Here is a 57,671-nt window from a genome sequence, read left to right as displayed (position 1 = left end):
GCCCGGCGACGATCGGGTGACCGGCGTGCGCGGGGTCGATGACGACGTCGTAGGTGAGGAAGTCCTCGGGGTGGTGCAGGAAGAGCCCGCCGACCATCCGCAGGTAGTCGTGGCTGCCGTCGAAGGTCGCCACCAGGCCGCCGTGCCAGCCGGCGAAGCCGGTGCCCGCGCGGACCGCGGACACCAGTCCCGCCTCCTGCTCCGGCGTCAGGACGCCGCCCGTCCAGCACTGCACGACCAGGTCGGTCCCGGCCAGCAGCGGCCCGTCGGCGTAGACCTCCAGGTCGTCGGCGGTCGTCACCTCGAAGCCCGCGGCGACCAGCTCGGGGACGAACAGGTCGGTCGCCTCGACGGGGACGTGCCCCTCCCAGCCGCCGCGGACGACCAGCGCCCTCCTCATCGGCGGCCGGCCGGGTCGCTCGCCCATTCGGGCAGGGTGAGCGGGGTGCGCTGGACCCCGATCCACTGGCGCCTGGTGAAGCCCGGCATCTGGTTCTCCGCTCCGTGTCGGGCGTGCGCGTCGTTGACGTGGACCTCGCCCGCCCGCAGCCGCTCGGCCACGTCCATGCCGCGCATCAGGTCGGCGGTGAACACCGAGTCCATCATCATCGGGTGCCGGTTGGCGAGCTCTACGGCCTCGTCCTCGGAGTCGACCACCGTCACCGGGATGACCGGCCCGAAGATCTCCTCGGTGAACGCGGGCATGTCCGGGGTCACGCCGGCCAGCACGGTGGGGCGGTAGAACAGCCCGTCGTAGGTGCCCCCGGTGACCAGCCGGGCGCCCTTGGCGATCGAGGGCGCGACGATCCGCTCGTGCAGCCGGTCCCGCTGGCCCTCGCTGATCAGCGGCCCCAGGTCGGTCTCCGGCGACATCGGGTCGCCCAGGCGCAAAGCCTCGACCCGCCTGGTCACGGCCTCCAGGTAGCGGTCGGCGACCTCGCGCACGACGATGTGCCTGCTGGAGCTGATGCACGTCTGCCCCTGGAACTCCAGGGAGGCGATCATGGCGTGGGACGCGGCCAGCTCGACGTCGGCGTCCTCCAGGACGATGAAGGCGTTGTCGCCGCCCAGCTCCAGGCGGATCGCGCGCAGGTCGGTGGCCGCGGAGGCCGCGATGGCCAGGCCGACCTCGCGGGAGCCGGTGAAGTCCAGCAGGTCCAGCCCCCGGTGGTCGGCCAGCGCCCAGCCGGCCTCGGGGCCGTCCCCGGTGACCACGTTGAACACCCCGGCGGGCAGCCCGGCGGCCTCGGCGGCCTCGGCCAGCACGTGGCCGCCGACCAGCGGGGTCAGCTCGGCGGGCTTGAGCACGATGGTGTTGCCGAACGCCAGGCCGGGCGCGACCATCCGCATGGCGAGGTTCATCGGGTAGTTCCACGGCGTGATGACGCCGATCACGCCCAGCGGCACCGCGCGCGACAGCGACAGCTTGCCCGCCTTGTACGGGGGCAGGATGTCCCCGGCGTTCTCGGTCGCCTGGACCGACGAGATGAGGAGCTGGCGGATGCTCGTGCCCACCTCGTCCTCGGCCTTGGCCCGCACCCCGCCCGTCTCGCGCATGCTCAGCTCGACCAGCTCGTCGTAGCGGCCCTGGAGGTGCTCGGCGACGCCCCGCAGGTATCCGGCCCGCTCCGGTGCCGAGAGGGCGGCCCAGGCGGGCTGCGCGGCGCGGGCGGCGGCGACGGCCCGGTCGACGTCGGCGGGACCTCCCAGCGCGTACGTGCCGATCGGCGCGCCGGTCGCCTTCTCGTGCACGGGGGCGGTGCCTCCTGAGGCGGCGTCCTGGAATGTCCCGTCGATGTACAACCTGCCCACAGCCATCCCCTACATCATTATTACTCTTAGTACAGAATGCAAAATAAGTGCTGAACGGAGGCCGCGTCAACAGTCCCGGAAGCCTGGGAAAGCGGTTGCCGACGCCTCCCCGGAATCAGGCGGGCGCGTGCCCGGCCGGGGCCGGGGCCGCGACGCGGCCCGCGGGGCGCACCGCGTGGCTGCGCAGCAGGAAGTCCTCGACGACCAGGGTGGCCGCGCCCAGGGCGACCGCCTCGGCGCCGAGCTTGCCCAGCTCGATCGACGCCTGCGAGAAGGGCAGCGGCAGGGAGTACCGGGCGGCGGCGGCGCGGATCTCGGGGAGGAACCTCCGCCCGAGGAGGGAGCCGGCCCAGCCCCCGAGGATGACGCGCTCGGGGTTGAAGAGGTTGATCAGGTTGGCCAGCCCGGCCCCCAGGCAGCGGACGGCCTCGTCGAGCGCGGGCCGCGCCAGCGGGTCGGCGAGGAGTTCGGCGAAGACCCTCTCCTCGTCGTCACCCCCCAGGTCCCTGCCCGCCCCGGCCAGGATCGCCTCGGCGCCGATGTAGGCCTCCAGGCAGCCCTGGCCGCCGCAGCGGCAGGGGCGCCCGTCGAGGACGATCTTCGTGTGACCCCACTCGCCCGCGCCGCTCGCCGTTCCCCGGTAGGTGACGCCGCCGTTGATGATGCTCGCCCCGGCCCCCGTGCCGATGAAGGTCATGACCAGGTGCTGGGCGCCCTTGCCCGCGCCGAACCAGAGCTCGGCCTGGCCGGTCGTCTTGACGCCGTTGTCGGCGAAGACCGGGAGCGAGGTGCCCTCGCGGATGAGCGCGCCCAGGGGGACGCCGTCCCAGCCGAACGCGCGGGCGTGGATGAGCAGGTCGGAACCCTGCTCGGCGACGCCGGGAACGCCGAGGCCCATGCCGAGCACCTCGGACTCCGTGGCGCCGGCGTCGGACAGGACCGCCTCCAGGCCGTCGAGGACGTGCCGGGCCACCACCGCCGGTTCGTGGTGACTGGGGTCGAGGGCGAACTCCTTCCTCGCCCGCTCCCGCATCGCCAGGTCGTACAGCTCCACGCGGACGCGCGTCTCCCCGACGCCCACCCCGACGACGTATCCGTACGAGGGGTCGACCTTGAGCATGATCCGCGGCCGGCCGCCGTCGGAGTCGACGGAGCCGGTCTCCACCACGATGCCGTCCGTGATGAGGTCGCCGATCACGTTGCTGACCGTCGCGGCGCTGAGACCGGTCAGCTGGGCCAGGTCGTGCCTGCTCAGCTCGCCGGCGAAGTACAGCGTCCACAGGACCACGGACCGGTTGCCCTTGCGAACGTCGCGAAGGGTCCCCCGCTGTGGACGGCTCATTCTTCTCCCCGGGGAAGTAATTTCAGATGTTAGTACAACTACTCTAGCCACTGCCCGACCTGGCTTTTCTGCCGCGCCCCACCTGCCGGGGAACGGTCCGGCGGGTACCGGGCGTGAGGAGAGTTTCCCAGGTCGCGCCGCGCGTCGCCACGCCCGCCGACACCATGGGACGGCCAAGGAGAGGACCCCGCTCTCCTGGGCCTGGACGGCTCCGGTTGTTAGGCTCGACCACCAAGCAAGTGCTCACTTTAAGACACCGGGACGGGCGATGGCGGAAGACGGCGGGACCAGGGGTCGTGTGGACACGTACGGGCACTGCGACCCACGGTTCTCGCGGGTACGGGAGGTGTTCGACGCGCACTTCGCCGGCGGCGAGGAGCTGGGCGCGTCGTTCGCGGTCTTCCTGGACGGCGAGCCGGTCGTGGACCTGTGGGGCGGGGTCGCCGACCGCCGCGACGGGCGGGCCTGGGAGCGCGACACCCCCGTGCTGGCGTACTCGTGCACCAAGGCGGTGACCGCGACGGCCGCGCAGCTGCTGGCCGAGCGCGGCCTGCTCGACGTCACCGCGCCGGTCGCGGACGTCTGGCCGGAGTTCGCGCGGCGCGGCAAGGAGCGCGTCACCGTCGAGCACCTCCTCACCCACCAGGCGGGGCTGCCCGCGATCGAGGAACAGGTCCCGGTCGAGGAGTTCGAGGACCAGGCCGCCATCGCGGACCGGCTGGCCGGGCAGGAGCCGATCTGGGAGCCGGGCACCGCGCACGGCTACCACGCGCTGACGTACGGGTTCCTGGTCGGCGAGGTGGTCCGCAGGGTGTCGGGCAAGTCCGTGAGCGAGATCGTGGCCACCGAGATCTCCGGTCCCCTCGGCCTGGAGCTCTGGGTCGGCGCCCCGGACGACGTGGCGGCGCGGGCGGCCCGGCTGTCCGCCGGGGAACGCCCCGCGGAACCCACAGCACCCGCGCCCACGGAGCCCGCAGCACCCGCGCCGGTGGCGGAGCTGCCGGGGCAGGGGCCGGGGGACCCGCTCTACGAGATGGCCAGGGCCTCGCTCGACAGGGACAGCCTGATGAACCGGGCCCTGGGCAACCCGCCGATCCACAGGCTGCGGGGCGGCGCCAACCACCCGGTCGTCCTGCGCGCGGGCTGGCCCGCGATGGGCGCCGTCACCACCGCGCGGGGCCTGGCGGGCTTCTACCGCGACCTGGTCTCCGGACGGATCCTGCGCCCGGAGACCCTGCGAAACGCGACGCGCAGGAGGGTGAGCGGCCCGGACAGGGTGCTGTTCGTCGACAGCTCCTTCGGGCTGGGCTACATGCGCCCGTCGATGACCTTCCTCACCCCCGCGAGGGGCGCGGAGACCGCGTTCGGCCACACCGGCATGGGCGGGTCACTGGGCCTCGGCGACGACGAGCACGGCCTGGGCCTGGCGTACACGATGAACAGGATGGCGGGCGCCGCCGCGGGCAACCTCCGCGCCTACCGCCTGGCCGAGGCCGTCTACGAGTCGCTCCCGGCTCGCTGACCCCCGCCCCTTCGACGCGCCGATCCCCGGCACGCTCCGCTACCGAGCACGATTCCAGCGTCACCCTCCGCAAAAGTTGACCAATCGTGACAACCAACCGCATGGGTGAGACCGTCGAACAAGTCGACGGCACTCGGAAGGGGACGGGATGGTTCCGGGATACCGCGAGGTTCGGGAGCTCGGCGTCGGCGGGGGCGGGCGCGTGGTGCTGGCCACGTACGCCCCCACGGGCGCCTACGTGGCCATCAAATACCTCAACGAGACCCTGAAGGACGACCACCGCTTCCTGGCGCGCTTCCGCGCCGAGGCGCGCGTCATGGTGGAGCTGCAGGACCCGAACGTGGTCCAGCTCTACGAGTACTACGAGGACGTGCTCGAGGCCGCGATCGTGATGGAGCTCGTCGACGGGGTCGCGCTCAGGCGGATCCTGTCCGAGCACGGCAGCACGAGCCCGGAGGCGGCGCTGACCGTGCTCAAGGGCTCGCTGCTCGGCCTGGCCTTCGCGCACGCCGCCGGTGTCGTGCACCGCGACTACAAGCCCGAGAACGTGCTGATCCAGGCCGACGGCGGCAGCAAGCTGGCCGACTTCGGCATCGCCGCCCACGTCGGGGAGGCCGGGATGACCGCCGGCACCCCGGCCTACATGGCCCCCGAGCAGTGGGAGGGGGCGCCGGCGAGCACGGCGACCGACGTCTACGCGGCCACGTGCGTGTTCTTCGAGTGCCTCACCGGGCGCAGGCCCTACCTCGCCGACCACCGCCTGGTGCTGATGCACCGCCACCGGCACGAGGCGATCCCGGTGGAGGAGGTGCCGAGCTCGGTGCGCGGGCTGGTCATGCGGGGCATGGCCAAGAATCCGGCGGACCGGCCGCAGAGCGCGCGGGCGTTCCTGGAGGAGCTGGAGGCGGCGGCGCTGGCGGCGTACGGGCCGGAGTGGGAGCAGCGCGGGCGGCGGCACCTGGCCGAGCTCGCCACGCTGCTGGCGCTGGCGTTCCCGCTGGCCAAGCCCGCGCCGAAGGCCGCGTCCTCGGTCGCCCAGACGGTGCTCGGCCGGGTGGGGCGGGTGCGCCGCCCCCGGCTGGGCCCCAGGACCCTGGCCGGGCTCGGGGTGATCACCGTCGCGATGACCGCGGGGGTGATCGCGGCCAACCGGCCGCAGGACCGGCTCTCCGCCGACACGATCTTCACCCCGCCGCCCAGCTCCGCGATGATCGAGGAGACCCCCGCGCAGCGGCGGCGGAGCGAGGTCTCGGCGCCTCCCGAGCCCTCCGCCGGGCCGGGCCGCCCCTCGGGGAGCGCCGCCGCCAAGAAGCCCGCGCCCTCCCCGAACGGCGCGAACCCCGGCCAGGTCACAGCGTCCCCGTCGTCCCCGTCGTCCCCGTCTCCGGCCCCGACGCGGACGCTGGTCCCCTCGTCTCCCTCACGGCCCTCGCCGCCCTTCCCGACCGGATCGCAGCCTCCGCCCCCGCTGCCCACGTCCTCGCGGACCACGGCCCCCACCCGCAGGCCCACGCCCCTGCCCACGTTCACCCGGTCACCGGCACCGGACCCCACGGGGACGGGGGCGCCGGGGCCCGTGCACGCGGTCGGCGGCCTGAGGATCGTGGGAATCGACGCGCACGGGACCACGGTCGGCTTCCGCGCCTCCACCACGGGCGACGTCGGGGTGACCGTCACCTTCGCCGAGGGGCCCGACCGCGACAGGCTCGTCCGGGCGGGTTCGAGCACCTCCGTGATCGGCGGGCTGAGGACCTACTCGCACACCGTCCCGCACACCTTCACCGTCCCGGCCTGCGGGCAGACCCTCTACCGCCGGGTCACGGTCTCCACCTCGCCCCGCTTCCCGGGCGGGACGGTCAGCCGCACGGAGAGGGTGCGCGGCGAGGCGTGCGCGCCCCCCGAGGTCTCGATCACCTCCTTCGACGGCAGCACGGTCGGCTTCCGGGTGAGGACCTCCAGCACCTCGGCGGTGATCGTGCGGCTCGGGTTCGCGCAGCGGCTCGGGGACACGCGCGAGGTGCTGTCCGGCGGCACGCGGGAGCTGGAGCTGTCCGGCGACACCGAGTACGACCGGGAGGTGGCCGGGGAGTTCGCCGATCCGCCCCGGTGCGGGGGACACCTCACCCGGCTGGTGACGATCACCACCGTGCCCGGGGGCGACACGCCCTCCCGGGCCGCCCGGATCGACCTGCCCTCCTGCGACCCCGACCCGGGCCCCGGGCCTGACGCCGGCCCTGAAACGACCCCGGAGACGAGCACGGACCCCGGCCCGCGGGAACCCCGGGACTCGGAGAGTCCCCCCGGGAACAGGCCCCTGGTGGACGTCGACCTGGGCGGCCTCCTGGACCGCGTCCTGTGAGGTGACCGAGCCCGCACCGGCGCGGCGGCCCGCGCCTCACCGGCATTCGCCCAGCTCATGGGGTACGCGCGGGCAAACGGCCTGCGCATAGTGTGGATTGTGCCGGCCGGATGCCGAAGCCGGCGTGAGGCGCTGGTGGACGCTGATGGATGAGCTGGCATCGGCCACCCCGAGGCGGTGGCAGGCGACGGACCTGCCCCCCGAGGTGACCAGTTTCGTGGGGCGTCGGCACGAGATGGCCGAGGTCAAACGACTGCTGTCCGGAGCGCACGTGGTGACCCTCACCGGTCCCGGCGGGGTCGGCAAGACCCGGCTGGCCCTGCGCGTCGCCGCCGACGTCCAGCGGGCCTTTCCCGACGGGGTGTGGCTGGTCGAGCTCGCCGGGCTGGAGAACCCCGAGCTGCTCGCCGGATCGGTGAACGAGGCCCTGGCGATCAGGGACGTCTCCCACCGGCCGCCCGTGGAGGTGCTCATCGACCACCTGCGGGACAAGCGGGCACTGCTGATCCTCGACAACTGCGAGCACCTCCTGCGGGCCTGCGCCGTGCTGGCCGGGACCCTGGTGCGCGCGGCCCCCTCCCTGCGGATCCTCGCCACCAGCCGGCAGGCGCTGGACATCTCCGGCGAGCAGACACTGGTCGTGCCCACCCTGCCGCTGCCGTCACTGCCGGGCCCCGGCCGTCCAGGGGCGTCCACCGAACCGTCGGCACAGTCGGAGGCGGTGCGCCTGTTCGTCGAGCGGGCCACCGCCGTACTGCCGGATTTCACGCTCACCGCGGCGAACCGGTCCGCGGTGGAGCGGATCTGCCGTCGGCTGGACGGCATCCCGCTCGCGATCGAGCTGGCGGCCGTGCGGCTGCGCGCCCTCTCCCCCGAGGAGCTGCTGGCCCGGCTGGACGACCGGTTCCGGCTGCTCACCGGCGGCTCGCCCGCGACGCTGCCCCGCCAGCAGACACTGCGCGCGCTGATCGACTGGAGCTACGCCCTGTGCACCGAGAAGGAGCAGCTGCTGTGGGAGCGCGCCTCGGTGTTCACCGACGGCCTGGACCTCACCGCGGCCGAGGCGATCTGCTCGGGGGACGACATCGAACGCGAGGAGGTGGTCGACCTGGTGATCGGGCTGGTGGGCAAGTCGATCCTGATCCGGGAGGACCCTCCCCCGGGGTCCACCGCGACCCGCTACCGGCTGCTGGAGACGATCAGGCAGTACGGCAGGGAGAAACTCGTGGCCTCGGGGCAGGAGGGCGCCCTGCGGCGGCTGCACCGCGACCACTACCGGCGGCTGGCGGCGGAGGCGTACGCGGCGCGGTTCGGCCCGCTCCAGGTGTCCTGGCTGGGCAGACTGAAGCTCGACCACGCCAACCTGCGGACCGCGCTGGAGTACTGCTTCGGCGAGCCCGGGGAGGCCTCCGCCGGTCTGGGCATGGCCACCGACCTGCTCTACCACTGGATCACGAGCCACTACCTCAGGGAGGGGCGCCGCTGGCTGGATCTAAGCCTCCTCTGCGGCGACGGCTCCGGCGAGATCCGGGGCCGCGCGCTGTGGTCCAACAGCTGGCTGGCCATCATCCAGGCCGACGTCGTCTCCGCCGCGGCGATGCTGGAGGAGGCCGGGAAGCTCGGCGGGAGTCCCGGGCGCGAGCCGGTCCTGGCCTACGTCGCGCTCTACTCGGGGATGATCGCCATGTTCCGGGGAGACGCCGACCTCGCGATCGGCCTGTACGAGGAGGCGGTGGCGCGCCACCGCGCCGACGACGACCCGGCGGGCCAGGCGCTGGCGCTCGTCCGGCTCTGCCTCGTCCACTCCTTCCGTGACGACTGGCCCGCCTCCGTCGCCGCCGGGGAGGAGTGCATCGCGCTGTGCGACGCCCACGAGGAGGGCTGGCACCGGGCGTACGCGATGATGGCGCTCGGCCTCGGGGTCTGGCGCCAGGGCGACGCCTCGCGCGCCGCCGAGCTGGAGAAGGAGAGCCTGAGGTTCAACCGCTCCCTCGACGATCTCCTGGGGGTCGGCGTCAACCTGGAGGTGCTGGCCTGGATCGCCGCCGCGAACGACGACCACCAGCGGGCGGCCAGGTTGCTGGGGGTGCTGGAGACGGTCTGGCAGACGATCGGGGCTCCGCTGTCCGGTTTCGGGCACCTGACGCGCTACCACGACGAGTGCGAGGAGCGCACCCGCGAGGCCCTCGGCAAGCAGGGCTTCGACGCCCTGGTCAGGCAGGGCTCGAAGATGCGGTGCGAGGAGGCCGTCGCCTTCGCCCTGGAGGAGGAGGCGCCCCGCGACGAGCCCTCCGGCGAGGCCGAGGCGCCGTCGCCGCTGACCCGCAGGGAGACGGAGATCGCCAAGCTCGTCGCCCAGGGGCTGAGCAACAAGGAGATCGCGGCCTCGCTGACGATCGCCCAGCGCACCGCGGAAGGTCACGTCGAGCACATCATGACCAAGCTCGGCTTCCACTCGCGGGCCCAGATCGCCGTCTGGACCGGCGAGCGCATCCGGAACGCGGACGGCAACGGGAACCACCCGCCCGGCGCCTGACGGGCGGGAACGGGGACGGGGACGGGGACGGCGTACAAGATGGGACGCCGGAGCCGACGAGTGCGATGATCCCGTCGGCTCCGGCGCCCGGCCGGAACCGGGTCGGGGGACACGGTTCCGGCCTTCGGAGGTGGTATGTGTGCCCGGCTTCCCGAGGAGGCGCGCGGGCGGGCCCGGGGTTTCATCGGCCCGTGTTCCGGAGCGGCTTGCCCAAGGGGCTTTCCCGGGCGGCGCGTGCGGCCGGTCTCGCGCGGTCGGCTCTCGGCGGGTGCGTCCGGCCCGGTGGCCGTACGTCGCGGAGGCGGCGCGTCGATCGACCTCGCGGTCAGGCCTCGGCGGAGTTCGCGGTGGTGAGCTCGAACCAGACGGCCTTGCCGTCGGTCGTACGGGCGCTGCCCCAGCAGCAGGACAGGAGTTCGAGCAGGTGCAGTCCTCGTCCCCGCTCCTCGTCGTCGCGTGCCCGGCAGGCGCGGGGCAGGAGGGAGTCGGGGTCCGCGTCCTCGACCTCGCAGCGCAGCAGGCCGTCCTGGAAGGAGAGGACGAACCCGATGGTCCCCCGCGAGTGGCGCAGCGCGTTGGTGACCAGCTCGCTGACGAGCAGCTCGGCGACCGTACTGTGCTCGTGCAGTCCCCAGTCCGCCAGGCAGGCGCGGGTCAGATGGCGCGCCTGGGGCACGGATGCCGACTCGGGCGCGAAGGAGCACCACGTCTCCTGGCCGTACGGTGTTCCGAGAAGGGCGTTCATGAGCGTTCACCTATGTGGTCGGCGGTTACCTCGATCAGGTGTGGTTCGCCCGCGTGTCCGCCACCGGAGACCGTCGGCCGCCGCGGGGTCGTCCGCCCGCGGGGCGTGTCCGGTCCCGAGCCGGTGGGCACACGCGGCGGGATCATGCCGCTTGCACCAAGGAGACGCGGTGCAGAGGCATACCGTGGACGGGGGTGCTGCGTCCGTCGGGCATGAGTGCTCCGGTGTCGTCGAAGACCACGACACCGTTGCAGAGCAGGCCCCACCCCTGCTCGGGGTGGAAGGCCACGAGAGCCGCGGCTTCGTGATCGGGTGCGCTTGCGAGTGGGCAGCGCGGCTGGTGTTGACACATGGCTCGTACCTTTTGACCTTTGCTGGTTGCTGTTGAGCCTTTCCTGGTGTGACCAGCATCTCTCAGCGCCCCTACCTGCATAGCGGGATAAATACCCATATGTCTACCTATTTCGCCAGAAGGTAAAGAAACCGGGCGCGGACGCAAAGAACGATCGGCAAGATCGAACGGCGCGGATACGGCGGTCCCGGCTCCGGTCGCGGCGAACCGGTAGATCTTTTTCCCGGGCGTTTTACCATCGAAGATCACCCCGGCAGCTTCCTGACGTCGCCTTTTGTCCGCATGTATGGCGTTGAGCGACTTGACGCGCCCTTTAGCATGTCGTGACCTGTCCTTGGGGCCGGGTAACCTCCCTCGTCACGGAAGACAACTGGCCAGTGGTGCCGCCACACGCGTCCCTCCACACCCCCGGTGGGCTCGCGTGAACGCGCCGTCGCTCAACCCTGTCTCCCGGTGGCCAGGTCGCGAGGCGGAGCGACCATGCCCGCACGGCCGCCGGGGGTCCCCCGAAACTCTCAATGACACCTGAGATGCACAAGTTCATCGAGCTGCTGGAGAGCCAGCTCGGATACTCCGAGAAGAGCGGCGGCTACACCAAGTTCGGTGACTGGTACGGCAAGAACGTCGAGTTCGACGCCGACTACACCGCCGCCCCCTGGTGCGACATGTACCTGTCGTGGGCGGCGGAGAAGCTCGGCTACCAGGAGTGGGTCGGCCAGTTCGCCTACACCGTCCACCACGCCCAGTGGTTCCGGCAGCAGGACGCCTGGGGCACCGTCCCCAAGCCCGGGGCCATCGTCTTCTTCGACTGGAGCGGCTCGAACAGGATCGACCACATCGACCACGTCGGAATCGTCACCGGGGTCGAGGGCGGCAGGATCCACACGATCGAGGGCAACATCGACGGCGGTGTCGCCAAGCGCAAGGAACGCGACACCGGCAAGGTCGTCGGCTACGGGTATCCGGAGAAGATCAAAGCCCGGCTGGACCGGGAGGCCACCGAGAAGCAGACGATCGTCAAGCCCGCCGCCGCGGCCGGGGACAACGCGGTGGTGATCGGCCCCGGCCCCGACCTGCTCGCGATGCTCCCCGCTCCCCTGGCCACGCGGGAGACCTCGGCGTCTGCGGGCCCCGCCAAGGGACCGAGACCGGCTCCCAAGCACGCCGCCGGGACGACGACCGGGAAGGCCGGGCAGGACGGCAGGGCCGGAAAGGCCGGCAAGGCCGCTTCGGCGAACGAGGGCGGGACCTCCTCCGAAGGGAAGCCCGCCGCGAGCGCCCAGGCCACCCGGCAGGACGACCGGACGAGCGCGGGGGCACCCGTCAGTACCCAGGCACCGGCCCCCGCCGGCCGCACCTCGCCCGGCAAGCCCGGCAAGCCCGGCAAGCACGCCAAGGCCTCCACCGCCGACACCAGCGCGCTCGCCGTCACACCCACGGCCACCGTCCGCGACCTGGCCACGCCCGCTCCGGGCCTCGACACCCCCGCCGTGCTCGCGCCGGTGCTGCTCGCCGCGGTCGCGATCCTCGCGCACGGCAAGGTCAGGCAGTCGAGGACCCGGCTCCTCGCCCCCGCCTCGGCCCTCGCTCTCTCCCCGTCGCCCTCATCCTCGCCCTCGCCTTCGCCCTCGCCCTTGTCTTCGTCCTCGTCTTCGTCCTCGTCCCGCAGGGCCCCGGGCCGCCGCCGTGCCCCGGGCCGCCGCCGCATGCCCAGGAACGCCCCCGCCCGCGCCCTCTCGTACGCCCCGGCCCGCGACCTCCCGGCAACCCCCGCCCCCCTCTCCCACGGCCTCCCGGAAACCGCCGCCCCCCTCTCCCACGACCTCCCGGACACCCTCGCCCCCCTCTCTCCCGGCCTCCCGGACACCCTCTCCGCCTCCGAGGCCGCGAACCTGTTCGCCACCCCCCTCGGACCCGCCCCCCGCACCCCCTTCTCCCGCGACCTCCCGGAAACCATCGCCACCCCCGAGGCCGCGAACCTGTTCGGGCCCGCCCTCCGCACCCCGGTGAACACGCCCGTCCCGGCCCGCGGGGCCGTCGCTTCCCCGGAGTCCGGCCCCGGGAGCACCGTGGCCCCGGTAGCGAGCACCGGGTTCCCCTCGGTCACGACCTCCGTCGCCCACGTCGAGGAACCCCGCGTGCCGGACCGTCGCGACGACCGTCGCGGCGCCCCTTACCGGGGCAGGCGCCGCCTGCACGAGCAGGCCGTGGTGGAGTCGTCGACCCTGGTCCAGGACGCCCCGCCGCGTGGCCGCCGCCACCGCCGGACCGACCCCGTGGTCACCACCGCCATCCCGGTCCTCCCGGCGCGTCCCGCCCGTCCTGCCCGTCCCGCTCGCCCTGCTCGTCCCGCCCGGCCCCTCGCCTCCGCCCGCTTCGCCGCGCCCGTCCGCCCGGCCGCCGAGCCGGGAGCGGTCGCTCCCCTCCCGGCGGCCCGGACGGCTCAGGGCGGTCCGGCCCTCACCCCCGCCACCCCGGCCGGCCCTGCCGCGCCACTCGCCGAACCGGGCGACATCCTGGTCCACAGCGGCTACCGAGGACGCCGCCGGGCGGCGGCGCTGGTCTAGCTCAGGGGGCGGGCCACATACGGGAGGAAGAGACGCCAGACCGGTGACTCCGTGGACGACAGGCCCATTTGCCTAAAGGTATTAGGCAAATGCATAATGCTTGTCGGCAAAAAGGAGGAAGCTCATGGTCAGAGCAGGGCTGACCCCGGAACGTCTGACCAGGGCGGGGGCGGAGCTGGCCGACGAGGTCGGCTTCGAGCAGGTGACCGTCTCGGCGCTCGCCCGGCGGTTCGACGTCAAGGTCGCGAGCCTGTACTCGCACCTGAAGAGCTCCCAGGACCTCAAGACCAGGATCGCCCTGTTCGCGCTGGAGGAGCTCGCCGACCGGGTGGCCGCCGCCCTGGCCGGGCGGGCGGGCAGGGACGCCCTGGCCGCGTTCGCGGACGCCTACCGCGACTACGCCCGGGAGCACCCCGGCCGCTACGCCGCCGCCCGGCTCCGCCTCGACCCAGAGACGGCGGCCGCCAGTGCCGGCGTCCGGCACGCGCGGATGACGCGGGCGATCCTGCGCGGCTACGACCTGGCGGAGCCGGACCAGACGCACGCGGTCCGGATGCTGGGCAGCGTTTTCCACGGCTACGTCAGCCTGGAGACGGCCGGGGGCTTCAGCCACACCGCAGTCGACTCGCGCGAGTCCTGGGACTGGATCCTGGACTCCCTCGACGCCCTGCTACGGAACCGGGCCACCTCCTGACCGGCGACGGCCCGCCGCACCGCGCACCGGCGCGTACGAACATCCCGGAAGTACTCAGATCGACAGGTTGAGACGATGAGCACCGAGCACAACTGGATCACCACCCCCGTCACCGCGGACATGCTGCGCGGTCTCCTCGACGTCGAGGAGACCGCGAGCGGCCTGCTGCCGCACCGGCTGCCCGCCCGGGCGCGCCGGCAGATCCCCGACGACCGGCTGGCCGTGGCCGAGGCGCAGCCCTCCGGCGTGCGGCTGGTCTTCCGCACCCGGGCCACCGCGATCGAGCTGGACGCGTTGCCCACCAAGCGGGCCTACCGGGGTTTCCCGCCCCCCGCGGACGGCGTGTACGACCTGCTGGTCGAGGGCCGTCTCGCCGCCCAGGCCACGGTGGCGGGCGGCAGGGTCCACACGGTCGTCGACATGGTCACCCAGTCCGCCGAAGTGCTCGAGGGGCCCGCCGGCACCGCCCGGTTCACCGGCCTGCCCGCCGGTGACAAGAACGTCGAGATCTGGCTTCCGCACACGGAGATCACCGAGCTGATCGCCCTGCGCACCGACGCCCCGGTCGAGCCGGCGCGGGACGGCGGGCGTGAGGTGTGGCTGCACCACGGCAGCTCCATCAGCCACGGCTCGAACGCCGCCCACCCGACCGCCATCTGGCCGGCCCTGGCAGCCGCCCGGGGCGGGGTGGAGCTGGTCAACCTGGGGTTCGGCGGCAGCGCGCTGCTGGACCCGTTCACCGCCCGCGCGATGCGGGACACCCCAGCGGACCTGATCAGCGTCAAGCTCGGCATCAACGTCGTCAACGGCGACGTGATGCGCCTGCGCGCCTTCACCCCGGCCGTCCACGGCTTCCTGGACACCATCCGCGAGGGGCATCCGGCCACTCCGCTGCTGGTCGTGTCCCCCATCCTGTGCCCGGTCCAGGAGGACACCCCCGGCCCGCTCGCGCCCGACCTCACCGGCGGGACCCTGCGGTTCAGGGCCACGGGCGATCCGGCCGAGCGCGCCGCCGGGCGCCTGACACTCAACGTCATCCGCGACGAGCTCGCGCGGATCGTCGAACAGCGGGCGGCCGACGACCCGAACCTGTACTACCTCGACGGCCGCGACCTCTACGGCGAGACGGACTACGCCGAGTTCCCGCTGCCCGACGAGGTCCACCCCGACCCCGCGGGACATCGCCGCATCGGCGAGAACTTCGCGCGGCTCGTGTTCGGCGACGGCGGCCCCTTCGCGGCCGGGACCGGCTGACCACGGGCACCTGGGCACGAGCGTGACGGACCGGCTCGGCGTCGAGGAGGACGCTCGGCAGGTCTCCGGCCGGACCCGGGCGCGAGACGGCCGCGCTCAGCGCTGCTCGGGCGGGCGCCCGATGTTGCGGCGCAGCTGCTCCAGCTCCGCCTCCAGCCCGGCGATCCGGGTGTTGGCGCCGGGCCCCCTGGAGCCTCCGGAACTCCCCGGCGGCGGGCCGTAGGGCGAGTGCGGGCGGACCGCCCGGGTGTCCTCGGGCGCGGCCGGGAGCGGGTGGGGCGTCCGCTGCTGGTACTGCTGCGGCGCGCCGTACGGCTGCCCCTGCTGCCCGTACTGCCCGTACTGCCCGTACTGCGGCTGGCCGTACTGGACGGCGCCGTGGACCTGCGCCGGGTAGCCGGGCTGCGCGCCGTACGGTGCGGGCGGGAACGGGGCCGGTCCCCCGGAACGGCGCCTGCCCCTGGCGACCGAGGCGAGCGTGCCGATCACGAACAGGGCGATCAGGCCGCCGCCGCCCCACAGCAGCCACGGCAGGATCGGCGTGCCGCTCTCGTCCTTGCCCGCGGTGATGGCCTGCTGGGAGTCGCTGATGTACTTGGCGACGTACGGGTGGTTCGGCTGCAGCGCCTGCGTCTCCCGGAACCTGGGCAGCGCGTCGGAGTATTTGTTCTGGAAGAACAGGTCGAGCGCCTCGTTGTAGGCCTTCGTCGTCGTCGACTCGGCCGGCTTGATGTTCTTCTCGTTCAGCTTCTCCTTGACGATGCTGACCGGCAGCACGAAGCTCTCGCCCTCGGTGGAGCCGCCGTCCTGCTGGATCAGGCCGCCGACGAGGATGCCGATGACCCTGCCGTCCTTGCTGAACACCGGCCCGCCCGAGTTGCCCGGGTAGGAGGGCGCCTGGGTCTGGATGTACGGCACCCCCTCGGGGGTCTGGCGGGCGGCGTTGTAGGGGCCCTCGGTGAACGCCGGGTCGAGCTTGGACTCCAGGTTGAAGATCGAGGTCTGCGTCACCGTGCCGGGGAACCCGCTGATGTAGAGGGTGTCGCCGACGCGCACGTCGGAGTCCTCCCCCAGCGGCACGGTCGGCAGGTTGCTCTGCCCGTTGGCCTTGAGGATCGCGACGTCCTTGCCCGGATAGACCGTGCCCTTGGCGACCAGCTCGATCGGCACCGTCTTGGTGGTCTTGTCGACACCGCCGCCCGGCAGGCTCTGCAGCAGCGAGAGCGAGCTCTTGACGTTGCGGATCTTGATGTTGTCCGCGTTCCAGACCTGGAAGATCTTCGTCGCCGTCCTGAGGATCTCCTCGTCGGAGGCGATGTCGCCGAGGTCGGCGACCAGGTCGGCGGCGTCCTTCTCATTGATCTTCGTGAGGGCCTGGGCCGCGAAGGTCCGCGCCAGCTCGGTCTCCTCCTGGCCGACGCAGTGCGCCGCGGTGACCATGTAGCCGTCCGGCGTGACCCACCAGCCGGTGCACAGCCCGCCCGCCGTCGCCTCGACGACCCGCTCCCGCCCGCCGGGCGAGAAGTAGCGGCCCGGGTCCTTGGCCATCTGCTGCACGACCCAGCGGTAGATGCTGTTCTCGTCGGAGGAGATCTTGCCGCTCTGCACGGCGTCGACCCCCTGCTGGGTGAGGGTCCTGATCGCCTCCAGGTTCGCCTCGGGCGTCGGCACGGCCACGTCGGCCGTGTAGGACACCGAGGTCAGCTGGACGGCCGGATGGGTCCTGGCCGCCAGCCACGTCCCGACGGGGACGTCCACCTCTTCGGGTTTCGCCATCGCGGTGCCCGGCAGGGCCAGCGTGCTCGCCAGCACCAGGCCGGCGACGGCGCCGATTCTTCCCCACATCTTCGTACTCTCCCCAAACTCGCTTCCCGGGCGAGAGCTTGGCGGAGACTACTTGGGGAGGACTTGGAAGCGACTGGGACACCTGCCGGCGACCTGGCCGAGCGGCCGGAACCGGGGTCGGCGGGCCCTGGACGAAACCGGGACGGGACCGGCGGGCCCTGGACGAAGCCGGGGCCCGCCGGTCCCGCGTCCCTCAGCTGTGACCGGCGCCGACGAGCTCCCTGCGCGGCCGCTCCGGCCCCTCTTCCAGCTCGTCCTCCTCGTGGCCCTCGACCGAGAGGTCGGGCAGGATGCGGTCCAGCCAGGCGGGGCACCACCAGTTGGCCCTGCCGAGCAGGGCCATGGTCGCCGGGACCAGCAGGCCCCGGATGATGGTGGCGTCCACCGCGATGGCCACCGCCAGGCCGACACCGAAGATCTTGACCATCGGGTCGGGGTAGGCGACGAACGCGACGAAGACCGCGACCATGATCAGGGCGGCGGAGGTGATGACCCTGCCCGTCGACCCCAGCCCCTCGGCCACCGCCCTGCGGTTGTCCCCGTGCCTCAGGTAGGCCTGCCGCACGGCGGTGAGCAGGAAGACCTCGTAGTCCATCGACAGGCCGAACAGGATCGCGAACAGCATCAGCGGGATGTAGCTGTCGATCGGCACCGTGAAGAACACCGTGCTCAGGTAGGAGCCGTCCGCGCTGACCGGGGTGTCCATGCCGACCAGGCTGCTGCCCAGCCCCAGGGAGAAGACCAGCGACAGCGCGCCGAACGCGGCGCCCAGGGAGACCAGGTTCATCAGCGCGGCCTTGATCGCGACGACCGGCGAGCGGAACGCCAGGAGCAGCAGCAGCGCGCTCAGCAGGACCACGACGCCGACGACCAGGGGCGTGCGCCCGGAGATCCTGTCACCGGCGTCGGCCATGCCGGCGACCTGCCCGCCCACGTGCACCTGGGCTCCCTCGATGTCGAGCGCGCGCACCGCCCTGACCACGTCGAGCGCCCGGGGGTCGCCGGGGGCGTAGGCGGGGATCGCCTGCAGCAGCGCCGCCGTACCGCCCCTGTTGAGGATCGGGTCGCCGACGTGGACCACTCCCTCGACGTCCGCGACGCGGTCCTTGAGGTTGCCCAGTACGGCCGGGGCCGGCTCCCGGTCGACGACCCTGGTGTCCAGGTCCGCCACCACGACGAGCGGGCCGTTCATGCCGGGCCCGAACCCGGCCTGCAGGAGTTCGTAGGAGCGCCGCGTGTCGGTGCCGCGGTCGGCGTAGCCGTTGTCGAGCGTGCCCAGCTTGAGGGCGAGCGCGGGCGCGGCCAGCGCGGCCAGGATGGCGACGCTGAGCGCGAGCACGCTCCACGGCCGGCGGGCCACCCAGTTGCCCAGCGAGGTCCAGCCGGAGGAGCCGTGGCTGCCCCGCCGCGCGGTGAAGGGCAGGCGCAGCGCGTTGACCCGGTGGCCGAGCAGGCCGAGCAGCGCGGGGACCAGCGTGACCGAGGTGACCACCGCGCAGACGACCGAGATGCCGGTGATCCAGCCGAGCGTCTGCAGCAGGGGGAAGCCCGCGAGCATGAGCGCGCTGAGCGCGATGATCACGGTGCCTCCCGCGAACACCACCGCGCCGCCGGAGCTGGCGGCCATCCGGCGGACCGCCTCGGGGACCGGCAGGCCGTCGGCGAGCAGCTTGCGGTGCCTGCTGAGCAGGAAGAGCGCGTAGTCGATGCCGACGCCGAGGCCGATCATCGTCGCCATGATCGACGCCTGCTTGGGCACGTCCACGATGTGGCCGAGCAGGCTCACCACGCCGAGCCCGGTCGCGATGCTGACCAGCGCGGTGAAGATCGGGATCATCGCGGCGACCAGGGTGCCGAACGCGAGCAGCAGCACCAGCAGCGCGCAGGCCACACCGATGATCTCGCTGGTCCCGGTCTTGATCTCCTTGTCCGCCGGGCTGCCCGAGGAGGCGGGGACCGCCTCGATGCCCGCCTCCCGCGCGGGTTCGGCCGCCGCGGAGAGGAGCTTGGTGGTCTCGGCGATCTTGGCGGTGTCGTTCCCCTCCAGCTTGATCGAGATGATGCCGATCTCCAGGCTGGGGGCGATGCCGCCGCCCTCGTAGGGGGACTTCACCTCCTTCACGTGCGGCACCTCGCGGATCCGGTCCGCGGCGCGCTCCACCGCGCGCTTCCTGGCGTCGGTGATGAGGGGGCCGTCCGGCGAGTAGAGGACGATCTGGGCCGAGCCGCCCGCCCCGTACCCGGGGCCGAAACCGTCCTTCATCAGGTCGACGGCCCGCTGGGCGTCGGTGCCGGGGATGCTGACGTCGTTGCTGACCGGACCGGGGAAGAACACCGATCCCGCCGTCAGCAGCACCGCCGCGACCACCCACAGGGCCAGCACGGCCTTGCCGTGCCGCGCGCACCAGCTTCCCAGCCGCCCCAGCAAACCAGACATCGGCGAACCGCCCCGCTTCAGTATCAAATGTCCTGAAATGCCGTACTGTACGCTCGTACAGTACCTACGGTATGAGCGTAGGGGGACAAATCTGTAAATGCTCTAGAGAGCGTGGGAATGAGACGATGACCACACTTGAGCACGGGCACGACACGCGTGAACGGATCCTCGACGCCGCCCGCCGGCTGTTCGCCGAGCGTGGCTACGCGGCGACCTCGCTGGCCGACATCGCCTCCGCCGTCGGCCTGACGAAGACGGCCGTCGCCTACCACTTCCACCCCAAGGACCGCCTGGCCACCGAGCTGATCGCGCCCGCCGCCGAGGACATCGTGACCCTGATCGAGGGCGACTTCGACGGCGACCGTGCCTTCATCGAGGCCCTGGTGACCTTCGTGGTCAGGCACCGGGCGATCATACGGCTCATCCTGGAGGACATCAGCGGCGCCGACGACGCGCCCCCCGGCTCCCCCGGCGAGGCCATCCGCGTCTTCCGCGACGTGATCTACCACCGCCTGGCCGGCCCCGAGCCGGACCCCACCCGCCGCATCTGGGCCTGGGCCGTGCTCGGCTCCCTGCAGTCGGTGGTCAAGACGATGGACCTCCCCCAGGAGGACGTCAGGCGGACCCTCCTCGCCACCACCCTGGCCTCCCTCTAAGAGCCAGGAGGAGCCCCGGAGGCCTCACCCCGAGGGGGCGGCCTCCCCGGGAACGGGCGCCGGCGGGGCCGTGGGGTCGGGAGGCTCGGTGCTCTCCCCCGGGTCGGGTCCGGGACCGGGTCCAGGCCCCGGTCCGCTCTGGCCCCCGACGCCGACCGTGATCACGACCGTCGCCCCGGACCTGGCGCAGGTGCCGGGCGCCAGGCTCTGCGCGAGCACCATCCCGTCCTGGCTCTCGCCGGTGACCAGCCGCGCCCGCGTCCGTACGGCGAACCCCGCCCCGCCCAGGGTGTTGGAGGCGTCGGTGGCGCTCTGACCGGTGACCGGCGGCACCGGGACACCGCGCCTGGAGACGACGAGGTCCACCGCGCTGCCCGGGGAGACGCGCCTGCCCGCGCCGGGGGTGCTCGCGAGCACCCGCCCCGCCGGCTGGTCCGAGCAGCGCGTGCCGACCCCGCCGACGACCAGTCCGGCCTGGGCCAGCGCCGCCTGGGCGCCCCTCCTGGCGAGGCCGACCAGCGTGGGCACCTGGATGCCGCCGGAGACCCGCAGGTCGACCCTGCCCTTCTTCGGCAGCGCGGTCCCCGGTGCCGGGTCGCTCGCGAGCACCTCGCCGAGCGGCCGGTCCGAGGTGACCGCGCTGACGGTCCCGGCGACCAGCCCGGCCCGTTTGATCAGACGCGCCGCCTCGGAACGATCCAGACCGACGAGCGCGGGCACGACCACCGTGGCGGCGGGGGGCGGCAGGGGGGAGGACCTGACCTCCTCCGCGCGCGGGGGCCTGGCCGGGGTCGTCGGCAGGGCCGGGAGCGGCTTGATCGGAGCGCTCGTCCTGCCCGCGTGCGGCACGGTCTCCCCCTGGGAGGTGGACTCCACCGCCGGGACGGCCGGCGGGGCGGGAGCGGCTCCCGGCGAGACGCCGCTCAGTGCCGGGACCAGGACCCCCACCAGCACGGCGGCGCTGATCAGCAACGCGCCGGAGACCGCGACCGAGGCCCGGGTGGCCGCCTGCCCGGGGTGGGTCCGGGGCTCGTCGAAGTCCTCGCCCCCGGCGGGGAACGCGCGCCCGCCGCGCCTCGCGCCCGCCGAGGACGCGCCGCCCGGCTCACCGGACCCGCCGGACCCGGCCCCCCGCCAGGCGGCGCCCGACGCGGCCGCCACACCCGACGCGCCCGGCCACCTGGAACGGCCCGGAGCGCCGGGCTCGGCGGAGAAGCCCGAAGGAGCGGAGACGTGCCACGGGCCGGAGGCCTCGGGGCCGCCGGGCGCGGGCGGGAACCCCGGCACCGGCGAGGACCGGGACTCGGTCACCGACCGGCCCCCGTCGTCGCCGAGCAGCGCGAGCAGCAGCTCCCTGCTGGTGGGGCGGTTGCGGGGATTCTTGTCCAGGCAGTCGACCACCAGCGCGCCGAGCAGCCCGTCGAGACGGCCCAGCTGCGGGGCCGCGGTGAGGATCCGGTTCAGGACGGCCGCGATCGAGTCCTGCCCGAAGGGCGCGTGGGCGTTGGCGGCGAAGCACATCGTGGCGCCCCAGGCGAAGACGTCGGCCGCCGGGTTGATCTCGGCGCCCTCCACCTGCTCCGGCGCCATGTAGGCGGGGGTGCCCGCGCCGCGCCCGCTCTGGGTGGCCGCGGCGTCCAGCGCCCTGGCCAGCCCGAAGTCGATGACCCTCGGCCCGTCGGGACCGAGCAGCACGTTCTGCGGCTTGAAGTCGCGGTGCACGATCCCGGCCCGGTGGATGGCGGCCAGCGCGGTGGCCGTGCCGATGGCCAGGCGTTCCAGCCTGCCCCCCTCGCGCGGCCCGCTGACCGCGACCTCGCGGTGCAGCGAGGGGCCGTCGACGTACTCGCTGACGATGTAGGGCCGGTCGCCGTCCAGTCCGGCGCCGATCACCTGGGCCGTGCAGAACCTGGCCACCTGCTTCGCCAGCTCGACCTCGCGCAGGAAGACCTCCGGGTCCTCCCCCACCGAACCGTGCAGAAGCTTGACCGCGTAGGGCTCGGAGCCGGTGTCGGGGCGCACCCCGACGTAGACCACCCCCTGCCCACCCTCTCCGAGACGCCCGATGATCTCGTACTCACCGAGCGCCGCCGGATCCCCCGTTTTGAGCGGCTGCGCATACGGCACGCGAGCCTCCCCTCGCCGCCACCCTTCTCACTCAAGAAGAAGCATCGCCGACAGTCAACGGGGATGAAGGTCTTGTCTTCCTCACCGTGACACTCATGTGATGCTCAAGTCAGGGCAAGACACAACGCATCCTCATGAATCCTCAACCGCTTCTCCGCCCGTCCCGTCCTTCCCCCCACGAACTCTCCCTCCTCGTGAACGATGCCCCTCACCTGGGCGGAACCCGGCGGCCTCACCCTCCTCCCGGCGCGGACGGCACTCGCGGGCCGACCGGGTAGCCTGGCGAGGTGCTCGAAGCGATCAAAGCCACCCGTTACGTGACACCGCTGCGCGAGGGCGGCTCGCTGCCCGGGGTGATGGAGGCGGACGACCTCGGCACCCACGTCGTGAAGTTCCGCGGTGCCGGGCAGGGCCGCCGGGTCCTGGTCGCGGAGATCGTGTCCGCCGGGCTGGCCAGGCGCCTGGGATTCCGTACGCCCGAGCTGAAGGTGATCGACGTCGATCCGCAGCTCGGCGCCCGCGAGCCCGACGAGGAGATCCAGGACCTGCTCAAGGCCAGCGAGGGCAACAACCTGGCGGTCGACTTCCTGCCGGGCGCACTGGGCTTCGAGCCGCTGGCCTGGCCCCCCGAGCCCGGGTTCGCCTCCCGCCTGCTCTGGTTCGACGCGCTGATCCACAACGTCGACCGGAGCTGGCGCAACCCGAACCTGCTCCTGTGGCACGGCGACACCTGGCTGATCGACCACGGCGCGGCGCTCTGGTTCCACCACAACTGGCCCTCGGCCAACCCGCTGCGCGACTTCGACGCGGGCGACCACGTGATGGCGCCCTTCGCCACCCGGATGCCCGAGGCCGACGCCGAGCTCAGCGAGCTGATCACCAGGGACCTGCTCGACGGGGTGGTGGACGAGGTCCCCGACGAGTGGCTGGAGGACGAGCCGGGGTTCGACGGGGCGCAGGCCGTGCGGCAGGCGTACGTCGAGCACCTGCTGGCCCGCGCGCAGGGGCCGCGCACCTGGTTGCCGGCGCCGTCGGCGCCGTCGGCGCCGTCGGGGCCGTCGGGACCGGAGCCCCGTCAGGACCAGGAGAGGAAGACCGGCTCGGTGGGCGCGTTCTGGAAGGACAACCGGTGAAGGACGTCTACGAGTACGCGGTCATCCGGGTCATCCCCCGCGTGGAGCGCGGCGAGCTGATCAACGCCGGCGTGCTGCTGTACTGCCAGCCCCGCGGCTACCTGTGCGCCCGCGTCGAGCTGGACGAGGCGCGCCTGCGCGCCCTCGACACCGGCGTGGACCTCGACGGGGTACGACACGCGCTCGGCGCCTACCAGCGCTCCTGCGACACCGACTCCGGACCCCTGACCAGGGAACCGCTGGGCAGCCGCTTCCGCTGGCTGACCGCCCCGCGCAGCACGATCGTGCAGACCGGCCCGGTCCACGCGGGCCTCACCGCGGACCCGGAGACGGAGCTGGAGCACCTCGTGACCCGGCTGGTCCGCAGCCCCTGACTAGGCGCTTTCAGAAGAGCACGGACATGAACGTGCCGACCTCGACGAAACCGGCCCTGCGGTAGGCGGCCCTGGCGGGGGCGTTGTAGTCGTTGACGTACAGCGACACCACCGGGGCGAAGTAGTCGAGCGCGTGCTTGACCACCGCGGCCATCCCGGCCACCGCGTGGCCTCGGCCGCGCATCTCGGGGTGGACCCAGACGCCCTGGATCTGGCAGGCGTGCGGCGTCACCGCACCGATCTCGGCCTTGAAGACGACCCGGCCGCCCTCGATGCGGGCGTAGGACCTGCCGATCCTGATCAGCTCGGCGACCCTGGACCGGTAGAGGGCGCCGCCGTCCCCGGCCTCCGGGGAGACGCCCACCTCCTCGGTGAACATCGCCACGCAGGCCGGGAGCAGGATGTCGAACTCGTCGGGCCGCACGCGCCGCACCAGCGGGTCGGCGGGGACGGGCGACGGCTCGCCGATCACCATGACCGGCTGCGCCCAGCGGATCGCGCGGGCGGCCCCCCAGTACGGCTCCAGCCGCTCCCAGAGCACCTCGACCGCGTCCGCCGGGCCGACGATCGACGAGCAGCGGCGGCCCTGCTTGCGCGCGCGATCGGCGAAGGCGTAGACGGCGTCGGTACCGGCGTTGACCGGAACCAGGTTCGCCCCGGCGTAACAGAGGGAGGTCAGGCCGCCGCGCGGCCCGAACCCCCACATCTGGCCACCGAGCCTGGCCGGATTGAGCCCGACCGAACGGACCCTGGAGGCGACGAAGACATTGCCGACGGGGTCGGTGTCGAGAAGCGCCAGGACCTCGTCTCGATCGTTGTCGTCGAGCACGCGCGACGCCGTTGTGCGCAGCATCACGTGCTCAGCCTACGCGACCCCCTCGAATTTGGCAGGAACCAACACAGAGCCTCTCATCTACCTGCTTTGGTCACCTTGCCTCGCCGCGTGCCCCGCGGGCACCCGGACGGTCGCGGGGGCGACCACCGGCACCGGCGCGGGGATTCCCGGGCACCGCGCGTCCGGTGCGTCCGGGGTGTTCGAGCCCTGGCGGGCGCCGGGCAGGGTGCCCTCCCTGAGGTAGGCGGCCAGGCGCCGGTCAACGCAGGCGTTCCCGTTGAGCGCGACCCCGTGGTTGCCGCCGGGCACGGCCAGCAGCCGGGAGCGGTGGAACAGGGAGCGCATCCGCACCGCCCCGGCGTACGGGGTGGCGGCGTCCCGCTCGCCCTGGATCAGCAGGATCGGCGGCAGCGCGGCGTTGTCACGGACCTGCACCGGAGTGCCCGACGGCTGGGGCCAGAAGGCGCACGGCGCGTTGTACCAGGCGTTGGGCCAGGTCAGGAAGGGCGCCTTGGCGTTGGCCTTGGTCATGTCGGTCCGCCAGCGCGCCCAGTCGCGCGGCCAGGCGGCGTCGCGGCACTGCACCGCCAGGTAGACCGCGTAGCTGTTCTCGTCCTTGGCGTCGTTCACCGCGTGCTTGCGGTAGGTGTTGACCAGGGGGGTCGCCTCCCCCTTCTTGACGTAGGCGGAGAAGGCCTTGGCCAGTTGCGGCCACACGGCGTCGGAGTAACCGCCCAGGGTGTAGACGTCGTCGAGCTCGCTCGGGCCGACCACCCCTCCGGCCGGGCGGTCGCCCAGCCGGTCCCGCATGGCGTTCCAAGCGAAGGAGACCGCCTTCTCGGTGTCGCCGAGCCGGTAGACCGGGTTGTGGCGGGCGATCCACTTCAGGAAGTCCCTGTGCCTGTCCTGGAAGGCGATGCTCTGGTCGAGGTTCGAGCGGTACCAGATGCCGCGCGGGTCGACCACGCTGTCCAGGACGAGCCGCTTGAGCCGGTCGGGGAAGAGCGTCGCGTAGACCGCGCCCAGGTAGGTCCCGTACGAGTAACCCAGGAAGCTGATCTTCGACTCGCCGAGCGCCTCCCTGATCACGTCCATGTCCCTGGCGGAGTTCTCGGTGGTCATGTGGGGCAGCATCCAGCTCCACCGCTCGCCGCACGCCTGGGCGTACTTGCGGGCCCGGGCGATCAGCACGCCCTCGTCGCGCCTGGTGGCCGGCACCTGGTCGGGGCGGGGCGCCGCGTAGTACCGCTTGGGGTCGACGCACCTCAGCGCGGGCTCGCTGGCCCCCACCCCGCGCGGGTCGAAGCCGATCACGTCGAACCGGTCGGCCAGGCCGTCGGGAAGCCCCGCCGCGACGCCCCTGACCAGGTCGCGGCCCGACGCCCCGGGGCCGCCCGGGTTGACCAGCAGCGCGCCGAGGCGGTCGTGGACGGCCCTCCCCCTGATCCGGTTCAGGGCGATGCCGATGGTCTGCTGCGGGTTGGCGTAGTCGAGCGGCACCCTCACGGTGGCGCACTCCATCGAGCCGTCCGCCCGCCCGGCGGAAGGGGGCACCGCCCCGCCCACCGGGGCCGCCCCCTCGCAGGGCCCCCAGACCAGCTCCTGTCTCTGCTGGGCCACCGCCCCCTGCGGCACCCCCACCGCCGCGGCCAGCATCGCGATGCTCGCGGCGATCCCGACGACCCTCTTCTTCACTGTGTGATCCCCCTACTCGTACGGCAGAGGCGATGGTCTCCCGAGGGCGGCGCGATCATCCGGAACACAGCCGGATGCCTGGCAAAGTGTAGTCAGATGATTGCTAAGTGTAATGACGCGAGGTGGAGCGGATACTCGGCGGAAGAAGGTCACGCGAAAGCCGGTCCACCTCGGTACGGGTGCCGTTCGAGAAGATCGCGGAAGACCCGGCCCGTGCTCGCGGGTAGGTCACCGAAGACCCGGCCCGCTCCGCCGGGAACGCGTCGCGGGCGGATCACGGAAGGCCTGACCGGCCCCGGCGGGAGACCCGCGGAGGAAGGGCCCTCGCGCGAAGCCGCCCGCACCCCGGCGCGATCCCGGGAGCGGGCGGAAACACCTTCGTACAGGCGGCCGGGCGGCCGGGGTGGTTCAGCTGACGACGACCTGGGGGCCCGGGGCGTCGTCGTCGAGGTCGACCTCCACGCCCATCTCCTCGGCGAGGCGCAGGGCCTCCTCGATCAGGGTCTCCACGATCTGCGACTCGGGGACGGTCTTGATGACCTCGCCCTTGACGAAGATCTGGCCCTTGCCGTTGCCGCTCGCGACGCCGAGGTCGGCCTCGCGTGCCTCGCCGGGGCCGTTGACGACGCACCCCATCACCGCGACGCGCAGCGGGACCTTCAGCCCTTCGAGCCCCGCCTGGACCTGCTCGGCCAGGGTGTAGACGTCGACCTGGGCGCGCCCGCAGGAGGGGCAGGAGACGATCTCCAGGCCGCGCTCGCGCAGGTTGAGCGACTCCAGGATCTGGTTGCCGACCTTGACCTCCTCGACCGGAGGGGCCGACAGCGACACGCGGATGGTGTCGCCGATGCCCTCGGCGAGCAGGGCGCCGAACGCGACCGCGGACTTGATCGTGCCCTGGAAGGCCGGGCCCGCCTCGGTGACGCCGAGGTGGAGCGGGTAGTCGCACCGGGCGGCGAGCAGGCGGTAGGCCTGGACCATCACGACCGGGTCGTTGTGCTTGACGGAGATCTTGATGTCGCGGAAGCCGTGCTCCTCGAACAGGGAGCACTCCCACAATGCCGACTCCACCAGCGCCTCGGGGGTGGCCTTGCCGTACTTCTGCAGGAGGCGGGGGTCGAGCGACCCGGCGTTGACGCCGATCCGGATCGGCACGCCGCGCTCGCCGGCCGCGCGCGCGATCTCACCGACCTTGTCGTCGAATTTCTTGATGTTGCCGGGGTTGACCCGGACCGCCGCGCAGCCCGCCTCGATCGCGGCGAAGACGTACTTCGGCTGGAAGTGGATGTCGGCGATCACCGGGATCTGCGACTTCCTGGCGATGATCGGCAGCGCGTCGGCGTCGTCCTGGGTGGGGACGGCGACCCGGACGATCTGGCAGCCCGAGGCGGTCAGCTCGGCGATCTGCTGGAGCGTCGCGTTGACGTCGGCGGTGACCGTGGTGGTCATCGACTGGACGGAGACCGGCGCGTCCCCGCCCACGGGGACGGAGCCGACCATGATCTGACGGGATATGCGTCGCTCGGCGATCGGCCTGGTCCTTACGGACGGGATTCCGAGAGCAACAGAAGTCATTTTCAGCCCTTGAAGAGTCGACGACACTCATCAGTCTAGGCAGTCCCAGTGAGCTCGCGTGCCCGTATCCGCGCCCAGGCGTCGGCGTCGAGCACCTCGGCCACCGAACCGGCCTCGGTCACGGCGTGCTCGGAGACCACCGCCGCCACGGTGTCGACGATGCCGGGGAAGGGCAGGCGCCCGGCCATGAAGGCCTCGACGCAGACCTCGTTGGCGGCGTTGTAGACGGCCGGGGCCGTGCCTCCGGCCGTGCCGACGTGGCGGGCCAGCGCGACGGCGGGGAAGGCCTCGTCGTCGAGCGGCTCGAACGTCCAGGTGTGGGCGGTGGTCCAGTCGACCGCCGGGGCGGCGCCGTCGACCCGCTCGGGCCAGCCGAGGGCCAGCGCGATGGGCAGGCGCATGTCCGGCGGGCTGGCCTGGGCGATGGTCGAGCCGTCGACGAACTCGACCATCGAGTGGATGACCGACTGCGGGTGGACCACGACCTCGATGCGGTCGAAGCCGATGTCGAAGAGCAGATGGGCCTCGATGACCTCCAGGCCCTTGTTGACGAGTGTGGCGGAATTCACCGTGATGACCGGCCCCATCGACCAGGTGGGGTGGGCGAGGGCCTGCTCGGGGGTGACGTCCGCGAGGTCCGCGCGCGACCTGCCGCGAAAGGGCCCGCCGCTCGCGGTGACGACCAGGCGGCGTACGGCGGAGGCGTCGGGGCCGGTGGGTCCGGCGGCCCACAGGCACTGGGCCAGGGCGGCGTGCTCGGAGTCGACGGGGATCAGCTGGCCCGGTTTGGCCAGGCGCTTCACCAGCGGCCCGCCGACGATCAGCGACTCCTTGTTGGCGAGCGCGAGCGTCCGGCCGGCCTCCAGCGCGGCCAGCGTGGAGGTCAGCCCCAGCGCCCCGGTGATGCCGTTGAGGACGACGTCGGCGGGGTGGACGGCGGCCTCCGCCACCCCCTCGGGCCCGGCCAGCACCCGCGCGTCCACCCCGCGCGCGGCCAGGGCCTCGCGCAGCCGCGGCACGGCGGCGGGGTCGGCGACGGCGACCACGTCGGGCCGGAACTCGGCCGCCTGGCCGGCCAGCAGGTCGATCCGGCCGCCGTAGGCGGCCAGCGCGACCACCCGGAACCTGCCGGGGTTGCGGGCGATGACGTCGAGGGACTGGGTCCCGACGGACCCGGTCGAGCCGAGCAGGACGACGGAACGAACGGTGTCTGGCTGCACCGCACCATTCTCCCGGCTCGGGCCGCGCTGTCGAATCGGCCGTACCGGGCTTGATCACGGTGGATCAGCCCGAATCACAGCGAAAAACTGTTAGGCGTGAAACACGCGATAAAAGGCGGTATTTAAGTCCGAATTTAGTCATATCAAAAGTTGCAAAGCTTGAGAAATGCGCATGTACGGCGCACTAGCTTCCCGGAACAGCAACAGGCCCTCGGGAGGTACATATGCGGCGCACGGCACGGCTCGTCCCCATTCTCACCGCCATCGCGGGAAGCACCCTGCTCTCCACGACGATCGCGCACGGCGCCACGGCGGACGCCACGGCAGGCACGGCGGGCACGGGCGGAGGCGGTGTCACCTCGGCGCGGGCCGTTCCCCAGCCGGTCGAGAAGGAGGCGGCCGACACCAGGAAGGAGCAGCAGACCGTCCAGCGCTACTGGACCGAGGCGAAGATGGAGGCGGCCAAGCCTCTCGCCGCCCTCGTCCCCGAGAAGGACGGCGCCCGGCTCGCCGCGGGGGCGCTCGCGGCCCAGGCCGCGGCCGACCCCGTCTCCGTCCCCCCGACCGAGCCCGGCGGCGACACCGTCACGGCCGCCAGGGGCTCGGCGGCCGCCCGCACCTCCACCGGCGCGGCGTGGACCCGCGGCGGCGCGATCGTCAAGACCGCGGGACGCGTGTTCTTCACCTACCAGGGCCGCAACGCCTCATGCTCGGCGAGCGCGGTGACCAGCGAGAACAAGAGCACCGTGATCACGGCGGGGCACTGCGTGAGGATGGGCGGCGCCTTCCACGGCAACTGGGTGTTCGTGCCGGGATACCACAACGGCGACCGGCCGTACGGCACCTGGGTGGCGACCACCCTCTACACCACCCCGCAGTGGAACAACAGCGAGGACGTCAACCACGACGTGGCCTCCGCCGTGGTCGCCCCGCTGAACGGCAGGTCGCTGACCGACGTGGTCGGCGGCCAGGGCGTCTCCTTCAACCAGGCGCGCCGCAGGCAGATGCACTCCTTCGGCTATCCGGCGGCGGCCCCGTACGACGGCTCCAAGCTGGTCTACTGCGCCGGGCGGGCGTTCGACGACTTCCTGATGTCCCGCGACATCGGGCTGAACTGCAACATGACCGGCGGGTCGAGCGGCGGGCCCTGGTTCCTCGACTTCAACGAGAGCACCGGCCTGGGCACCCTGAACTCGGTGAACAGCTTCAAGTACGCCTTCGCGACCGGCTGGATGTTCGGCCCCTACTTCGGGACCGAGGCGCGGGCCGTCTACGAGGCCGCGCAGACCACCGGCACCCCCTGATATTCACCAGAAGTAATCACAAGAACACCCCACGTAGTGCAAACTCGGGTTTCATGACCTCAAGCCTCCCCCTGCTTGCGGCCGCCCCGCTCGTCGCCGGGTTGCTGAGCGCCCCGACGACCGGCGCGACGGCCACCTGGCAGACGGCCAGCGCACCCGGGCAACGGGCCGTGAAGACCCTCGCCGCACCCTTCGTCCGAACGACAAGCGCGGCGTCCGGCGTGCCGGACGTCGTCGAGCACGCGACCGCTCCCACCGCGTCGGAGCGGGAGCGCGTGCTCGGCTACTGGACCCCCCGCCGGATGGCCTCGGCGCTCCCCGTCGACCGGCTCGCCAAGGTCACCGGGATGCTCAGGCGGCTCTCGGCCGCCGGGCAGGGGGTGGCCCCCCGCCGGAGCCCGCACGGCGCCGCGTCCCGCACCGCGGGCGCCCGCTGGACCTCCGGCGGGGTGGTGGGGCGCACCACGGGGCGGGTGTTCCTCACCATCAAGGGCAGCGACTTCGTGTGCTCGGCCAGCTCGGTCAGGAGCGCCAACAAGGACCTGGTGGTGACCGCCGGCCACTGCGTCAAGGACGGCACCGGCGCCTGGGCCGACAACTGGACCTTCGTCCCCGGCTACGGCCAGGGCCGCCGCCCGTACGGGCAGTACACCGCGCGCCGCATGTTCGTCGCGGGCCCCTGGTCGCGCGAGGGCGACGACAGCCACGACATCGGCATGGTGGCGGTCAACACCAGCGGTGGCAAGCACCTCGGCGACGTCGTCGGCGGCCAGGACATCGCCTTCGGCGCCCCCCGGGGACGCCTGGCCAGCGGTTTCGGCTTCCCCGCCGACGCGCCCTACGACGGCGAGCACCTGGTCTACTGCGCGGGCCCGCTGCGAGACGACCCCAACGGGCAGACCGGCGACCAGGGCATGCGCTGCGACATGACCGCCGGATCCAGCGGAGGCCCCTGGCTGAGCGGTTTCGACGCCTCCACCGGCCGGGGCACGATCGTCTCGGTCAGCAGCTTCAAGTACAGCGACGACCGCCACACCATGTACGGCCCCTACTTCGGCACCTCCGCCAAGACCCTCTACACCACTGCCTCCGCCTCGTGACGCGTCGTGACCCCGGCGCGAAGGCGCGACCGGCTCAGAGGGTCAGGCCGGTGAGGACCATGACCTTCTCGTAGGTGAGGTCGGCGATGGCCGAGCGCAGCCCCTCGCGGCCGACTCCCGAGTCCTTGACCCCTCCGTAGGGCATCTGGTCGGCGCGGTACGACGGCACGTCACCGATGATCACACCGCCGACCTCGAGCTCCCGGTTGGCCCGGAAGGCGTTGTCGAGGCTGCGGGTGAACACCCCGGCCTGCAGCCCGTACGCGGAGTCGTTGACCGCGGCGAACGCCTCGTCCACCCCGGACACCTTCTGGACGACCATCACCGGGCCGAAGACCTCCTCGCGGCGGACCTTGGCGTCGGCCGGCGCGTCGGCGAGCACGGTCGGCGCGAAGGTGGCGCCCTCGCGGGTGCCGCCGGTCAGCAGGCGGGCCCCCGCCGAGACGGCCTCACCGACCCACTGTTCCACGCGCTCGGCGGCCTCGGCCGACACCAGCGGGCCGACCTGCGTCTTCTCGTCGGAGGGGTCTCCGGTGACCAGCGCCTCGACGGCCGGGACGAGCCGGGCCACGAAGTCGTCGTGGACCGACGCCTCGACGATCACCCGCTGGACGGCGATGCAGCTCTGACCGGCCTGGTAGTTGGAGAACAGCGCGATCCGCGAGGCGGCCCAGTCGAGGTCGGCGTCGGCGAGCACGACCGCGGCGGCGTTGCCGCCGAGTTCCAGGGTCACGTGCTTGCGCGGGACCCGGTCCATGATCGCGTACCCCACGGGGGCCGAGCCCGTGAAGGAGACGACCGGCAGGCGTGGGTCCTCGACCAGCGCGCCGGCGCGGTCGTTGGACACCGGGAGCACGGAGAACATGCCCTCGGGAAGGTCGGTCTCGGCCAGGATCTCGCCCAGGACCAGCGAGGAGACCGGCGTCGCCGGGGCGGGCTTGAGGACGATCGGGGCGCCGACGGCGATGGCGGGGGCCACCTTGTGCGCCACCAGGTTGAGCGGGAAGTTGAACGGGCTGATGCCCAGGATCGGGCCGTGCGGGACGCGCGAGACGTAGGCGAGGCGGCCGGCGGAGGCGGCCTCGGTGTCCAGGCGCACGGTCTCGCCCCCGAGACGGCGGGTCTCCTCGGCCGCGAACCTGAAGGTGGAGACCGCGCGGCCGACCTCGCCGCGGGCCCAGAAGATCGGCTTGCCGTTCTCGGCGGTGATCAGGGCGGCGATCTCGTCGGCGCGCTCGGCCAGGCGGCGCGAGACGTGCGCGAGGGCCTCGGCCCGCACGTGGATCGGAAGCGCGGCCGCCTGTTTGCGCACCGCCGCCGCGGCGGCGACGGCCTCCTCGACCTGGCCGTCGGTCGGCACGGAGCAGACGGCGACGACACGGCCGTCGTGCGGGTTGGTCACGGTGAGCTCGGCCTCGCCCCTGGCGGGGCGTCCGGCGAGCCAGAAGGGGCGCACGTCCATGCCCCCGACGCTATGTCACCGGCGCGGAGGCGGCCTTACTCCAGTCCGCACAACAGCCCCGTGACGGCACACCGTTCCGCATAAAACCCGCCCCCCATCCCCTGTAACGAAAACAGGGGTATTCGGGGATATTCCTTACAAGGTGCCGGTTTGAATGATCCTGGGCGTGGCTAAGTCACCGATGGACGATGAGAGCGGAAGGGCGTGGGCGCATGACCTCCTCGGCGCCGCGCGGCCTTCAGGGTGCCTATCTCGTCGGCGAACGGGCGTCCCAGGACCAGCTTCGTGCCAGGCTGCTCGACGTCGCCAGCCAGCTGCTGGTCACCATCGGGCCGGAGAGCCTGTCGATGCGCCGCATCGCCACCGAGGCGGGATGCTCGACGACCGTCATCTACACCATGTTCGGCAGCAAGGAGGGCCTGGCCGAGGCGCTGTACCTGGAAGGCTTCGAGCGCTTCCGGCGCCGCCTGGAGGCCGTGCCCTCGCGCAAGGACGCGCTGGAGCACCTCATCGCCCTGGGCCCCGTCTACCGGGAGGCCGCTCTGGACGAGCCCGGCTACTACGCCCTGATGTTCGAGCGCGCGATCCCCGGCTTCATGCCGAGCGAGCGGGCCAGGACCCTCGCCCGCGCGGCGCTGAACATCGTCGACCGGGTGATCGCCGACTGCATCTCGGCCGGGTACATCGTCCCCACCCAGCCCAGGAAGATCGCCGACGCCGTGTGGGCCGCGGCCCAGGGCGCGATCAGTCTGGAACGTGCCGGGCACCTGCGCGACGGCAGCATCTACGACACCGTCACCTACGCGGTCATCTCCCGCTACCTGGTCGTGGACCGCTCCCCTGCCTGACGGCGCCTCCCTGACGGCGCCCCCCTGACAGCGCCCCCCTGACAGCGCCCTCCGGGCGGGGCCGGTGGCCGCCACGCGTCCCGGCCCGGCGATCCTCCCCGGCGGAACCCGCGTCCCGTGAAAAACCCCGTCCGCCGTCATTTGGCGACGGCCAGGGCGACCCAGAGCTCGGCGCGGACCGCGGGGTCCTCGAGGTCGCGGCCGACCAGCTCCGCGACCCGGCGCATGCGGTAGCGCAGGGTGTGACGGTGCACCCCGAGCCGCTGCGCCGCCGCGTCCCAGTGGCCGTTGCAGTCCAGGTAGGCGCGCAGGGATCCCAGCAGGTCCGCGCGCGAGCCGTACTCCCTGAGCGGGGCGAGCAGCGCCGAGGAGAACGCCTCCGCCACGTCGGGGTCGAGCAGGGAGAGCAGCCCCCGGCCCGCCAGGTCGGCGAAGCGCACCACCCGCGCGGCGCCGCGCCCGGCCGCGGCGAGCGCCTGGTCGGCCTGGTCGAGGCCCACGCGCAGGTCGCCGAGCCCCACAGGGTCGCCGACGCCGACGGGGCCGTGCTCGCCGAGCGCCGCGGCCACGGCATCGGCCCGCGAGGCCGGGACCAGCAGGACCACCCTGTCGCCGTCGGCCGCCGCGAACTCGCCCCCGGCGGCCTCCAGCACCGCCTCCCGCTCACCGGCGCAGGCGACCGCCGTCAGCGGCCCGTCGCCGAGCCGCTCCCCCAGCCGCTCCAGCGTCTCGCGCCCGGCGTCCACCTGCCCGGCCAGCAGCAGCCTCAGCACCGCGGAGCGCACCCGGCGCTCGGCGGCCAGGTGCTCCCCGCCGTGCTCGACGGCGAGCGTCAGCAGGGACGCGGCGGCGTTGACCACGGTGTGCCCGACCGGGGTGAAGGACCGGCCGATGCCCACGGCGAGGAAGCCCCTGACGCGGCGGGCCCCGAGCGGCCGCACGATGACGTGCTCCTCGGGCGAGGAGAGGGCCACGCTCGCGGGAGCGCCCTGGCTGGTGATCCTTCTCAGCCGTTCCAGCTCGGGGCCGAGGTCCGCGGTGGCCGCCGCCGCGCCCCTGCCCGCCAGGTGCCGTACGGCCCCCGCCTCGTCGAGCAGGATCGCCCAGCCGCCCAGCTCGCGGGCCAGGCGGTCGATCACCGCGCGCGGGCCCTCCGGGCGCAGCGCGGCGCGGGTGAGGCGGCCCTGGGCGGCGAAGGCGCTGCTGAGCTCGTCGTACTGCTCGGCGGCGATCAGCTCGCTGACCGTCTTGCCGATGGCGACGAACGGGGTGTCGCGCGGCACCTCGACCAGCGGCAGCCCGGCCCGCGCGGCGGCCTCGACCAGCTCCCCGGGGATCGTCTCGTGCCCGAGCCCGACGCCGAACCCGAGCCCGGCGACCCCCCTGGCGACCAGGCGCTCGACGTAGGGACCGGCGTTGCGGGCGTCCAGGCGCATGCCCGTGGTGAGGACCAGCTCGCCGCCCTCCAGGAACGGGGTGGGGTCCTCCAGCTCGCTGACCGCCACCCAGCGCACCGGCCGGTCGAGCGCCTCCCGCCCGGCGAGGACGACGAGCCCGAGCGGCAGCCGCCGCACGACGGTGCTGAGCGTCGGCGCCACCATCACCTCCTTTTTTGTACGTTATGTCTATTCTGCTCCTGGCAATTTTGCCATAGTGCATCATCGGCACACCGGCATTCGCGACATAGCTTCACATCATGAGCACCGTCACCGAGGGCGGCCCCTCGCTTCCGCAGGAGCGCCGCCTCGTCACCGAGATTCCCGGCCCGAGATCCCGTGAGCTGCTCGCGCGCAAGCAGGCCGCCGTACCCCCGGGCATCGGCACCACGCTGCCCGTCTTCGTGACGCACGCCGGAGGCGGTGTCGTGGTCGACGCCGACGGCAACTCGCTGATCGACTTCGGATCCGGCATCGCGGTGACCAGTGCCGGGAACTCCGCCCCGCGCGTCGTCGAGCGGGTGAGCAGGCAGGTGGCGGACTTCACCCACACCTGCTTCATGGTCACGCCGTACGAGTCGTACGTGCGGGTCGCCGAGCGGCTCAACGAGATCACCCCCGGCGACCACGAGAAGCGCACCTTCCTGCTCAACAGCGGCGCCGAGGCCGTGGAGAACGCGGTCAAGGTCGCCCGCCACGCCACCGGCCGCCAGGCGGTCGTCGTCTTCGAACACGGCTACCACGGCCGGACCCTGCTGACGATGACGCTGACGGCCAAGAACATGCCCTACAAGCACCGCTTCGGCCCGTTCGCCCCCGAGGTCTACCGGGTGCCGCTGGCCTACCCGTTCCGCTGGCCCACCGGCCCGGAGAACTGCGCCGAGGAGGCCGCGGCCCAGGCGATCGACCAGATCACCAAGGAGATCGGCGCCGAGAACGTCGCCGCCGTGGTGATCGAACCGATCGCCGGCGAAGGCGGCTTCATCGAGCCCGCCAAGGGCTTCATGCCGAGGATGCTGGAGTTCTGCCGCGCCAACGGCATCGTCTTCATCGCCGACGAGGTCCAGACCGGCTTCTCCCGCACCGGCCACCTGTTCGCCTGCGAGGACGAGGGCATCGTCCCCGACATCATCGTCACGGCCAAGGGCATCGCGGGCGGCCTGCCGCTGGCCGCCGTCACCGGGCGCGCCGAGATCCTCGACAAGGTCCACGTGGGCGGCCTGGGCGGCACCTACGGCGGCAACCCGCTCGCCTGCGAGGCGGCGCTGGGCGTGCTGGAGAGCATCGAGGCCGACGACCTGACCGGCAGGGCCCGCCGCGTCGGCGAGATCATGCTCCCCCGGCTGCGCGCCATGGCGGAGCGGAACCCGGTGATCGGCGACGTGCGCGGCCGGGGCGCCATGATCGCCATCGAGCTGGTCGTCCCCGGCACCAAGGAGCCGCACCCCACAGCGGCGGGCGAGATCGCCAGGAGGTGCCACGCCGAGGGCCTGGTCGTCCTGACCGCGGGCACGTACGGCAACGTGCTGCGCTTCCTGCCGCCGCTGGTCATCCCCGACCACCTCCTGGAGGAGGGTCTCGCGATCCTGGAGAAGGCCGTGAACGAGGTCTGATCGTTTAGAACGCACCAAAAGGGGCACCCGGCTTGATGCTGGGTGCCCCTTTTGCCGTTATACGGCTCGCATGTAGGCCGTGATTTAACCCTTGCTTGACATCCGCCACAGCGATCACGGGCCGCGACCGCGTTATAACGGTTCCGATAAGAAAGTGCGCGATCAAGACAGGAAACGTGTCGACGTCCTCCCCGCGGCCGAGCCACGGGAGAAACAAGGGGTCACCACGCTGGAGGTATTTAGCATGAACTGGGGGCCGCCCAGAACGGCGAACGTCACGATGACCTTCGATCCCGAAGGGCTGACCCGCACCCAGCGTGAGGGCGACGCCTGCGTGGCCTGCCACAAGAAGTGGCCGCGCCCGCGGATCAGGATCGGCCGCCTTCCCGACGGCACAGCCCTGTTCGCCTGCCCGGAGTGCGCCGACGCGCTGCTCCCGCAGGACGACACCCGCTCCCTTCCCCGGCGCGCGGCCTTCTTCTGAACCTTCCCGGACCGCCGGTGCGGGCCACCGGCCCCGCGCCGGCCGCCGGCCCCGGGCCCACCCCGGCGGCCCTCCGAACCGGCCCCGGCTTTCCCGCGCCCCCCGGGAACCGGCTCACCCGAAGTGGTCCACTCCGGTAGTTTCTCCACATCGAAGCATCGAGACATCGAAGCGTCGAAGCATCGAGGCACCGAGACATCGGGGCAGCAGAGCACCGGAGCGCGCCCGCACGCCCGGGATCGAACCACCGTACGGCCGGGAAGGCGAGGAGGACCCCCTCCCGCGCGGACGGATGTCGAGACCGGGCTCCCCGCTCCGACCTGCCTGTGAGAGGCGCCCGCGACCGGGCGCCGCGAGCACGAGGAGCGAGACCGTGAAGTACATGCTGCTGATCTACAACAACCCCGCGACCTGGGAGGCCCTCTCCAAGGAGGAGATCGAGGGCCTGATGGGCGAGGCCGAGGCCATCATGAACGAGCTCGCCGACTCCGGGGAGTGGGTCGGCGGGCAGGCGCTGGCCGATCCCTCGCAGAGCAAGACCGTGAAGGTGCGTGACGGCGCCCCCGCCACCACGGACGGGCCGTTCCTGGAGGCCAAGGAGCACCTGGCCGGATACTGCGTGATCGACTGCGAGACCCCCGAGCGGGCGGTCGAGATCGCCGCGCGCTGGCCGGACGCCCGGCTGTGCGCGATCGAGCTACGACCGATCATGGACGGGACCGGCGTCGAGGCGTGACCGCTCCCACCGGCGCCGAGGACCTGCTGCGCGAGCTCGCGCCGCAGGTGCTCGGCGTGCTCGTCCGGCGCTACGGGCACTTCGACGCGTGCGAGGACGCCGTGCAGGAGGCGCTGCTGGCCGCCGCCCTGCAGTGGCCCGAGCAGGGCCCGCCGGACAACCCCCGGGGCTGGCTGGTCACGGTCGCGTCCCGCAGGCTCACCGACGAGCTGCGCAGCGAGTACGCGCGCAACCGCAGGGAGAGCATGCTCGCGGCGCGGGCGCCCGCCGACGAGTACCTGTCGCCCGCCGCCGACGCCGAACCGGTCGGCGGGCAGGACGACACCCTGACCCTGCTGTTCCTGTGCTGCCACCCCGCCCTCACCCCCGCCTCGCAGATCGCGCTCACCCTGCGGGCCGTCGGCGGCCTGACCACCGCGCAGATCGCCCGCGCGTTCCTCGTCCCCGAGGCGACCATGGCCCAGCGCATCAGCCGGACCAAGCAGCGGATCAAGAGCACGGGCATCCCCTTCGCGCCGCCTCCCGCGCCCGAGCGGGCCGAGCGGCTACGGGTGGTCCTGCACGTGCTCTACCTGATCTTCAACGAGGGGTACACGACCACCTCGGGCCCGGACCTGCAGCGCCGCGAGCTGACCGGCGAGGCGATCAGGCTCACCCGCGCGGTGCACGGGCTGCTGCCCGACGACGGCGAGGTGACCGGGCTGCTCGCCCTCATGGTGCTCACCGACGCCCGGCGGCCGGCGCGCACCGGCCCCGGCGGCGCGCTCATCCCACTCGCCGAGCAGGACCGGAGCCTGTGGAGCGGGGAGTCGATCGCCGAGGGGGTCGCGCTCGTCACCGGCGCGCTGGCGCGGGCCCCGCTCGGCCCGTACCAGCTCCAGGCCGCGATCGCCGCGGTGCACGCCGAGGCGGCTCACGCGAAGGACACGGACTGGCCGCAGATCCTCGTGCTGTACCGGCTGCTCGAACGCCTGGCCCCCAACCCGATGGTCACGCTCAACCACGCCGTCGCGCTCGCGATGGTGCAGGGCCCGGGAGCGGGGCTCGACCTGCTCAAGACCCTGGAGGCCGACGACCGGATGGCCGGGCACCACCGCCTGCACGCGGTGCGCGCGCACCTGCTGGAGACGGCCGGAGACCGCGAGGCCGCCCGCGCCGGCTACCGGGAGGCCGCGCGCCGCACCACCAGCCTCCCCGAGCAGCGCTACCTGGAGGGCAGGGCCGCCCGGCTGGCGCGGCCGGAACCATAGGCGGCCTTTACGAAGTAAGCCTGCGGAGCGGGCGTCAGGCGGACAGGAGCTCCCTGGTGGTCTCGTCGCGCATGCCCCACGGCGAGCCGTAGGCGTTGAGCAGCTCCAGGAAGGGCACCGCGTCGAACGCCTCGGGGCCGAGCACCCCGCTGCCCGACCAGGCGCCGGTGGCCAGCAGCTCCAGGGCGACCACCGGGTGCACGGCCGTCTGCCAGACCACGGCCTGGCAGCCGTACTCCCGCATCGACCACTCGTTGTCGACCACGTGGTAGAGGTAGACCTCGCGCGGCGCGCCGTCCTTGCCCACGCCCTTCACCCAGGTTCCCGCGCAGGTCTTGCCCCGCATCCGGTCGCCGAGCGTGGCCGGGTCGGGGAGACTGGCCGCGACCATGTCGCGCGGCGAGGCCTCGACGCCACCCACCTTGATCTTGTCCGCGTTGTCCAGGCCGAGCTTGTGCAGGGTCTTCAGCACCCCGATGAACTCCTCGCCCAGGCCGTACTTGAACGTCACCCGCTTGGCGTCGATGTAGCGCGGCACCAGGAGCACCTCCTCGTGCTCGACGTTGACGCACTCCACGGGCCCGATCCCCTCGGGGAAGTCGAACACCTCGGGCTCGCTGAACGGCTCGGTGGTGTGCCAGTCGCCGTTCTCCCAGATCACCGGCGGGTTGAGGCACTCCTCGATGGTCGTCCAGATGGAGAACGTCGGCGCGAAGTCGTAGCCGTCGACCACCAGGTTGGAGCCGTCGCGGATGCCGATCTCCTCGATGGTCTCGAACAGGTGCTCGGCGGCGTAGCGCGCGAACACGTCGGCCAGCCCCGGCTCCACGCCCATGCCGACCAGCGCCAGCCCGCCCTTCTCTCGCCAGGCCTCACCGAGGGCGAACTGCTCGTCGCCGAGCTTCACCCCGGTCAGCTCGTACGGCCTGCGCGGGTGGGGCCGCGACAGCGACATCGCCATGTCGAGGTAGTGGGCGCCGACGTTGAGCGCGGCCTCGAACAGCGACATGGTGAAGCGGGGATCCACCGCGTTGAAGAGCACGTCGCAGCGGTGCTCGGCGAGGGCGGCCTCGACCGCGGCCCGGTCGGAGGCGTCCAGCCCGATGGCGCTGAAGCGCGAATCCGCGATCTTGGCCACGACCGCGGCGGCCCGGTCCTGTTGGGAGTCGGCGACCACGATGTGTTCGAAGAAATCTCGGCGTGCGGCGATCGGCACAACGGCGGAACCGACGCCGCCCGCTCCAACAAGAAGGATTCTCATGCGGGTAGCCTACCCACTGACTGGTCGACCAGTCGATAGCGAGACCATGATTTTCCCACTGAATCCATCGTCGAAAGCGATCAAGGCAACGAAAAACACCGCCATGGGCGGGATATGCGGGCATGACGGAGGAAGAGCGTGCGCGAGGAGGACGACGGGCCCACGACCCGTCAGGCCAGGACCCGCCCCATCGGAACCCGAGCCGTCAGGCCCGGGCCCGAGGGGAGCCGGTCACTTCACGAGCCGCTTCCAGCGCTCCGCCCACTCGGTGTGGTCGGTGCATTCCCCGCCACGGCCCCCGCAATCGCGCGTCGGGCGGGCGGCGAAGCGGACGTCGCGCAGCCACCGGCTGTCACGCGCGTGGTAGACCTCGCACATCCGGCGGGCCTGCCCGCCGCACGCGTCCGGGTTGGCCGGGGCGAGCCCGGTCCAGGCCGCGGCGGGGCGCTGCGCCGCCGCCGAGCTCATCCAGTTCAGCCACCGGTAGGCGCAGTTGGGGCTGGCGGGCCTGGCCGCGAGCATCCACGAGTCGACCCACCCGGTCATCGGCACCCCGGTCAGCGCCTTCGTCGGCCGGCCCGCGCGCTGGAAGAGGTCCAGGTGGTACGGGAGGGCCTGGGCGATGCGTACCGGCCCCGCCGACAGGGCCCTGACCAGTTCGAGGGAGCCGTCCCAGTAGACCCGGTCGGGGCCGTCGCCCTCGGCGAGGAGCTTGACGGCGGCGTCGAGCTGGGCCGAGGTGAGCTGGAAGGGATCCTCGATCTCCAGCTCGGGACGCGTCCGGCTCAGGGCGAGCGCGGCGTCGGCGATGCTCATCGGGCTGTTCCTGATCGCCGCCGGAACCGCCCCGTAGAGCGCCGACGGCCCCTCCGGCCTGCCCCCCTCGTAGACCACCCGGTTGACCCCCCACAGGTAGGGGATCCCGTAGACCTTGCCGTCCTCGCGCAGGCCGGGCAGCTCGCGCAGGCGCTTGGGGATGTGCTTGTAGCCCGAGACCAGCCTCGTGTCCAGCGGCGCCACCTTCCCCTGCGCCACCAGCTGACCGGCCAGGTCGGGGGCGGGCGAGACGGCGTCGTAGGCCCCCGCGGCGAACCTGGCTGCCATCTCCTCGCTCGTACGGACCTGGTCGAGCTTGACGACGCAGCCGGTGTCCTGCTCGAAGGGCGCGAGCCAGTTGACCCGCGAGCTGGTCCCGCCGTACTCGGCGTACCCCTGGAAGGTCAGCACCTGGAGCGTGCCCTCGCCCTTGCCGATGGACGCCGACGGCGTCGGGACCGGGGTCGGGGTCGGGGTCGCGCCGGAACCGGCGGTGGGCGTCACGGTGGATGTCGCGCCGGACGTCACGGGCGTGACGGAGGGCGAGGGGCCGCGCACCGGCCTCGCCTCGCTCGCGGCTCCCGCCTGGGCACAGGCGGCGAGCGCCAGCCCGCCCACTCCCAGCAGCGCTCCCAGGCGCGCCCGGCGGAGCCTGTCACTGCCCACGAGGCCCACGAGGTCTCCTCCCGACGTCGCCACCGATCTGCCCGGGAGCCTACCGGCCCGCATCCCGCGCCGGGTCCCGCCGGCGCGCGTGCCCCGCGCGCCACACCGGAAAGAGCCGGAAAGAGCCGGAGGTGGCGGAAGGCGGCGGAGAATACGCGAGGCCCGCGCCCCGGCAGGAGGGGCGCGGGCCTCGCGGGCCAGAGGTTACCCGTTGGTCGGGAAGCCGAGGTTGACGCCCCCGTGACTCGGGTCGAGCCACCGGGAGGTGACGACCTTGCCCCGGGTGTAGAAGTGCACGCCCTCGGTGCCGTGCACGTGGGTGTCGCCGAAGAGCGAGGCCTTCCAGCCGCCGAAGCTGTAGAAGGCCATCGGCACCGGGATCGGCACGTTGATGCCGATCATGCCGACCTCCACCTCGTTCTGGAAGCGCCGGGCCGCGCCGCCGTCGTTGGTGAAGATCGCGGTGCCGTTGCCGAACTCGCCGCCGTTGATCAGCTCCAGGCCCTCCTCGTACGAGGAGACGCGGACGATCGCCAGGACCGGGCCGAAGATCTCCTCCCGGTGGACCCGGGAGCCGGCGGGCACGTGGTCGAGGACCGTGGGGCCCAGCCAGAAGCCGGGGGTCTCCTGGGCGGCGCCGCCGCCCAGGACCGAGGTCAGGCGGCCGTCCACGACGAGCTTCGCGCCCTCGGAGACGCCCAGGTCGAGGTAGGAGACGACCTTGTCGCGGTGGACCCCGGTGACGAGGGGCCCCATCTGGGAGGACGGGTCGTCGCCGGGACCGACGGTCAGCTCCGAGACCCGGGAGACGATCTTGTCGACCAGCTCGTCCCCGACCGGGTCCACGGCGAGCACGACGGAGATCGCCATGCAGCGCTCCCCCGCCGAGCCGAAACCGGCCGACACCGCGGCGTCGGCGACGAGGTCGAGGTCGGCGTCGGGCAGGACCAGCATGTGGTTCTTGGCGCCGCCGAGCGCCTGGACCCGCTTGCCGTGGGCGGTGCCGGTCTCGTAGACGTACCTGGCGATGGGCGTGGACCCGACGAACGAGACCGCGCGCACGTCCGGGTGCTCCAGCAGCCGGTCCACCGCGACCTTGTCGCCCTGGACGACGCCGAAGACGCCGTCGGGCAGCCCGGCCTCCTTCCACAGCGCGGCCATCAGCAGCGACGCCGAGGGGTCCTTCTCCGACGGCTTGAGGACGAAGGCGTTGCCCGCGGCGATCGCGATCGGGAACATCCACATCGGCACCATGGCCGGGAAGTTGAACGGGGTGATCCCGGCGACGACGCCCAGCGGCTGCCGGATCGAGTAGGAGTCGACCCGGGTGGACACCCCCTCGGAGAAGCCGCCCTTGAGCAGGTGCGGGATGCCGCAGGCGAACTCCACGACCTCCAGGCCCCTGGCGACCTCGCCCAGCGCGTCGGAGTGGACCTTGCCGTGCTCCTCGGAGATGAGCCGGGCGAGCTCGTCGCGGTTGGCGTACATCAGCTCGCGGAAGCGGAACAGCACCTGCGAGCGCTTGACCAGCGAGGCGTCCCGCCACGCGGGCCAGGCCGCGACGGCGGCGGCCACGGCCGCGTCGACCTCGTCCACGGACGCGAGGTGGACCCGCCCGGCGACCTCCCCGGTCGCGGGGTCGAAGATCTCGGAGGTACGGCCGGAGCCCTCGACGGGGCCGCCGCCGATCCAGTGGGTGACGTTCTTCACGAGACGACCTCGGCGTTGATGGTTTCGAGCGCGTTGACGATGATCCCGAGTCCCTCGGCGGCCTCGTCGAGGGTCAGGGTGAGCGGCGGGGCCATCCGGAGCACGTTGCCCTTCAGACCGCCCTTGCCCGCGAGCAGGCCGGACTTCCTGGTCTCCTCCATGAACCGGGCGGCGAGGGCCGGTGAGGGCTCGCCGTTCGCCGGGTCGACCAGCTCGACGGCGAACATCAGGCCCTTGCCGCGGACGTCGCCGACGATCGGCAGGCGCGGCGCCGCCTCGCGCAGCCCGTCGAGGATCAGGGTGCCGGTCCTGGCGGCGTTCGCCTGCAGGTCGTGGTCGAGGACGTAGTCCAGGGTGGCGTTGGCGGCGGCCATGGAGATCGGGTTGCCGCCGAAGGTGGCCAGCCCGACGGCGTGCAGGTCGTCCATCAGGTCACCGCGGGCCACGACGCCCCCCACCGCGAAGCCGTTGCCCAGCCCCTTGGCGAAGGTCATCATGTCGGGCGTGACGCCGTGGTTCTGGATGCCGAAGAAGGCCGAGCCGGTGCGCCCCCAGCCGGTCTGCACCTCGTCGGAGACGAACAGGATGCCCTCGGCGTCGAGGACCTCCTTGTAGGCGGCGAACAGCCCGTCGGGGGCCATGGTGAAGCCGCCCACCCCCTGGATCGGCTCGGCGATCAGCGCCGCCACGTCACTGGAGACCGCGGTGGAGAGCACGTGGCGCAGGTCGTCGACGCAGGCGGCGATGTAGTCGCTGTCGGACAGGCCGCGGAACTGGGTGAGGTGCCGGTCGGCGCCGTGCAGGAAGTGCACGTTCAGCGGCGACAGCGAGTTGTTCTTCCACGCGCGGTTGCTCGTGACGCTGACCGCCCCGAAGGAGCGGCCGTGGTAGCTCTGCCGCATGGCGAGCACCTGGTCGGACTTGCGCGCGTACGTCGCCAGCAGCAGCGCGGTCTCGTTGGCCTCGGTGCCGGAGTTGGTGAAGAAGACCTTCGCGTCCGGGATGCCGGAGAGCCTGGCGATCTTCTCGGCCAGCTCGACCTGGCCGCGCAGCAGGTAGACCGTGGAGGTGTGCACCACGCCGGTGGCGATCTGCCGCTCGACGGCCTCCCGCACCTCGGGCACGTCGTACCCGATCATGTTGGTCAGGATGCCCGCGAAGAAGTCGAGATAGCTCTTGCCCGACGCGTCGACGACGCGGTTTCCCTTGCCCGAGACGATCTCGATGGGCTCGTCGTAGTAAAGGGCCAGCCAGTTGGGCATTACCGCGCGGTGGCGCGCAAGGAGGTCCGACATACATCGAGTATCGCCTCTCGGCGCCACCGCTCATACCTACAACATGTCGGGATGTTCGCACCGAACCCATCACACTGTCAGGTCTCGCCGGTGCGGATCACCCTTCCTGAGTGGCCTGTGCGGCTCACGCCCCGCGACGCGTCCCATGCGGCTCGCGCCACGCGACGGATGGCGCGAGCCGCACAGGAGGGCCGGGCGGAGCACCCCCCAGGTTCCCCGCCCGAGCTTTCCCTGGTCATGTGGCCGGGTAAAGTCCAGCATCGCCCATATTTCCTATCAAAGCAACCTGGAATGCATGAATATTGTCCGGTCGGTCCGGGGCGCCCGCCGAGACGAGGTGGGCCGGTGGCCGACCCGCCCGGGTCCGCCCGGGTCTGCTCGGACAGACCCGGGCAGGTCGGCCACCGGCGGGCGGGCACGCGGGATCGGCGGCCCGGAGAACCGCTCAGCGCTCGGCTTCCACCAGGTCCGCGTCCGGACCGGCCGCGGGCGCGGGTGCGGGTGCGGGGCGCAGCACCAGGAACGCCAGCGTGGCGGCGGCCAGGGTGAAGGCGGCCCCCACCCAGGAGCCGAACGACATGGCCGAGACGAACGCCTCGCGCGCGGTCCCGATCACCCCCGCGTCGCCCAGCCGCAGCGCCTCGCCGATCGACTCGCGCGCGGCGGCCGGGGCGTCGGCGGGCATCGACGAGGTGTAGACCCCGGCCAGCACGCTGCCGAGCACGGCGATGCTCAGCGCCATGCCGACCTGCTGGACGGTGTCGTTGAGCGCCGACCCGACACCGGCGTGCGCGGGCGGCACCGCTCCCATCAGCGTCGTGTAGGCCGCGGGCCCCGCCAGGCCGCCGCCGACCCCCATCAGCATGAGGCCGGTGATCAGCAGGCCGTACCCGGTGTCGGCGGTCATGAAGGCGAGCACCCCGAAACCGCCGGCCATCACGGTGAGGCCGACGGCGACGAGCACCCGGTTGCTGACCTTCTGTCCCAAGCCGGCGCCGACCCCGTTGAACAGCGCGGCGGCCACGGCGTAGGGCAGCAGCGCGAGACCGGCCCGCATGGGGCCGTACCCCAGCACGAACTGCAGGTACTGGGTGAGCATCAGCAGCAGCGCGCCCGTGCCGAACGACATCAGCACGATCGAGAACGACGCCCCGCTGAAGTTCCGGCTGCGGAACAGTTCGAGCGGGAGCATCGGGTGCTCCGACCTGAGCTCCCAGATCACGAACGCCGTCAGCGCGACCACCGCCACCCCGGCGCCGATCAGTGACTCCACCGAGGTCCACCCCGCGGTCGGCGCGGAGATGACCACGTAGACCAGGGCGCTCATGCCGGTCGTGGACAGCACCACGCCGGCCGGGTCGAGCCTTCTCGCCGGACCGCGCGACTCGGGCATCAGCAGCGCCGCCGCGATCACGGCGACCACCGCGACCGGCACGTTGAGCAGGAAGATCGACCCCCACCAGTAGTGTTCGAGCAGGAAGCCGCCCAGCGTCGGACCGGCGATCACGCCGACCATCGCCACCGCGCTCCACGCGGCGATCGCCTTGCGGCGCTCCTCCTCGTCGAAGACGGTGATCAGGATCGACAGGGTGCTCGGCATCAGGATGGAGCCTCCGACACCCATCAGCGCGCGGGCGCCGATCAGATGCCAGGGCTCGGTGACCAGCACGGCCACCAGCGAGGCGCCGCCGAACAGCACCAGGCCGATGATCAGGAAACGCTTGCGTCCGTAGCGGTCGGACAGGCTGCCCGAGGTGAGCAGCAGACCGGCGAAGACCAGGACGTAGGCGTCGATGATCCACTGGATGTCCGCCGGGCTCGCCCCCAGGTCGACCATCAACGCGGGGATCGCCAGGTTCAGCACGGTGTTGTCCACCACGAGGACCAGCAGGCTCAGGCAGAGCACCCCGAGGATCCACCAGCGCCTGGGATCGCGTTCTTCTCGTACAGTGTTCGATTTCACTCGCACACCGTACGATAACCTCGAACGGTGTGCCACCGGATTTATGCTGGAACCGTGAAAGAGCACTTCAGCTCCGTCTGGACGCGCGAGCGCCGCGCCGCGAAGAGTCCCACCCTCAGCCGTGAGCAGATCGTGCGCGCGGCGATGGAACTGCTCGACGCCGAGGGGCTCGACGCGCTGAGCATGCGCCGCCTGGGCGCCAGGCTCGGCTCCGGGACGACCAGCATCTACTGGCACGTGGCCAACAAGGACGAGTTACTGGAACTGGTCCTCGACGAGGTCTACGGCGAGTTCGGCATGCTGGACGTCCGGGAGACCACCTGGCGCAACGCCGCGTCCTCCTTCGCGTACGGCATCCGCCAGGCGCTCTTCAAGCACCCCTGGGTCATCAGTTTCATCGGCACGACCCCCGCCATCGGTCCCAACGCGATGCGGATGATGAGCGGGCTCGTCGCCACCTTCGACCACGCCGGGTTCCGCGGCCTCGACCAGGACTACGCCGCCTCGACGCTCCTGGCCTACGTGCTCGGGGTCACCGCGCCCGAGCTCTCCTGGCGGTCCATGCGCGAGGAGACGGGCCTCGACTCCAACGAGCTGAACGCGGCCATCCAGCCCGTGGTGGAGAAGGCCGCCGCGGACTATCCCGAGCTGGCCGCCCGCTACGCCGAGTTCGGGTGCATGGACGTCGACACCGCCAGGGCGCTCAACTTCGAGTTCGGCCTGACCTGCTTCCTCGACGGCCTGGAGGCCCGCCTGAACCGAGCCGCCTCACCTCCGGCGTCGCCGGGCCGCTCGGCGCCGGGTGTCCCCGCCGCCGGGGACGACGTCAGGAGTTGACCCGGGGGGAACGCCGGGGGCGGACCGGCGAACCCCGAGGACGGCGCCGGACGCCCCCGCCCTAGATCTCCAGCCACCGCTGGATGCGGCGGAGCAGCTCCTGGGCGTCGACGGGTTTGGTGACGTAGTCGCTGGCCCCCGCGGACAGGGTCTTCTCCCGGTCGCCCTGCATGGCCTTGGCGGTCACCGCGATGATCGGCAGGTTCGCGAAGTCGGCCATCTTGCGGATGGCGGCGGTCGCGGCGTAGCCGTCCATCTCCGGCATCATGATGTCCATCAGGACCAGGTCGATGTCCTCGTTGCGCGACAGGATCTCGATGCCCTTGCGGCCGTTCTCCGCGTACAGGACCTGCATGCCGTGCAGCTCCAGGATGTTGGTGAGCGCGAAGACGTTGCGGACGTCGTCGTCGATGACCAGGACCTTCCTGTCCACCAGCACGGTGTCGACCTCCTCCACCGGCTGCGGCCGCTCGTCGGGGCTGGGCTGCACCAGCGGCAGCACGTCACCCGGCTCCGGGGCCGACAGGTGCAGGGTGATGCGCTCGCGCAGCTCGTCGAGGCTGGGCAGGCGCTCCAGCGGCTGGGTGTTGGACCGGCCCTTGAGGAGGTTCTCCTGCGGCCGGGTGAGCGTGCGGGTGTGGTGGGCGAGCACCGGCAGCCCGCGCAGCACCGGGTCGTCGTCCAGCATGCGCAGGAAGTCGGCCGCCGCGTCCTGGCGCATGCCCAGGTCGAGCACGATGCAGTGGTGGTCGTCCGCGCCCAGGATCTGCAGGGCGGAGACCGGGTCGTTGGCGGTCGACACCTGGACGGGACCGTGCGTCTCCGGCAGGTCGGCCACGACGCTCTCGGCCAGCTGCGAGAGCAGCCCGTTGGGACGGGACTCCACGACGAGCAGCCGCCGCCCCTCCGCCCTCGGGAACCTCTCCGAGGGTACGGTCACCGGCGCGGGAAGCGCCGGCAGGACCGGGGCGGCCGCGACGCCGGGGTCACCCCCGGTGGCCGCGCGAGAGGCCCCCGGGGTGAGCTCGGCGATCGGCAGGTAGAGGCTGAAGGTGCTGCCCGAGCCCAGGACGCTGACCGCCCGGATCTCGCCGTTGAAGAGCGCGGCGATCTCGCGGCTGATGGACAGTCCCAGCCCGGTGCCGCCGTACTTGCGGCTGGTCGTGCCGTCGGCCTGCTGGAAGGCGTCGAAGATCTGGGAGAGGTTCTCCTCGGCGATGCCGATGCCGGTGTCGACGACCTGGAAGGCGAGCGCCTCCTGCCCGTAGGCCCCCGGCAGGCTCATCGTGCCCACCCGCTCGATGCGGAGCTCCACCGAGCCCCTCTCGGTGAACTTCACCGCGTTGGAGAGCAGGTTCCGCAGCACCTGCCTGAGGCGCTGCTCGTCCATGAGCAGCTCCTCGGGCACGTCGGGGGCGACCACGACGTCGAAGCGCAGCCCCTTCTCCGTGGTCAGCGGGCGGAAGGTGGCCTCGACGTAGTCCAGGAGCTGGCGCAGCGGCAGCGGCTCCAGGCTGATGTTCATCTTGCCCGCCTCGATCTTCGACAGGTCGAGGATGTCGTTGATCAGCTGGAGCAGGTCGGTGCCCGCCGAGTGGATGACGTTGGCGTACTCCACCTGCTTGGCGGTGAGGTTGCGGGCCGGGTTCTGCGCCAGCAGCTGGGCCAGGATGAGCAGCGAGTTGAGCGGGGTGCGCAGCTCGTGGCTCATGTTGGCCAGGAACTCGCTCTTGTACTTGGAGGCGAGCGCGAGCTGCTTGGCCCGGTCCTCCAGCTCCTGCCGCGCCTGCTCGATCTCCCGGTTCTTCGTCTCGATGTCGTGGTTCTGCCGGACCAGCAGCTCCGCCTTCTCCTCCAGCTCGGCGTTGGAGCGCTGCAGCTCCTCCTGCCCGACCTGCAGCTCGGTCGCGAGGCGCTGCGACTCGGTGAGCAGGGAGTCGGTACGGGCGTTGGCGACGATCGTGTTGACGTTGACGCCGATGGTCTCCACCAGCTGCTCCAGGAAGCCCCGGTGCACCTGGGTGAAGCGGTTGAGGCTGGCCAGCTCGATCACGCCCAGGACCTGGTCCTCGACGATGATCGGCAGCACGATGAGGTTGACCGGACCGGCCGCCCCCAGGCTCGAGGAGATGGTGATGTACCCGGCGGCGATGTCCTCGACCAGGATGGACCGCTTGGCCACGGCGGCCTGTCCCACCAGGGAGTCCCCGAAGAAGTGGCGGCGGCCGGTCTCCCGGTGGCCGTAGCAGCCGACCACCCGCAGCTCCGAGCCGTCCGGCTTCTCCTCGGCGAGCAGGAACGTGCCGTGCTGGGCGGAGACCAGCGGGGCCAGCTCGTTCATCACCAGCTCGGCCACGACGGCGAGGTCGCGGTGGCCCTGCATCAGCCCGGAGATGCGGGCCAGGTTCGACTTGAGCCAGTCCTGCTCCTGGTTGGCCAGGGTGGTCTCGCGCAGCGACTTCACCATGGAGTTGATGTTGTCCTTGAGCTCGGCCACCTCGCCCGAGGCGTCGACGGTGATCGAGCGCGTCAGGTCGCCCGAGGTCACCGCGCTGGTCACCTCGGCGATGGCCCGCACCTGCCGGGTGAGGTTCCCGGCCAGCTCGTTGACGTTCTCCGTCAGCCGCTTCCAGGTACCGGATACGCCCTCGACCTCGGCCTGCCCGCCCAGCCGCCCCTCGCTGCCGACCTCGCGGGCCACCCGGGTGACCTCCGCGGCGAACGACGACAGCTGGTCGACCATCGTGTTGATGGTGGTCTTCAGCTCCAGGATCTCGCCCCGGGCGTCCACGTCGATCTTCTTGGTCAGGTCGCCCTGCGCGACCGCCGTGGTGACCTGCGCGATGTTGCGGACCTGGTTGGTCAGGTTGTTGGCCATCGAGTTGACGTTGTCGGTGAGGTCCTTCCAGGTGCCGGCCACGTTGGGCACGCGCGCCTGGCCGCCCAGCTCGCCCTCGGTGCCGACCTCGCGCGCCACCCGCGTCACCTCGTCGGCGAACGCGCTCAGCGTGTCGACCATCGTGTTGATGGTCTGGGCGAGCGCGGCGACCTCGCCCTTCGCCTCGACGGTGATCTTCTGCGACAGGTCGCCCCTGGCGACCGCCGTGGTGACCTGCGCGATGCTGCGGACCTGGCTGGTCAGGTTGTTGGCCATCGAGTTGACGTTGTCGGTGAGGTCCTTCCAGGTGCCCGAGACCCCTCGTACGGTGGCCTGGCCGCCGAGGTTGCCCTCGGTGCCCACCTCGCGCGCCACCCGCGTCACCTCGTCGGCGAACGCGGAGAGCTGGTCGACCATCGTGTTGATGGTCTCCTTCAGCTCCATGATCTCGCCGCGGGCGTCGACCCGGATCTTCTGCGACAGGTCGCCCTTGGCGACCGCCGTGGTGACCTGCGCGATGCTGCGCACCTGGGCGGTGAGGTTGTCGGCCATCACGTTCACCGACTCGGTGAGCGCCTTCCAGGTGCCCGAGACGCCCTTGACGTCGGCCTGCCCGCCCAGCCGTCCGTCGGTGCCCACCTCACGCGCCACCCGGGTGACCTCGTCGGCGAACGACGACAGCTGGTCCACCATCGTGTTCAGCGTGTTCTTCAGCTCCAGGATCTCGCCCCGCGCCGAGACCGTGATCTTCTGCGACAGGTCGCCCCGGGCGACGGCGGTGGCCACCTGCGAGATGTTGCGCACCTGGTCGGTGAGGTTGCCCGCCATGTAGTTGACGGAGTCGGTGAGGTCGCGCCAGGTGCCCGAGACGCCCTTGACGTCGGCCTGCCCGCCCAGCCGTCCGTCGGTGCCCACCTCACGCGCCACCCGGGTGACCTCGTCGGCGAACGACGACAGCTGGTCCACCATCGTGTTGATGGTGTTCTTCAGCTCCAGGATCTCGCCCCGGGCGTCCACGGTGATCTTCTGCGACAGGTCGCCCTTGGCGACCGCCGTGGTGACCTGCGCGATGCTGCGCACCTGGTCGGTGAGGTTGCCCGCCATGAAGTTGACCGAGTCGGTGAGGTCGCGCCAGGTACCGGCGACGCCGGTCACCTCCGCCTGCCCGCCCAGCCGTCCGTCCGTGCCCACCTCACGCGCCACCCGGGTGACCTCGTCGGCGAACGACGACAGCTGGTCCACCATCGTGTTCAGCGTGTTCTTCAGCTCCAGGATCTCGCCGCGCACGTCCACGGTGATCTTCTGCGACAGGTCGCCGGTGGCGACCGCGGTCGCCACCTGGGCGATGTCGCGCACCTGGTCGGTGAGGTTGCCCGCCATCGCGTTCACCGAGTCGGTGAGATCCTTCCAGGTGCCGGACACGCCCGGCACCTCGGCCTGCCCGCCCAGCTGTCCCTCGGTGCCCACCTCGCGCGCCACCCGCGTCACCTCGGAGGTGAACAGCGACAGCTGGTCCACCATCCCGTTGAAGACGGTGGCGATCTCCTGCAGCAGCCCGTCGCCGTCCTCGGGCAGATGCGTGCCGAAGTCGCCGTCGCGCACCGCGGTCAAGCCTGCCAGGAGCTGGCGAAGATCCAGCTCCTCCACGCCTGAAGCGCCCTTCGTGGCCCTGCCCCGCACCGTGCCGGCGGTCTCAACCATGTCCACCATCGCGTCCCTCGGCCGTAAAAGGTGAGGCAATCCTAGGCTGGCGAAAGCGGGCGGGAAACGGGGGAATGGGGTGATACGGACGATAGGGCAGGCGGTAAACAGGCAGTGCCGAACAAGCTGTAAAGCACCTGTCACCCGCGCTTACATGCTGATCGGATATTCTCGACGAGTGCTCCCTACTGTCTCCGACGTCCTCGCCCTGGACACCGTCCGCCGGGGCAATCCACGCGTCGTGGCGGGAGCCGACCGGCTGGACAGCCGGGTGCGCTGGGTGCACGTGGGCGAGGTCACCGACATCGCCCACCTGTTGCGCGGCGGCGAGCTCGTGCTCACCACCGGTATAGCGCTGCCCGACGACCCCGGCAAGCTGGCCGACTACATCGCCGAGCTGGTCACCGTGGGCGCCTCGGGGCTGATCGTGGAGCTGGGCCGCAAGTTCATCGGCGAGCTGCCCGGCGCCGTGGTCCGCGCCGCCGAGGATCACGGCCTCCCCCTGGTCACCCTGGCCAGGGAGACACCGTTCGTGCAGATCACCGAGTCGGTGCACGCCCGGATCATCGACTCCCAGCTGGAGGAGCTCCGCGCCTCCGAGCAGCTGCACGAGGTCTTCACCGAGCTGTCGGTCGAGGGCGCCTCCCCCGCCGAGGTCCTCGGACAGGTCACCCGCCTGTCCGGCCACCCCGCGCTGCTGGAGAACCTCGCGCACCAGGTGCTGGCCTGCGAGACCGCCGGCCGCGACACCGGCTCGCTGCTGGCGGGCTGGGAGACCCGCTCCCGCGCGGTCGCCCCCGACCTGCGCACCGCCTACGACGCCGCCTCCGGCTGGCTGGTCACCATGGTCGGCGCGCGGGGCCAGGACTGGGGCCGCCTGATCCTGCTCTGCGACGCGGAGCCGGGGCCGCGCGACATCGTGCTCGCCGAGCGCGCCGCGACCACCCTCGCCCTGGGCCGCCTGCTGGAGCGCCACCAGGAGTCACTGGAACGCCAGGCGCACGGCACGATCATCACCGGCATCCTGACCCACGCGTACGCCGACCCCGAGGAGGCCGCGGCACGCGCCCGCGCGGTCGGCGTGCCGCTCACCGGCCGCAAGCTCGTCAGCGTGGTGCTCCGCCTGGCCGAGCCGGCCGAGAACACGCCCGACGGCCAGGAGCAGCTCGCCCAGCTCGGCGAGCTGGCGGACGCCGCCTCCGCCGCCTGCCGCGAGGCGCGCCTTCCCGCCCTGATCGGCGCCCTGGACCAGAACCGGGTCGGCGTCCTGCTCCCCCTGCCGCCGCGCGTCCTGCCCGAGTCCGCGCTGACCACGCTCGCCGACCACCTGCGCGTGGCCTTCACGACCCCCTTCGTCCTCGCCGCCGGCTCCGTGGTCGAGTCGGTCCGCGACGTGCGGAGGAGTTTCCTGGAGGCCGAGCAGGTCGCCGACGTGGCCGTCAGGCAGCCCGACGGCCGGGCCTTCTACCGGCTGCCCGACCTCCGCCTGAGAGGCCTGCTCCATCTTCTGCGCGACGACGCCCGGCTGCAGACCTTCGCCGAGCGCGAGCTCGGCCCGCTGCTCGCCCACGACGCCCAGCGCGGCGGCGACCTCACCAGGATCCTGCGGGTCTACCTCGACGCGGGCCGCAACAAGGCCGTCGCCGCCCAGCGGGCCCACCTGTCCCGGCCCGCCTTCTACGACCGCCTCCGCAGGCTGGAGCGCGTCCTCGACACCGATCTCGACGATGTCGAATCCTGTCTCTCCCTCCATGTCGCCCTCCTGGCGCTGGAGTCCTTCCGGAGAGACAGTCCCCGTTCCTGAAAGGCCCCGATGACCGAGATCTTCGTCCCCGAGACCGCCGATCTGACCCGGATGGTCACCGCCGCCGGGGCGTTCTCCGTCCCCACCGAGGACGTACGGCTGTCACCCGACGAGCTGGAGCCCCACCAGGTCCTGGCGGGCTCCCCGCGCGTCTCGTCGATCGAGCTGTGGTCCTCGCCGGACGGCAGGCAGAGCCGGGGCATCTGGGAGATCACGCCGGGCACGGTGGCCGATGTGGAACGTGACGAGATGTTCGTGGTCCTGTCCGGCCGCGCCACGCTGGAGGTCGAGGGCGGCGCCACCCTGGAGCTCGTCCCCGGGTCGGTCTGCCTGCTCGCCGAGGGCGCCAAGACCGTCTGGATCGTCCACGAGACCCTGCGCAAGGTGTATCACTGCGTGGGCTGACCCCCGGGACGCGGGTCGCACGACGTCCCGATGCCGTACGGCCCGCCGGCCACCGTTTCACGACCTGCCCTTCGGCCCGTCCCCCGCCACGCGACGACTCCTCGAAGCCGCGCGGCCCCCGAGACCGCGCCGGCCCTCGACGTCGTCGCGCACCGCCGAAGCCGCGAGGATTCCGGCTTCGTACGGCCCCTTGAAGCCAGGTGACTCCTCGAGGTCGTGCGGCGACTTCCACAGACCCTCGTAGCTTCCCGGAACTCTTCTCGGGAATCTTTTCAGGACTCTTCCGGACCTCCCGGCGACCGGGCCTGTCTGAATCGACGGTACTGACGATGTCCGGGCTAACCGTGTCTGTCGGACGCGGTGTCCACGCGGACGTGGTCGACGGGATCGTCCGCGCAGATGTGCAGATCCCAGCGGCGCGGACGCGTCAGGATCGCCCCCAGGATGACACCGAGGAACACACTTGCGATGATTACGATGAGAACGCTCAGCCCCATGACGGCTGCCTCTCGGAAAGATGTGCCGCTTGATCTGAGGGAATGCGGCCTACCGCACCGTAGCGCCGATTTCCTGCGCACGCGACAGAAATTCCGGGGACTAATCCTTATTGACCAGGCCCGTTGACCCGGCCGGAGCCTTTTCGCCTCTCCCGCCCGGCGATCTGGTCTCGCGTGAGCAATGACACTTTCTTGGGATGTTTCGCGTGTTTCGCTCCCCTGCACCCGTGGATCTCGGCACGATGGTGCACGAAGTCGGAGACCACCGGGGAGAGATGCACATGTCGCGACACCTTGTCGCTGGATTGACGGCCTTGACACTCACTACCGTGGCGATCCCCGCCGAGGCGGAGCAGGCGAGTTCGGGCTTTCCCTCCTCCGCGTTCCCCCTGGGGGTGAGCGTGGCCCCGGTGAGGACCCAGCAGAACGTGGCGCCGGGAATCACCCTTTTTAGTGTGAAACACGGCAAATCCACCCAAGGATGGACAGTTTCCGCTCTTATGCCCAACGGGCATGATTCCGGTTCCCTTGTCACCGCGCAGGCGGTGGCCCAGACCGTGGAGGACGCGGGGTTCACCCCTGAGATCCTGAAGGTCGTGCAACCCGCCGCCTCGGACGCCCCCGCCGTGGAGCGTTACATGGTCAGGACCGGCCTCTGGTCGTTCGGCCAGCGGGCCAAGGCCGACAAGGTCGTGAAGGAGCTCAAGGAGTTCGACGTCCGGGCCAAGACCGACTATCTCGGCGACGACGGCACCGAGAGCACCGGCCCCTGGGACATGCGCGTGCTGATGGTCAACCCGAAGGTGTTCAAGGGATCCTTCAGGACGAGCGTCGGCAAGAGCGTGGCCAAGCGCGAGAGCACCAGCTCGATGTCGAAGCTGACCGGCGCCATCGCCGGGGTCAACGGCGGGTTCTTCAACATCCACACGGCCAAGGCGCTCCAGGGCGACCCGGTCGGCGTGTCCGTCGTCGGCGGCAGGCTCCTCAGCGAGGCCGTACCCGGCCGCAGCGGCCTCGTCATCACCCAGGGCCGCAAGGCACAGATCACCGAGCTGAGGACGGCGGTCACCGCGATCTCCTCCGACGGGGCGAAGGCCGAGGTCAACGGCATCAACCGGGCCGCCGCGGCCGAGGAGCTCGTCCTCTACACCGAGGAGTTCGGCGGCAAGACGGCCGCCGACGGCGGCATCGAGGTCGTCGTCGACGCCGTCCAGCACAAGGTCATCAAGGTCCGCCAGGCCGGTGGCATCGTCGCCCGGGGCACCTACCTGCTCCACGGCACGGGCCTGGCGGCCGTCTGGCTCCAGGAACACGCGCAGGGAACCTGGATCAAGGTGGACAGCAAGGTCATCGACCTGCGCACGCAGCGGGCCATACCGCTCACCCCGGAGACGCACGTCATGGGTGGCGGGGTCGGGCTGGTCAGGAACGGGCGGGTACGCATCACCGCGGCGGCCGACGGACACGCCTCGATCAACATGATGCTCCGGCGCCACCCGCGCACGATGGTCGGTGTCGACAAGTCGGGCGGGCTGATCCTGGCCACCGTCGACGGGCGCAACCCGGGCGTCACCGTGGGCGCCTCGATGGTGGAGGCGGCCCGGTTGATGCGATGGCTGGGAGCCAGGCAGGCCATCAACTTCGACGGCGGCGGCTCCAGCGTGATGGTCGTCGGCCACAAGGCCGTGAACCGGCCCTCGGACGGCGCGGAGCGCACGGTGGGCGACGGTCTCTTCATCACGCCCTGAGAAGCGGTGCCCGAACGAAGAAGCCCCGGCCTTCCGGCCGGGGCTTCTTCGTCGTCCAGGGTTTCTCCGCCGTTCAAGGCTTCCCCGTCGTCCGGTGCCCATGAGAAGAGCCGCTACCCCGGCGGCGGATGCCGGCCCCGGCTCTCGCGGAGCGAGGGCACGGGTTCGCCGACACGCCGCCCGGCCGATCTGACGCGGCCGATCTGACGCGGCCGGGCAGATCGCTGCCGGGCAGATCGATGGCGGGCAGGTCGCTGCCGGCCGGTCTCGGGCACTCACCCATGCTCGAGGATCCGCCGCAGACCGCCGCACTCATCCTGGCCTTCACCGCGCAGGCGAACTGAACGAGCGGCTCGGCCTCGGTCCAGGAGGTCTGGGCCTGCCGTATTTCTCATCGGACCCGTGAAAGCACGAAGGCCCCCACCAAACCTGGTGGGGGCCCTCATGAAAGATTGTCCGGCGGTGACCTACTCTCCCACACCGTCCCCGGTGCAGTACCATCGGCGCTGAAGAGCTTAACTTCCGGGTTCGGAATGTAACCGGGTGTTTCCCCTTCGCCATAACCGCCGTAACCCTATGAAACACACAAACCTACTGTTTGTTGTCTCAGAATTGCGTAGTGGACGCGAGCACGATCCTCGGTGCGGCGCTGCTCCGAACCCACTGAGGAGTACAGAGCGCAAGCACACACCAAGCATGATTGCTTTGTGGTCAAGTCCTCGGCCTATTAGTACTGGTCAGCTCCACACATTACTGCGCTTCCACTTCCAGCCTATC

41 protein-coding genes and 1 rRNA gene (1 of these 42 running past the window's edge) are annotated in these 57,671 nt (G+C 71.9%); 20 read left to right on the top strand and 22 right to left on the bottom strand.

The window, feature by feature from the left end:
• The 3 genes from AC5L38_RS11995 to AC5L38_RS11985 all read right to left on the bottom strand — a co-directional run.
• Positions 1-427: the 5' portion of a ThuA domain-containing protein gene (locus tag AC5L38_RS11995; RefSeq protein ID WP_495242837.1), read on the bottom strand. Its footprint begins 233 nt before the window's first position; only the first 427 of its 660 coding nucleotides appear in the window; it begins with the start codon at positions 425-427; its stop codon lies beyond the left edge, outside the window.
• Positions 397-1,818, bottom strand: coding sequence for an aldehyde dehydrogenase family protein (locus AC5L38_RS11990; RefSeq protein ID WP_495242836.1), 1,422 nt, complete (start codon positions 1,816-1,818; stop codon positions 397-399). The genes AC5L38_RS11995 and AC5L38_RS11990 overlap by 31 nt, the downstream gene beginning before the upstream one ends.
• Positions 1,819-1,927: 109 nt before the next feature.
• Positions 1,928-3,154: an ROK family transcriptional regulator gene (locus tag AC5L38_RS11985; protein WP_495242835.1), complete on the bottom strand. Its 1,227-nt coding sequence runs from the start codon at positions 3,152-3,154 to the stop codon at positions 1,928-1,930.
• 268 nt (positions 3,155-3,422) lie between these two features.
• Between AC5L38_RS11985 and AC5L38_RS11980 the strand changes: the two genes are divergently transcribed.
• The 3 genes from AC5L38_RS11980 (at position 3,423) to AC5L38_RS11970 (ending at position 9,571) form a co-directional block, all read left to right on the top strand.
• Positions 3,423-4,676 (top strand): serine hydrolase domain-containing protein, encoded by a 1,254-nt coding sequence (locus AC5L38_RS11980; protein WP_495242834.1) that lies wholly within the window; start codon positions 3,423-3,425, stop codon positions 4,674-4,676.
• Positions 4,677-4,824: 148 nt separating this feature from the next.
• Positions 4,825-7,035 (top strand): protein kinase domain-containing protein, encoded by a 2,211-nt coding sequence (locus tag AC5L38_RS11975; RefSeq protein ID WP_495242833.1) that lies wholly within the window; start codon positions 4,825-4,827, stop codon positions 7,033-7,035.
• 145 nt (positions 7,036-7,180) lie between these two features.
• On the top strand, positions 7,181-9,571 hold the full coding sequence (locus tag AC5L38_RS11970; RefSeq protein ID WP_495242832.1) for an ATP-binding protein: 2,391 nt from the start codon (positions 7,181-7,183) through the stop codon (positions 9,569-9,571).
• Between the two features lie 325 nt (positions 9,572-9,896).
• Here the strand turns inward: AC5L38_RS11970 and AC5L38_RS11965 are convergent, their stop codons facing one another.
• Both AC5L38_RS11965 and AC5L38_RS11960 read right to left on the bottom strand, forming a co-directional pair.
• A complete protein-coding gene (locus AC5L38_RS11965; RefSeq protein ID WP_495242831.1) occupies positions 9,897-10,316 on the bottom strand; it encodes an ATP-binding protein in 420 nt (139 codons plus the stop codon).
• Positions 10,317-10,458: 142 nt separating this feature from the next.
• Positions 10,459-10,668, bottom strand: coding sequence for a DUF5999 family protein (locus AC5L38_RS11960; protein ID WP_495243117.1), 210 nt, complete (start codon positions 10,666-10,668; stop codon positions 10,459-10,461).
• Positions 10,669-11,198: 530 nt separating this feature from the next.
• Here AC5L38_RS11960 and AC5L38_RS11955 point away from each other — a divergent pair.
• The 3 genes from AC5L38_RS11955 (at position 11,199) to AC5L38_RS11945 (ending at position 15,183) form a co-directional block, all read left to right on the top strand.
• Entirely contained in the window at positions 11,199-13,235 is a 2,037-nt protein-coding gene (locus AC5L38_RS11955; RefSeq protein ID WP_495242830.1) for a CHAP domain-containing protein, read from the top strand.
• A gap of 124 nt (positions 13,236-13,359) precedes the next feature.
• The gene (locus AC5L38_RS11950) at positions 13,360-13,929 is read left to right on the top strand and encodes a TetR/AcrR family transcriptional regulator (protein ID WP_495242829.1); all 570 of its coding nucleotides are present in this window, start codon (positions 13,360-13,362) and stop codon (positions 13,927-13,929) included.
• Between the two features lie 75 nt (positions 13,930-14,004).
• Positions 14,005-15,183, top strand: a complete 1,179-nt coding sequence (locus AC5L38_RS11945; protein WP_495242828.1) for a GDSL-type esterase/lipase family protein — start codon at positions 14,005-14,007, stop codon at positions 15,181-15,183.
• Positions 15,184-15,279: 96 nt separating this feature from the next.
• On the opposite strand, the gene AC5L38_RS11940 is transcribed toward AC5L38_RS11945, so the two are convergent.
• Together AC5L38_RS11940 and AC5L38_RS11935 are read right to left on the bottom strand one after the other, a co-directional pair.
• Positions 15,280-17,028: a trypsin-like peptidase domain-containing protein gene (locus AC5L38_RS11940; RefSeq protein WP_495242827.1), complete on the bottom strand. Its 1,749-nt coding sequence runs from the start codon at positions 17,026-17,028 to the stop codon at positions 15,280-15,282.
• Positions 17,029-17,221: 193 nt separating this feature from the next.
• Complete coding sequence (locus tag AC5L38_RS11935; protein ID WP_495242826.1) at positions 17,222-19,465, bottom strand: MMPL family transporter; 2,244 nt, start codon at positions 19,463-19,465, stop codon at positions 17,222-17,224.
• Positions 19,466-19,590: 125 nt separating this feature from the next.
• On the opposite strand from AC5L38_RS11935, the gene AC5L38_RS11930 reads away from it, so the two are divergent.
• Positions 19,591-20,121 (top strand): TetR/AcrR family transcriptional regulator, encoded by a 531-nt coding sequence (locus tag AC5L38_RS11930; protein WP_495242825.1) that lies wholly within the window; start codon positions 19,591-19,593, stop codon positions 20,119-20,121.
• Between the two features lie 24 nt (positions 20,122-20,145).
• Here the strand turns inward: AC5L38_RS11930 and AC5L38_RS11925 are convergent, their stop codons facing one another.
• On the bottom strand, positions 20,146-22,248 hold the full coding sequence (locus AC5L38_RS11925) for a protein kinase domain-containing protein (RefSeq protein WP_495242824.1): 2,103 nt from the start codon (positions 22,246-22,248) through the stop codon (positions 20,146-20,148).
• 287 nt (positions 22,249-22,535) lie between these two features.
• Here AC5L38_RS11925 and AC5L38_RS11920 point away from each other — a divergent pair, with 287 nt between their 5' ends.
• Together AC5L38_RS11920 and AC5L38_RS11915 are read left to right on the top strand one after the other, a co-directional pair.
• Entirely contained in the window at positions 22,536-23,381 is an 846-nt protein-coding gene (locus tag AC5L38_RS11920) for a HipA family kinase (RefSeq protein WP_495242823.1), read from the top strand.
• Complete coding sequence (locus AC5L38_RS11915) at positions 23,378-23,755, top strand: DUF3037 domain-containing protein (protein ID WP_495242822.1); 378 nt, start codon at positions 23,378-23,380, stop codon at positions 23,753-23,755. The genes AC5L38_RS11920 and AC5L38_RS11915 overlap by 4 nt, the downstream gene beginning before the upstream one ends.
• Positions 23,756-23,765: 10 nt before the next feature.
• Here the strand turns inward: AC5L38_RS11915 and AC5L38_RS11910 are convergent, their stop codons facing one another.
• The 4 genes from AC5L38_RS11910 to dxr all read right to left on the bottom strand — a co-directional run bounded on the left by AC5L38_RS11910 (position 23,766) and on the right by dxr (position 29,080).
• Positions 23,766-24,608, bottom strand: a complete 843-nt coding sequence (locus tag AC5L38_RS11910) for a GNAT family N-acetyltransferase (protein ID WP_389912738.1) — start codon at positions 24,606-24,608, stop codon at positions 23,766-23,768.
• A 60-nt stretch (positions 24,609-24,668) separates the two neighbouring features.
• Entirely contained in the window at positions 24,669-26,285 is a 1,617-nt protein-coding gene (locus AC5L38_RS11905) for an alpha/beta hydrolase (protein ID WP_495242821.1), read from the bottom strand.
• Positions 26,286-26,693: 408 nt separating this feature from the next.
• On the bottom strand, positions 26,694-27,860 hold the full coding sequence (ispG, locus tag AC5L38_RS11900) for a flavodoxin-dependent (E)-4-hydroxy-3-methylbut-2-enyl-diphosphate synthase (RefSeq protein WP_495242820.1): 1,167 nt from the start codon (positions 27,858-27,860) through the stop codon (positions 26,694-26,696).
• A gap of 35 nt (positions 27,861-27,895) precedes the next feature.
• The gene (dxr, locus tag AC5L38_RS11895) at positions 27,896-29,080 is read right to left on the bottom strand and encodes a 1-deoxy-D-xylulose-5-phosphate reductoisomerase (protein WP_495242819.1); all 1,185 of its coding nucleotides are present in this window, start codon (positions 29,078-29,080) and stop codon (positions 27,896-27,898) included.
• 224 nt (positions 29,081-29,304) lie between these two features.
• Here dxr and AC5L38_RS11890 point away from each other — a divergent pair, with 224 nt between their 5' ends.
• Positions 29,305-30,384, top strand: a complete 1,080-nt coding sequence (locus AC5L38_RS11890) for a trypsin-like serine peptidase (RefSeq protein ID WP_495242818.1) — start codon at positions 29,305-29,307, stop codon at positions 30,382-30,384.
• 53 nt (positions 30,385-30,437) lie between these two features.
• Entirely contained in the window at positions 30,438-31,484 is a 1,047-nt protein-coding gene (locus tag AC5L38_RS11885; RefSeq protein ID WP_495242817.1) for a trypsin-like serine peptidase, read from the top strand.
• Positions 31,485-31,518: 34 nt separating this feature from the next.
• Here AC5L38_RS11885 and AC5L38_RS11880 read toward each other — a convergent pair whose 3' ends face one another.
• Complete coding sequence (locus AC5L38_RS11880; RefSeq protein WP_495242816.1) at positions 31,519-32,946, bottom strand: aldehyde dehydrogenase family protein; 1,428 nt, start codon at positions 32,944-32,946, stop codon at positions 31,519-31,521.
• A 212-nt stretch (positions 32,947-33,158) separates the two neighbouring features.
• On the opposite strand from AC5L38_RS11880, the gene AC5L38_RS11875 reads away from it, so the two are divergent.
• Positions 33,159-33,794 (top strand): TetR/AcrR family transcriptional regulator, encoded by a 636-nt coding sequence (locus tag AC5L38_RS11875; protein ID WP_495242815.1) that lies wholly within the window; start codon positions 33,159-33,161, stop codon positions 33,792-33,794.
• A gap of 137 nt (positions 33,795-33,931) precedes the next feature.
• Here the strand turns inward: AC5L38_RS11875 and AC5L38_RS11870 are convergent, their stop codons facing one another.
• Entirely contained in the window at positions 33,932-35,395 is a 1,464-nt protein-coding gene (locus AC5L38_RS11870; protein WP_495242814.1) for a PucR family transcriptional regulator, read from the bottom strand.
• Between the two features lie 95 nt (positions 35,396-35,490).
• Here AC5L38_RS11870 and gabT point away from each other — a divergent pair, with 95 nt between their 5' ends.
• The 4 genes from gabT to AC5L38_RS11850 all read left to right on the top strand — a co-directional run bounded on the left by gabT (position 35,491) and on the right by AC5L38_RS11850 (position 39,313).
• On the top strand, positions 35,491-36,843 hold the full coding sequence (gene gabT / locus AC5L38_RS11865) for a 4-aminobutyrate--2-oxoglutarate transaminase (RefSeq protein ID WP_495242813.1): 1,353 nt from the start codon (positions 35,491-35,493) through the stop codon (positions 36,841-36,843).
• Positions 36,844-36,997: 154 nt separating this feature from the next.
• Positions 36,998-37,327: a hypothetical protein gene (locus AC5L38_RS11860; RefSeq protein ID WP_495242812.1), complete on the top strand. Its 330-nt coding sequence runs from the start codon at positions 36,998-37,000 to the stop codon at positions 37,325-37,327.
• 382 nt (positions 37,328-37,709) lie between these two features.
• Positions 37,710-38,063 (top strand): YciI family protein, encoded by a 354-nt coding sequence (locus tag AC5L38_RS11855; RefSeq protein WP_495243116.1) that lies wholly within the window; start codon positions 37,710-37,712, stop codon positions 38,061-38,063.
• Positions 38,060-39,313, top strand: a complete 1,254-nt coding sequence (locus AC5L38_RS11850) for an RNA polymerase sigma factor (RefSeq protein WP_495242811.1) — start codon at positions 38,060-38,062, stop codon at positions 39,311-39,313. Before AC5L38_RS11855 ends, AC5L38_RS11850 begins: the two co-directional genes overlap by 4 nt.
• 34 nt (positions 39,314-39,347) lie before the next feature.
• On the opposite strand, the gene AC5L38_RS11845 is transcribed toward AC5L38_RS11850, so the two are convergent.
• The 5 genes from AC5L38_RS11845 to AC5L38_RS11825 all read right to left on the bottom strand — a co-directional run bounded on the left by AC5L38_RS11845 (position 39,348) and on the right by AC5L38_RS11825 (position 47,024).
• Positions 39,348-40,574 (bottom strand): saccharopine dehydrogenase family protein, encoded by a 1,227-nt coding sequence (locus tag AC5L38_RS11845; protein WP_495242810.1) that lies wholly within the window; start codon positions 40,572-40,574, stop codon positions 39,348-39,350.
• Between the two features lie 231 nt (positions 40,575-40,805).
• Complete coding sequence (locus tag AC5L38_RS11840) at positions 40,806-42,065, bottom strand: extracellular solute-binding protein (RefSeq protein WP_495242809.1); 1,260 nt, start codon at positions 42,063-42,065, stop codon at positions 40,806-40,808.
• A 195-nt stretch (positions 42,066-42,260) separates the two neighbouring features.
• Positions 42,261-43,766 (bottom strand): CoA-acylating methylmalonate-semialdehyde dehydrogenase, encoded by a 1,506-nt coding sequence (locus AC5L38_RS11835; protein WP_495242808.1) that lies wholly within the window; start codon positions 43,764-43,766, stop codon positions 42,261-42,263.
• Positions 43,763-45,061, bottom strand: a complete 1,299-nt coding sequence (locus AC5L38_RS11830) for an aspartate aminotransferase family protein (protein WP_495242807.1) — start codon at positions 45,059-45,061, stop codon at positions 43,763-43,765. Before AC5L38_RS11830 ends, AC5L38_RS11835 begins: the two co-directional genes overlap by 4 nt.
• 445 nt (positions 45,062-45,506) lie before the next feature.
• Complete coding sequence (locus AC5L38_RS11825; RefSeq protein ID WP_495242806.1) at positions 45,507-47,024, bottom strand: MFS transporter; 1,518 nt, start codon at positions 47,022-47,024, stop codon at positions 45,507-45,509.
• A gap of 54 nt (positions 47,025-47,078) precedes the next feature.
• Between AC5L38_RS11825 and AC5L38_RS11820 the strand changes: the two genes are divergently transcribed.
• The gene (locus AC5L38_RS11820) at positions 47,079-47,861 is read left to right on the top strand and encodes a TetR/AcrR family transcriptional regulator (protein WP_495242805.1); all 783 of its coding nucleotides are present in this window, start codon (positions 47,079-47,081) and stop codon (positions 47,859-47,861) included.
• A 61-nt stretch (positions 47,862-47,922) separates the two neighbouring features.
• Here the strand turns inward: AC5L38_RS11820 and AC5L38_RS11815 are convergent, their stop codons facing one another.
• A complete protein-coding gene (locus AC5L38_RS11815) occupies positions 47,923-52,440 on the bottom strand; it encodes a hybrid sensor histidine kinase/response regulator (RefSeq protein WP_495242804.1) in 4,518 nt (1,505 codons plus the stop codon).
• A gap of 178 nt (positions 52,441-52,618) precedes the next feature.
• On the opposite strand from AC5L38_RS11815, the gene AC5L38_RS11810 reads away from it, so the two are divergent.
• Together AC5L38_RS11810 and AC5L38_RS11805 are read left to right on the top strand one after the other, a co-directional pair.
• Positions 52,619-54,244 carry a PucR family transcriptional regulator gene (locus AC5L38_RS11810; RefSeq protein ID WP_495242803.1) on the top strand — a complete coding sequence of 542 codons (1,626 nt, stop codon included), beginning with the start codon at positions 52,619-52,621 and terminating at the stop codon, positions 54,242-54,244.
• Positions 54,245-54,253: 9 nt separating this feature from the next.
• Positions 54,254-54,649, top strand: a complete 396-nt coding sequence (locus AC5L38_RS11805; protein WP_495242802.1) for a cupin domain-containing protein — start codon at positions 54,254-54,256, stop codon at positions 54,647-54,649.
• A 338-nt stretch (positions 54,650-54,987) separates the two neighbouring features.
• Here the strand turns inward: AC5L38_RS11805 and AC5L38_RS11800 are convergent, their stop codons facing one another.
• The gene (locus AC5L38_RS11800; protein ID WP_495242801.1) at positions 54,988-55,110 is read right to left on the bottom strand and encodes a hypothetical protein; all 123 of its coding nucleotides are present in this window, start codon (positions 55,108-55,110) and stop codon (positions 54,988-54,990) included.
• 365 nt (positions 55,111-55,475) lie between these two features.
• Here AC5L38_RS11800 and AC5L38_RS11795 point away from each other — a divergent pair, with 365 nt between their 5' ends.
• Positions 55,476-56,894: a phosphodiester glycosidase family protein gene (locus tag AC5L38_RS11795; RefSeq protein ID WP_495242800.1), complete on the top strand. Its 1,419-nt coding sequence runs from the start codon at positions 55,476-55,478 to the stop codon at positions 56,892-56,894.
• 454 nt (positions 56,895-57,348) lie between these two features.
• Here the strand turns inward: AC5L38_RS11795 and rrf are convergent.
• Positions 57,349-57,465: ribosomal RNA gene (rrf, locus tag AC5L38_RS11790) — 5S ribosomal RNA — on the bottom strand.
• Between the last annotated feature and the right edge of the window lie 206 nt (positions 57,466-57,671).

Source organism: Streptosporangium nanhuense (assembly GCF_059358815.1).
Note: the sequence above shows the minus strand (reverse complement) of the source record. Positions and strands in the feature narration are given on the sequence as shown.

Coding starts and splice junctions, on each gene's coding strand:
- AC5L38_RS11950 (WP_495242829.1), top strand. CDS start 13,360: ATGGTCAGAGCAGGGCTGACCCCGGAACGTCTGACCAGGGCGGGGGCG.
- AC5L38_RS11940 (WP_495242827.1), bottom strand. CDS start 17,028: ATGTGGGGAAGAATCGGCGCCGTCGCCGGCCTGGTGCTGGCGAGCACG.
- AC5L38_RS11910 (WP_389912738.1), bottom strand. CDS start 24,608: ATGCTGCGCACAACGGCGTCGCGCGTGCTCGACGACAACGATCGAGAC.
- AC5L38_RS11805 (WP_495242802.1), top strand. CDS start 54,254: ATGACCGAGATCTTCGTCCCCGAGACCGCCGATCTGACCCGGATGGTC.
- AC5L38_RS11870 (WP_495242814.1), bottom strand. CDS start 35,395: ATGGTGGCGCCGACGCTCAGCACCGTCGTGCGGCGGCTGCCGCTCGGG.
- AC5L38_RS11885 (WP_495242817.1), top strand. CDS start 30,438: ATGACCTCAAGCCTCCCCCTGCTTGCGGCCGCCCCGCTCGTCGCCGGG.
- ispG (WP_495242820.1), bottom strand. CDS start 27,860: ATGACTTCTGTTGCTCTCGGAATCCCGTCCGTAAGGACCAGGCCGATC.
- gabT (WP_495242813.1), top strand. CDS start 35,491: ATGAGCACCGTCACCGAGGGCGGCCCCTCGCTTCCGCAGGAGCGCCGC.
- AC5L38_RS11830 (WP_495242807.1), bottom strand. CDS start 45,061: ATGTCGGACCTCCTTGCGCGCCACCGCGCGGTAATGCCCAACTGGCTG.
- AC5L38_RS11930 (WP_495242825.1), top strand. CDS start 19,591: ATGACCACACTTGAGCACGGGCACGACACGCGTGAACGGATCCTCGAC.
- AC5L38_RS11965 (WP_495242831.1), bottom strand. CDS start 10,316: ATGAACGCCCTTCTCGGAACACCGTACGGCCAGGAGACGTGGTGCTCC.
- AC5L38_RS11960 (WP_495243117.1), bottom strand. CDS start 10,668: ATGTGTCAACACCAGCCGCGCTGCCCACTCGCAAGCGCACCCGATCAC.
- AC5L38_RS11890 (WP_495242818.1), top strand. CDS start 29,305: ATGCGGCGCACGGCACGGCTCGTCCCCATTCTCACCGCCATCGCGGGA.
- AC5L38_RS11980 (WP_495242834.1), top strand. CDS start 3,423: ATGGCGGAAGACGGCGGGACCAGGGGTCGTGTGGACACGTACGGGCAC.
- AC5L38_RS11990 (WP_495242836.1), bottom strand. CDS start 1,818: ATGGCTGTGGGCAGGTTGTACATCGACGGGACATTCCAGGACGCCGCC.
- AC5L38_RS11855 (WP_495243116.1), top strand. CDS start 37,710: ATGCTGCTGATCTACAACAACCCCGCGACCTGGGAGGCCCTCTCCAAG.
- AC5L38_RS11935 (WP_495242826.1), bottom strand. CDS start 19,465: ATGTCTGGTTTGCTGGGGCGGCTGGGAAGCTGGTGCGCGCGGCACGGC.
- AC5L38_RS11880 (WP_495242816.1), bottom strand. CDS start 32,946: ATGGACGTGCGCCCCTTCTGGCTCGCCGGACGCCCCGCCAGGGGCGAG.
- AC5L38_RS11845 (WP_495242810.1), bottom strand. CDS start 40,574: ATGAGAATCCTTCTTGTTGGAGCGGGCGGCGTCGGTTCCGCCGTTGTG.
- AC5L38_RS11815 (WP_495242804.1), bottom strand. CDS start 52,440: ATGGTTGAGACCGCCGGCACGGTGCGGGGCAGGGCCACGAAGGGCGCT.
- AC5L38_RS11975 (WP_495242833.1), top strand. CDS start 4,825: ATGGTTCCGGGATACCGCGAGGTTCGGGAGCTCGGCGTCGGCGGGGGC.
- AC5L38_RS11875 (WP_495242815.1), top strand. CDS start 33,159: ATGACCTCCTCGGCGCCGCGCGGCCTTCAGGGTGCCTATCTCGTCGGC.
- AC5L38_RS11985 (WP_495242835.1), bottom strand. CDS start 3,154: ATGAGCCGTCCACAGCGGGGGACCCTTCGCGACGTTCGCAAGGGCAAC.
- AC5L38_RS11945 (WP_495242828.1), top strand. CDS start 14,005: ATGAGCACCGAGCACAACTGGATCACCACCCCCGTCACCGCGGACATG.
- AC5L38_RS11955 (WP_495242830.1), top strand. CDS start 11,199: ATGCACAAGTTCATCGAGCTGCTGGAGAGCCAGCTCGGATACTCCGAG.
- AC5L38_RS11970 (WP_495242832.1), top strand. CDS start 7,181: ATGGATGAGCTGGCATCGGCCACCCCGAGGCGGTGGCAGGCGACGGAC.